Genomic DNA, 55,871 nt, shown 5'->3' with positions numbered 1-55,871 from the left:
GCGATGCGCGGGGCGAAGATCATCATTGCCGACATCGATGCGGCCAAGGTCGAGGCGACGCGCCAGCGCCTGAGCGATACGCCGGCCCGCGGCGTGGAATGCCATGTCACCGATTGCAACCCGCTGCCGATCGCCGACGGCACCGCCAGCCGTGTGGTGTCCACCGAAGTCATCGAGCATGTGGACGACCCGGCGCAGTTTCTCTGCGAACTGGTGCGGGTCGGCCAGCCGGGCGCGCTGTACCTGTTGAGCGTGCCGCACCCGAGCTCCGAGGACCTGCAAAAGGACATCGCCGCGCCGGAGTATTTCCAGAAGCCCAACCATATCCGCATCATCAGCGAAGAGCAGTTCAAGCGGATGGTCAGCGACGCCGGGCTGGAGGTGCTCAGCCATAGCCAGTACGGCTTCTACTGGTCGCTGTGGATGCTGCTGTTCTGGGAAGCCAAGGTCGAATTCAGCAATCCCGAGCACCCGCTGCTCGATCAGTGGGCGAACACCTGGCAGACCATCCTCAACTCGCCGCGTGGCGTGCAGATCAAGCACGCGCTGGACGCCGTGGTCGCCAAGAGCCAGGTCATCATTGCCCGCAAGCCGGCCTGACCCGGCGCGGGCTTTTTGCCTGCCTGAATGAGGCAGGACGCAAGCTTTTGTAGCCGCTGCCGCAGGCTCGGGCCGCGTTCGGACGATCGCGACCGAAGGGCGCGCAAGGCCACAAGATCGCTGAAGGCCTGCGGCCTTATCGCAGCCTTCGGCAGCGGCTACAGAGTTCAGGCCTGTTGCACGAAGGTCAGGCGCAGGGCGAAGCCGATCAGCAGGCTGCCGAACAGCCATTGCTGGACCCGCTGGGCGGCGCGGTTGTGCGCCAGCCAGCGGCCGATCCAGGCGCCGGCCAGGGCGTAGGCGCTGTCGAACAGCAACCCCACCAACACCAGGAGCAGACCGAGGCTGGCGAACTGTGCGGCCACGGGGCCGGCCTGTGGGTCGATGAACTGTGGCAGCAGCACCGAGCAGAACAGCAGCGCCTTGGGGTTGAGCAGGTTGGTCAACAGGCCGCGGCGGATCGCTTCGCGCCAGCGCAGGGCGCTCGCGGCCTCGCCGTTTTGCAGGCTGGGCAGCAGGTTGGCCCGCAGGCACTGCACGCCGAGCCACAACAGGTAGGCGGCCCCGCCCAGGCGCACCACTTCGAAGGTCCAGGGCGCGGCCTTGAACAGCGTGGCCAGGCCCAATGCCGCCAGCGCCACATGGCAGCCCCGGGCGATCGCCAGGCCCACCGCCGTGGCCAGCGCCAGGCCCTTGCCTTGGCGGGCGCCGGTTTGCAGCAGCAGGATCATGTCGGGACCGGGCAGCAGATAGACCACCGCCAGCGCCAGGAAAAACATCCAGAGTTGTGCCACCTTGCCACCCCTTTCGTTGTCGATTCGGTAGCCAGAGTCTAGGGCCGAAGGGCGGGGCAGGTGCTTGCGTAGTCAGCCAGCATGAGGTCGAAAATTGGCATAATCTTCCGTCTGGACATGGAGTGACTATCGGAAAATGCCAAAGATGAAACTGGACGCCTACGACCGCAAGATTCTCGCCGCCCTGCAGCGCGACGGCCGCCTGAGCAACGTGCAACTGGCGGAGGAGATCGGCCTGTCGCCCTCACCCTGCCTGCGCCGGGTACGGATGCTGGAAGAAGCCGGGGTGATTCGCGGCTACCAGGCCAACCTCGATCGCGATGAAGTGGGCCTGGGGCTGACGGTGTTTGTCGGGGTCAAGGTCGAGCGGCACACCGACGAGCATTCCGAAGCCTTCCACAAGGCGGTGACGGCGCTGCCGGAGGTGCTTTCGGCGTTCCTGGTGTCCGGCGAGTCGGACTTTCTGCTGCAGGTGGTGGTGCCGGACCTGCGCGCCTACGACCGCTTTCTCACCGGCAGCCTGCTGAAACTGCCGGGCGTCAGCGATATCCGCAGCAACTTCGCGATCCACACGGTGAAAACCCCGGGGGCGCTGCCGCTGGGGCATTTGCCGGCCTGACGCGATCATCTGTAGCCTCTGCCGCAGGCTGCGATAAGGCCGAAGGCCTTCGGCGATCTTGAGAGCTTGCGCGCCCTTCGGTCGCGATCGCAGCCTGCGGCAGCGGCTACAGGCTCTACATCTGCGTCGCCATCCCCTCGACATCCATCGCCGCCTGGCGCAACGCCTCGGAGCGGGTCGGGTGTGGGTGGCAGGTCAGGGCGATATCTTCGGCCGAGGCGCAGAACTCCATGGCCACGCAGTATTCGCCGATCATTTCGCTGACGCTCGGTCCTACTAAATGCACGCCGAGGATTTCATCGGTCTGCGCGTCCGCCAGGACCTTGGCGAAGCCTTCGGTCTCATGGTTGATCTTGGCCCGGCTGTTGGCCGTGAAAGGGAACTTGCCGACCTTGTAGGCCCGGCCCTCGGCCTTGAGCTGCTCTTCGGTCTTGCCGACGCTGGCCAGCTCCGGTCTGGTGTAGATCACACTGGGGATCAGGTTGTAATTCACTTCACCGGCCTTGCCGACGATCTGCTCGATACAGGCCATGGCCTCGTCCTCGGCCTTGTGGGCGAGCATCGGCCCGGACGTGACGTCGCCAATCACCCACACGCCAGGGGCCTCGGTGCGGTGCTGGCGGTTGGCGAGCATGCCGCGCGGGTCGGTGCTCAGGCCGACGTTCTCCAGGCCCAGGCCTTGGGTATAGGGCCGGCGCCCGATGGCCACCAGCACGTAGTCGGCTTCCAGCAGCTGCGCGGTGCCGCCCGCCGCCGGCTCGATACTCAACTGCACGCCGTTGGCCGAGGTGCTGGCACTGCTGACCCTGGTGCCGAGCTTGAAGACGATCCCCTGTTTGCCCAGGGCCCGTTGCAGGGCCTTGCCCGCTTCGCCATCGACGCCGGGACAGATGCGGTCCAGGTATTCGACCACCGTCACCTGGGCCCCCAGGCGCCGCCAGACCGAACCCAGCTCCAGGCCGATCACCCCGGCGCCGATCACCACCAGGTGCCGGGGTACTTCGCTGAGGGACAGTGCGCCGGTGGAGTCGAGGATGCGCCGGTTGTCGATCTCCACCCCGGGCAATGGCGTCGGCTCGGAGCCGGTGGCGATCACGATGTCCTTGGCCTGCAACCGGGTCTTGCCCCCGGCGCCGTCGGTCACCGTGACCTGGCCCGGGCCGTCGATATGGCCCCAACCCTTGATCCAGTCGACCTTGTTCTTGCGGAACAGGAACTCGATGCCCTTGGTCAGGCCCGCCACGCTGTCGTCTTTCTGCTTCATCATCTGGGCCAGGTTGAGGCTGGGCTTGACCTCGATGCCCAGTTCGGCGAATTCCTTGCCCATGGCCGCCTCGTACAGCTCCGAGGCGTGCAGCAAGGCCTTGGACGGCATGCAGCCGACGTTCAGGCAGGTGCCGCCGAGGGTGGCGCGACCTTCGACACAGGCAGCCTTGAGCCCCAGCTGGCCGGCGCGAATGGCAGCGTTGTAGCCACCGGGACCCCCACCGAGGATGACGACGTCATAGCTGTTCATGGCTGTTCTCCTGCAATCGCAAAGACGGGTTTAAAGGTAGTCGAGCAAAAAATTATGATCGTAATATGAGCGTGCGAAGAGCGGGCGGTCAAGCACGGGGGTCACATTCTCTGTAGCAACTGTGTTTCTCACGTGATTTGCGCAGAAGCCTGGAAGGCTTCGCGCATTCGCGCGTTCAGAATTGTGATGAGCTTGCGCATGGCAGCGACCAGCGCCAGCTTCTTTGGTTTGCCCCGACCAACCAGCCCCTCGTAAAACGTTTTGAGCACCGGGTCATAGCGAACCGCACTCAAAGCCGCCATGTAGATCATCGCTCGCGGATTGGCCCGACCACCCCAGGTAATCCGTCGCCCATGGGACCTGCCGCTATCTTTGGCAAGTGGCGCTACACCGTAGAGCTTGGCAATCGCCTTGCGATTCAAGTGGCCTAGCTCAGGCATGTCACAAACAAGAGTCGAGAGAACAACAGGGCCAACACCTTTGATCGCCGAGGCCACCTGGGCCTGTACCGACCCCTTGAGCTGCTCGCTAATGTGCATGTCCAGCTCGTCTCGGTCGGCTTCCAGGCGCTGGATATTGCGTTCAAGCATTAAACGCATGGCCGGTTGCTCAGTCAGGCGTCGCCGCTGCTTTTCTGCCGCCAGCATTTGCACCACTTGCTGGCGGCGGCGATGACAAGCGTGCAGAAACTGAGTTTCTTCGTTTGGGGGCTGATAGCGATTGAGCTTGAGGACGCTTGCCATATGGGCAAGGACGCAAGCATCCAGGCGGTCGGTTTTCGCCAACTGGCCTGTTGAACGAGCAAAGTCCCGAGCCTGTCGAGGATTGACTCTGACCATGGGCAAGCCAGCGGCATAGAGCGCCTTCAACGCTTGCAGCTCATAGCCACCGGTTGCTTCCAGGACCACTTGCTGAGGAGCGAATGGCGTTAGCCAAGCAATCACCTGCTGCCATCCTGCCGAATCATTGGAGGTGTGTAGTTGTGGTCCATGTTTGTCCACCTTCACATCCAAAGTGTCCTTGCTCACATCGATACCGGCGCCTATGCAACCCATGATGATCTCCTCTAGTCTTGAGACGTCGAGAGTTCTCCTCGGCAGCCCAGCCTTATCTTCGAGTGTCGGCTCGAGCAACTGTACGGGCGTAGTTGAGGAGAGATCGGCATGGAGACCTTGCTACAGCACGATCGTTTGAATCTAGGAGCTAGCGATCGTCCATGCCGACTCTCGACACCCAATCTGGCAGATCTAGAACAGATAAGGAGCGAAGCTTGCTCGCGATGGTATCGACGCGGTCTTGCCGTTGAACCGCGTTGGCCGTATCGCGAGCAATCGAGCGTCGACCGGCCGCTCCTACAGAAGAAGAGGGGCAGGGTGTTCAGGTCCACCAGTAGCGCACGAGGTGGAAGAAGATCGGCGCGGCGAAACACACCGAGTCCAGGCGGTCGAGCATGCCGCCGTGGCCTTCGATCATATGGCCCCAGTCCTTCACCCCACGGTCGCGCTTGATCGCCGACATGACGATGCCGCCGGCAAAGCCCAGCAGGTTGATCAGCAGGGCGATCAGGAACGACTGCCAGACAGTGAACGGGGTGATCCACCACAGCGCGCCGCCGATCAGCGAGGCCAGCAGGATGCCGCCGACAAAACCTTCCACGGTCTTGGACGGCGACAGCCGCGGGGCGATCTTGCGTTTGCCGAAGAGTTTTCCACAGACGTACTGCAACACGTCCGACATCTGCACCACGATCACCAGGTAGGCGATCAGCAGCAGGTTGCGCCCTTCGTAGCCGGCGATATCCAGGGTCAGCAGTGCCGGGACGAACGACACGCAGAACACCGCGATCATCAGCCCCCACTGGACCTTGGAGGCACGTTCCAGGAAGTGCGTGCTGTCGCCGCCCAGGGACGCGAGGATCGGCAGCAGCAGGAACACATAGACCGGGATGAAGATCGAGAACAGCCCGTACCAGTCGAAGTAGATCAGCAGGTACTGCACGGGCAGGGCCAGGTAGAACGCCGCCACCAGCGCCGGGTAGTCGCTGCGCCGGGTCGGCATCAGGGTCAGGAACTCGCGCAGGGCGTAGAACGAGACGGCGTAGAACAGCAGGATCACCGCGCTGGTGCCGAGCCAGAAGGCGATGCCGATCACCAGCACCATCACCCACCAGGCGTTGATGCGCGCGTTGAGGTTGTCGACCACCGAGCTCGGCGCGCCGCGGGTCCGCAGCTTGAGCAGAAAACCGATCAGCGAGGCCAGCACCAGTACCGCGCCGATCCCGCCGAACAACATCAGGGTTTGCCTATCCATCTCAAGAATGCTCCGGGGCCATGGCCAGCAGCGCTGCGCGGCTGCGTTCGAGGAATTGCTCTTTGCTTTCGCCGTCTTCGAGGGACAGCGGCGCGCCGAAGCTGGTGGTGCACAACAGCGGCAGCGGCAGGAAACGGCCCTTGGGCATCACGCGGTTGAGGTTGGCGATCCACACCGGAATCACCTGGGCCTGTGGGTAACTTTTCGCCAAGTGGTAGATACCGCTCTTGAACGGCAGCAGGCCTTCCTCCTCCAGGTTGCGCGTGCCTTCGGGGAAGATGATCAGTGAATCGCCGTTGGCCAGGGCATCGAGCATCGGCTGCAAGGGGTTATCCACAGGCTCCTTGCGTTCGCGGTCGATCAGCACGCCGTTGAACACCCGGTTGATGATGTAGCGGCGCAACGGGCGGGCCTGCCAGTAATCGGCGCCGGCCACTGGCCGCGTCACCTTGCGCAGCGCGGGCGGCAGCGAGGCCCAGAGCAGCACGAAGTCGCCGTGGCTGCTGTGGTTGGCGAAGTAGATGCGTTGCACCGCCTGCGGCCCGCAACCGAGCCAGAGGCTGCGGGCCCCGGTGATGGTGCGGGCGGCGGAGGTGATGAGGGTGGCGACCAGGGGTTCGAGCATGAGAATTCCTTATCCGGCGATGGCCAGCCAGGGGCTGGCCAGGATGAAGCCCAGTGTCAGCAGTACTTGCGTTGCCAGCAGCCAGGCCTGGCGCCGCAACAGGTCGAGGGCGCCGCGGCTGCGTTGTGGCCACGGGCGGCCGCCGGCGGTCGCCGGTTGCAGGCCGAGGGTGCTCAGCGCCTGGTCCAGCGCGGCGCTGCGTTCGGCCAGCGGCAATGGGCTGTCCGCCACCCGTTGGAACAGCTCGGCATCGAAGGCCACCCGCAGCGCCCAGTACTTTTGCAGCACTCCCAGGACCAGCAGGGCGACGCTCAGGGCGATGGCCCATGGGATGGATACACCGAGCAGCCATTGGCCGAGGCCGAGCAGGGCGCCGAGCAGTGTCAGGCCTGTGGATAACAGGTCCAGCGAATGCCCGCGGCGCAACAGGCTCGCCACCGCGTGCAGTTCCATATCAGTGGCCATACACGCTCCCCTGGGCTGTGGATAAAGGCTCCAGGGCCCGGCGGTGCGCGGGTTGCAGGACGATCTGCGGGCGCGCGCGGCGGATCTGCACGATGGCCGCATCGACGCTGGCGGCACGGCCTGTGTACAACAGCCAGGCGGCCACGGCGGTGGCACTGCGCGAATAGCCCAGGGCGCAGCAGACCAGCAGCGGCGCGTGCTCGCGCAGGCTTTCGATGGCTTGCGCGGCTTCGCGGCATTGCAAGGGGGTGGGCGCGGTCAGGTCGAGCACCGGCACGCAGCGATAGGCCAGGTGGCGGCCGTCCACGGACAGCTCGGCGCACAGGTCGACCACCGCGCTGAACGGGCTGTCCTGCAACTCGCCCGGGGTCGGGATACGCCCGAGCCAGACGTTATCCACAACCTCGTCGGGCTGTGGATGCTTGCGGGTCCACAACCGCGAGTTGACCCAGGCCGCCGCCAGATAAGGCGCCAGTAGCCAGCGCGTGGCGTTGCCCAGGCGACCGTCCGCGCCTTTTTGGAACCCCTTGGCGCCGAACAGCCCGTAGTTCAGCGCCACCAGCAGCAGGGCCACGGCGGGCCACAGCAGCCACAGCCAGGTTCCGGCGAAGACCAGCGCCGGTACGGCAAACAGCAGTGCCCCCAGGGCATAACGCAACGCCAGGCGCCAGCGCTGCCGATCGCGAGCCAGGCGCAGGTCCTGCAGCATGCCGGGACGGTCCAGCGGCCACAGCCAGACGCACAGCCAGCCGGCCAGGGCGCCTGTGGGCACGTCGATAAAGTGGTGTTGATAAGTGGTCAGCACCGACACGCCGATCAGCGCGAACCAGCCGTGCACCAGCCAGCGCCAGGCGCCCTGGACATGCCGCGCGTAGCAGACCCACAGCACCACCAGCAGCGCGATGTGCAGCGACGGCGCCTGGTTGAACGGCTTGTCGAAGCCGGCCAGCACGTCGAACAGCCAGCCGAACAGGCCATCCAGTTCCGGGCGCTGGAAGGTGAAGCGCAACGGCCAGAGCAGGAAGCAACTGACGGCGATGACTTGCGCGGTCAACAGGCGCAAGGCGTGGCGCTTGAGTTCTTCGCGGCTGGTGGGCAGCAACAGGGAAAAACCGTACAGCAGGTCGATCGACCAGTAGGGCACGATGCTCCAGGCCCAGAACGGCATCTGCCGCTCCCAGTCGAACACCAGGCTGCCGACCTCGGCCCGTTGCGAAGTGACCCAGGTGGCGAAGCCATAGGTGCCGAAAAACAGCGGCGCCAGCAGCAACAGCCAGAGCACCGCGGGTTTCAGCAGGCCGGGCTCGCGGGTGTACGTCGCGGCGACCGTCATCATTGCACCCGCTGCGCCAGCGACACGCTGAAAATGCCCCACTGATCGACGCGCAGGGTGATCCGGCGGAACCCTGCCGCTTCCACCAGTTGGTCCATCTCGGCCTGGGTTCGGCGGCGCATGACCCAGGCCTGCCCCGCACGGTGGCTGGTCAGGGCGCGGGCGATCAGTTCCAGCTGCGGGTGCCACGGCTGTCCGGTGTAGACCAGGTAACCACCGGGCTCCACGGCGGCGGCCAGGCCTGCCAGGGAGTCGCTGACCATCTGGTTGTCGGCGAACAGTTCGTACAGGCCGGACACCACCGCCAGCGTCGGCTTGGGCGCCAGGGCCGCGAGGTCGTCGCGGTCGAAGGCGTCGGCTTTGACGAAGCGGGCAATCTGCCCCAGGCCTTTCTCGGCGATCAGCGCGCTGCCGTCGCGCACGTTGATGTCGCTGTAGTCGCGCAGCAGGATCGACTCCGGCAGCGGGCTGATGCCCTGCAAGGCTTCGAGAATGTAGCGCCCGTGGCCGGCGGCGATGTCGACGATGCGCACTTCGCGCTGCTGGGTGCGCAATTTCTCCATGGCCAGGCGCAGCAGTTCTTCCACGTGCAGCTTGCGTTGGCGAATGCCGCGCCAGCCGATGGAGTCCAGGTAGTTGCGGTCGATCATCCGGCCCAGGGCCGAGGTGCCGGTTGCTTGGTTGCGGTACACGTAGTCCAGGGTGCTGCCGGAGTCGAAACCGGTGTCGAAGCCCAGCTTGACCCCGGCCGAGAGCCGGCTGCCCAGGCGCATGCTGGCGCGGGTCAGGCGCCAGTAGAGGTCGCGCGGGGAGTTATGCGGCAGGGGCGCCGCCAGTGCTTCGGACTCGGCGCAGGTCAGGCCCAGGCGGTCGGCGTCGAGCAGGGAAGGGCGGTTCAATGGCCGCGCGAAGTTCTGCAGGATGAATCGCCGGGCGCTGGCGACGGCCGGGGCCCGGGCCTTCTCGCCGAGGGTGTCGTGGAAAAATCCCGGCAGGATGTGTTTTTCCTTGTGCAGGCTGCCCAGGCGCTCGAAGAACTGCTCCTGGGGCCGGCGATGGACGACGAAGTCGGCGCCGGAGATCAGCAACTGGGTCGGCACCTGGATCGCCTGGGCGTCGGCCACCACCCGCTCGGCGGCTTCGTACAGGCCGAGCAGCACGTTCACCGAGATCGCCTTGGTGATCAGCGGGTCGCTGTCATAGGAGGCCACGCGCGCCGGGTCATGGCTGAGGAAGCGCGCCTTGACGTAGCTGTTGACGAAAAAGTTGCCGCGAAAGCGCCGCATCAACGCCAGGCCCGGGCGGGCGAACGGCACGTAGAGCTTGACCTTGAACGCCGGCGACGCCAGCACCAGGGCGCGGATGCGCGGTGCGTAGTCATGGACCCAGGTGGCGGCGATCACCGCGCCGACGCTCTGGGCCACCACGGCCATGTGTTCTTCGTCGATGCCGTGGCCGGTCCGCAGGTGATCGCAGAAGGTCTGTACGTCGCGCACGCTGGTGGCGAAGCTCGGGCTGTCGCCCCGGGCGCCGGGCGACTGGCCGTGGCCGCGGGCGTCCCAGGCGAAGAAATCGAAGGCCGGCAGGTCCAGTTCGTCCACCAGATGGGCGATGCGCGCGGAGTGTTCGTGGCCGCGGTGGAACAGCAGCACGGCCTGGCGCGGGCCGTCCGCGGGGGCGGCGGTGGCCGGCCAGTGGCGGTAGAACAGCTCGACGCCGTCGTGGGTGGTGAAGGTCTGGTGTTGAGCTTCGCGCATGGCAACTTCCTTATTCCGAGGGGGCGTTTTGCTGCACTGGTTGTTGGGCTTCTTGTTGCAGCACGTCTTGCTGTCGGGCTTCGAGCAGGCCCTGGCGAACCCGGTTGATCAAGGTGTAGACCAACAACGCGGCGACCACCGCCAGCACGCCATTGATCCAGGCGGCGCTCAGCCAGCCCAGGGCGATGCCGGTGGCCAGCACGCCGAGCACGAACGCCCGGTCGCTCTTGCCCATGGGGCCGTCATAGCGGCGCGAGGCGCCGATCATCGGCCCCAGCACGCCGGCGTATTCGCTGAACAGCGCCAGCAGCGTCACCAGCAGGACCAGCGGCAGGCTGACGCCGGCAATCAGCGCGAAAGGCAGGATCAACGCGCTGTCGGCAATCACGTCGCACAATTCATTGAGATAGGCGCCCAGGCGCGATTGCTGGCCGAATTCCCGGGCCAGCATGCCGTCGATGGCGTTCAGCGCCATGCGCAGGATCATCCACAGCGGGATCAGGATGAACAGCCAGAGGTGGTTGGCGAAACTGCCGATCAGCGCGCCCACCAGCACCGAAACCGCCGCCGCCAGCACAGTGATCTGGTTGGCCGTGGTGCCGTTGTCGTACAGGCGCTGGACCCAAGGCCGCAGCAGGTTCTGGAAGCGCGGTTTGAGCTGGTAGATGGAGAGCATGGCTGGACGTTTCCTTGTCACACAGTAGGCCACGGATTATGGCCACAGATCTCGCGGGCTGGCATCAGCGAAGCAGCGGTTTTCCCTGGCTTTGTGACGCGTCCAGGGCAAATAAAGGCATAGGTAAGCGACGAAAATTTCACTACTATCGTTATATCGTAACGATTTGTGACAAATACAGCGGCCTGTCGAAGAGTTATCCACAGGCCGGAACGGGTTAACGACCAGCGTTGGGGTGGTATGCAAGTCGATCTTGAGACTGAAGGGGCGGGGGTCGAAGCCTTGCCGAGGTTTCAGCGGGCGGCCTTTCACGAGCGCCGTCTGAAGCGTTGGGGCATCGGGCTGGCGGGGCTGGCCGGGGTGGGGATGGTGCTGGCGTTTTTCGTCGACCTGTTTGCCCCGCAATCCTTGTGGCCGGCGCTGCTGGTCAATCTGGCGGCGGCCTTGCTGGTGCTGGTCGGCGGCCTGCAGGCGGCGGGCTGGGTCAGTGCCTGGCGCGCGGGTGTGTTGCGCGCGCCAGATGTGGCGCCGAGCCCGGAGCCGGTTGTGGATGAAGCATTGCCTGATGACGGCTGGTACGAACGCTTGCTGGACGGCATCAGCCAGCGTTGGTCCGGGCTGCTGGCGCAGATCGGCGCGCCGACCTTGTGGCTGGGTGGCTGGGCCTTGCTGGTGCTGTTGGTCATCGAACAGGCGTGGAACCTGAGCCTGCCCGCCGCGGCCCTGGGCCTGGCGGGCAATGTCGGTGCGGTGCTGGCGCTGTTGCTGGCCTTCGGCTTGCTGGTGTTCGAGCGCCAGCTGAGCCAGGAACGACCCGGCGAATGGCCGGAAGCCGCGGCGCTGGCGCAGTTGGCGCGAGTGGCGATCATCAGCCTGGTGCTGGCCGCGCTGTGCCTGTTGTTCAGCAGCGACACGGCGCTCTGGCCGGTGCGCCTGGGCGTGCTGATCGGCGTATTGCCGGCGTTGGTGGCCCTGGAGTTCCTGCTGCGCGCGGTGCTGTCGTTGTTCAGCCCGCGTCGCGCGCAGCTGGAGCCGCGCATGCTGGCCCACAGCGTGATCGCCGACCTGTTGCGCTGGCCGCCGCAGCCTTTGCTGGCCTTGCAGCACGAATTGCACAACCGCTTCGGCATCGACCTGCGGCAGATCTGGGCCTTCACTTATATGCGCCGGGCGTTCCTGCCGGTGCTGCTGGTAGTGCTCGGGGTGGGCTGGTTGCTCACCGGCCTGCATGAAGTGCCGTTGCAGGGGCGGGGCATCTACGAGCGTTTCGGCAAGCCGGTGGCGGTCTTTGGCCCGGGTTTGCACGCGGGGCTGCCGTGGCCGCTGGGGCGGGTGCTGAGTGTCGAGAACGGCGTGGTCCACGAACTGGCCACCAGTGTCGGCGAGGCGCCCGCGGTGGTCGAACCGGCGCCGGCCGAAGGCCCGCCACCGCTGGTGGCCAACCGCCTGTGGGACGCCAGCCATGTGAACGACAAATCCCAGGTGATCGCCAGCGGCAGTGCCGACAAACAGAGCTTCCAGATCGTCAACATGGACGTGCGCTTCGTCTATCGCATCGGCCTGGGCGATCAGGCGGCGCTGGCGGCGACCTACAACAGCGCCGATATTCCGATGCTGATCCGCAGCACCGCCAGCCGCATCCTGGTCCACGACTTTGCCTCGCGCACCCTCGATGGCCTGTTGGGCGAAGACCGTACCAGCCTGGCCGAGGATATCGGCCGCGCGGTGCAGGCCGACCTGGAGAAGCTTGACAGCGGGGTGGAGATTCTCGCCACCGTGGTCGAGGCCATTCACCCGCCGGCGGGCGCCGCCAATGCCTATCACGACGTCCAGGCCGCGCAGATCGGCGCCCAGGCGCTGATTTCCCGCGAGCGCGGCGCGGCCAGCGAGCAGACCAACCAGGCGCAGTTGCAGGCCAGCATCGCCCGCGACCAGGCCCAGGCCACGGCCCATGAAGTGCAGGCCACGGCGCAAGCGGCCGACCTGCGTTTCTCCGCCGAGCAAAAGGCCTATGCCAGCGCCGGCCAGGCATTCGTGCTGGAGCAGTATTTGAGCCAGCTGAGCCAGGGCCTGCGCAACGCCAAGTTGCTGGTGCTCGATCATCGCCTGGGCGGTGCCAACGCACCGACCCTCGACCTGCGTACATTCACTTTGCCGACCGAGCCTTCGGTGCCGGGTAACACCGCTCAGCCAGGAGCCGCCCATTGAGCCAGTCCCATTCCCACGATCATCAGGACCACGCCGGCCACGATCACGGCCACGGTGGACATCACCATCACGGGCACCATCATCACCATCACGGCGCGCCGGAAGAGGCGGGGCCCTTTCCCTGGCGGCGCATGGCCTGGGCGCTGTTGCTGGTGCTGTTCGCCATTGCTGCGGCGAGCCTGGTGCAAGTGCGTTCCGGCGAAGCCACGGTGATCACCCGTTTCGGCAACCCGGCGCGGGTGCTGCTGGAGCCTGGCCTCGGCTGGCGCTGGCCGGCACCCTTCGAGGCGGCGATCCCGGTGGACCTGCGCCTGCGCACCACGTCCAGCGGTTTGCAGGATGTCGGCACCCGCGACGGTCTGCGCATCATCGTCCAGGCCTATGTGGTGTGGCAGGTGCAGGGCGATCCGGACAACGTGAAACGCTTCATGCGTGCGGTGCAGAACCAGCCGGACGAAGCGGCGCGACAGATCCGTACCTTTGTCGGCTCGGCCCTGGAAACCACCGCCAGCAGTTTCGACCTGGCCAATCTGGTGAACACCGATGCGAGCAAGGTGCGCATCGCCGACTTCGAAGCCCAGTTGCGTAAACAGATCGAGCAGCAGTTGCTGAGTACCTATGGCGTGCGCGTGCTGCAAGTCGGCGTGGAACGCCTGACCCTGCCCTCGGTGACCCTGACGGCCACCGTCGACCGCATGCGCGCCGAGCGTGAAACCATCGCCACCGAACGCACGGCCATCGGCAAGCGCGAAGCGGCGCAAATCCGTTCCGCCGCCGAGCGCGATGCGCGCATCGTCCAGGCCGACGCCACGGTGAAAGCCGCGGATATCGAAGCCCAATCCCGGGTGCAGGCGGCACAGATCTACGGCCGCGCTTACGCCGGTTCGCCGCAGCTGTACAACCTGCTGCGTTCGCTGGACACCTTGGGCACGGTGGTGACCCCAGGCACCAAGCTGATTCTGCGCACCGATGCGGCACCGTTCCGGGTGCTGGTGGACGGGCCACCGAGCCTCGGCAATAAAGCCGCCGGGTCGCAACCATGAGTTTGGTTCCACGTGGAACACATGAACTTGGCAGCCCGTGGATTCAGGCCGGTCGCCTGGCGTTTCTCGCCCTGTATGCGGTGACCGTGCTGGCCGCCTTGGCCTGGGCGTTTTCCAATGTGCGGCAGATCGATCCACAGAACCGCGCGGTGGTCCTGCATTTCGGTGCGCTGGACCGCATCCAGAACGCCGGCTTGTTGCTGGCCTGGCCACAGCCGTTCGAACAGGTGGTGCTGTTGCCCGCCGCGGACCGGGTGATCGAGCGGCGGGTGGAAAGCCTGCTGCGCTCCGATGCGGCCTTAAAGGGTGACAAGGTGGCGAGTTTCGCCGTGCCCCTGAGCGATGCCCTGGCCGGTTCCGGTTACCTGCTGACCGGCGACGCCGGGGTGGTGCAGCTGGATGTGCGGGTGTTCTACAAGGTCACCGAGCCTTATGCCTTCGTGTTGCAGGGCGAACATGTGTTGCCGGCACTGGATCGGTTGGTGACCCGCAGTGCCCTGGCCCTGACCGCTGCCCGTGACCTCGACACCATATTGGTGGCGCGTCCGGAACTGATCGGGGCCGACAATCAGGCCGCCGAGCGTCGTGAACGGCTGCGCGGCGATCTGGTGCAAGGCATCAATCTGCGGCTGGCGGATCTGGCGGCGACCGGGCAGGGGATCGGCATAGAAGTGACCCGGGTCGACGTCCAGTCCAGTCTGCCGGGACCGGCGGTCAGCGCTTTCAACGCGGTGCTGACTGCCAGCCAGCAGGCCGACAAGACGGTGGCCAACGCGCGCACCGACGCCGAAAAGCTCACGCAAACCGCCAATGAACAGGCCGACCGCACCTTGCAGGTGGCGCACGCCCAGGCCGGTGAACGCCTGGCCAAGGCCCAGGCCGATACCGCGACCATCCAGAGCCTGGCCCAGGCGCAACGCAACGGCACCGATCCGGAGATGCTCCTGCGCATCTACCGTGAACGGCTGCCGAAGATTCTCGGCCAGGCCGGCTCGGTGACCACGGTCAATCCCCAAGACGATTCCCGCCTGATCATTCAGGGAGCCCAACCATGACTGCCCACACCCATGCCGCCGGGCCGGCGAGCATGCTCACCTCCGCCGAACAACGCAGCGCTGCGCGCCAGCTGACCCTGGCCATGCTGGCCTTGGGGCTGCTTGGCCTGGGCCTGGTCTGGCGCTGGCTGGCCCCGGAGCAGACCGGCGTCAGCCAGTTGCTGCTGGGTTTCGCCTCGTTGCTGGTGGCGCTGCCGGTGATGCGTTCGGCCTGGTACAGCCTGCGTTACCCGAGCCTGCACGGCATCACCGACCAGTTGATCGCCCTGGCCATGCTCGGCGCCTGGGCCACCGGCGACCTGCTGACCGCGGCGCTGCTGCCGATCATCATGATCTTCGGTCACGTGCTGGAGGAGCGCAGCGTCATCGGTTCCCAGGAAGCCATTCATGCCCTGGGCCGCTTGACCCGCAGCCATGCGCGCCTGGTGCGGGCCGACGGCAGTATTGGCGAGGTGGACAACGCCACGCTCAAGGCCGGCGATGTCGTCGAAGTGCGCGCCGGCGACCGGGTGCCCGCCGACGGCCTGGTGCTGTCCGGGCAAGCCAGCCTCGATACCGCGCCGATCACCGGCGAGTCGGTGCCGTTGGAGGCCAATGTCGGCATGCAGGTGTTCGGCGGGGCGATCAACCTCGACGGCCTGTTGCGCCTGGAAGTGACCCGTACCGGCCACGAATCGACCCTGGGCAAGGTCATCGCGCTGATGCAAAGCGCCGAGCGTTCCAAGCCGCCGATCACTCGTTTGCTCGAGCGTTACGCCGGCAGCTACATGGTGCTGGTGTTGCTGCTGGCGGCGGTGACCTGGTTCATCACCAACGATGCCCAGGCGATGCTCGCGGTGCTGGTGGCGGCCTGTCCCTGCGCCCTGGTGCTGTCCGCGCCGGCCACGGCGATTGCCGGGATCGCCGTGGCGGCGCGCCACGGCATCCTGATTCGCAGCTCGGCGTTCCTCGAGGAGCTGGCGGACCTGACCTCGCTGGTGGTGGACAAGACCGGCACCCTGACGTTCGGCACCTTGCGCCTGCAATCCATCGACAGCCCGCGGCAAGATCGCCAGGCCTTGTTGAACCTGGCGGCCAGCCTCGGTTCGGCCAGCAGCCACCCGGTCAGCCGGGCGCTGGCCGGGCTGGTGGCCCAGGAGCATTTCCTGGTGTTGTCGGATATTCGCGAGCGCCAGGGCCTCGGCGTGGTGGCGCAGACCGAGCAGGGCGAGGCGGCCCTGGGGCGTCCCGAGTTGTTCGGCCAGCTCGGCATCGCCACCACGGCGGTACCCGAACATGACGGACCGATTGCCGGGCTGGCATTGAACGGCGAGTTTCTGGCCTGGCTGTTGCTGGCCGACAGCGTCAAGCCGGAAGCGCGTTTTGCCCTCGACGAACTGCGTGAACTGGGGTTGGGCCGCCAGCTGTTGCTGACCGGCGACCGCCAGAGTGTCGCCGACAGCCTGGCGCGGGATGTCGGCATCGGCGATGTCGAAGCCCAGGCATTGCCGGAAGACAAACTCAAGCGCGTGCTGGGGGAAATCGACAGCGGTTTCCGGCCGATGGTGGTGGGCGACGGGATCAACGATTCCCTGGCGCTCAAGGCTGGCGTGGTCGGTGTGGCCATGGGCGCGGGCGGGGCGGACATTGCCCTGGCCTCGGCGGATATCGTGCTGATCGGCAGCGACCTGCGGCGTCTTGGTACCTGTGTGCGCCTGAGCCGCCAGTGCCGCCAGACCCTGCAAGTGAATGTGGTCATCGGCCTGGGCTGGACCCTGGCCATAGTCGCCTTTGCCGCGTTCGGCTGGCTCGGCGCGGCGGGGGCGATGATCGCGGCGGTGCTGCACAACCTCAGCACCTTGCTGGTGCTGGGCAATGCCGGACGGTTGTTGCGGTTTCAGGAGCCATTGCTGAAGTTGTAGGGGCGGGTTGGCGAGACGTAGCGGGGCTGATGGAGCGCCGCTTTGCGGCTATCGCGAGCAAGGGCAAGCACTGGCGAGTTTTGCGTGAGGGCCTTGATGGTGAGAGCCAGGGTGCTCAATTCGGGGTTGAGCACCTGCAGCTAGAATCAAACCAGGTCGAACTGCGCGCCCGCCCGGTGGTCATCTGTGGAAAGGGCCCAGCACCCGGGACGGTCGGCTGGCTGTTCACCAGGGATTGTTGCAATGCCGACACTGATGAATTTCAGCTATCAGATCGATAGCCTGCTATTTTTTCAGTATGGTCTAACCTCACTCAGACGTCTGAAACAAGGGGGGATAATCCATGCTCGCGCAACTTCCACCGGCCTTACAGAATCTGCAACTACCGCTACGCCTGCGACTCTGGGACGGCCATGAATTCAACCTGGGGCCGGCGCCCAGCGTCACCATTGTGGTCAAGGACCCGCAACTGGTCACCCAGCTCACCCATCCCACTCTCGACTCGCTGGGGGCGGCGTTCGTCGAGGGCAAACTTGAGCTGGAAGGCTCGATCAGCGAAGTCATCCGGGTCTGCGACGAGCTGAGCCAGGCGTTGCTGGACGGCGAGGAACAAGTGCTGCCAGTACGCACCCTGCACGACAAGGCTACCGACGCGGCCGCCATCTCCTACCACTACGACCTTTCCAACGACTTCTACCAGCTGTGGCTCGACAGCGACATGGCCTATTCCTGTGCCTATTTCGAGACCGGCAGCGAAAGCCTGGAACAGGCCCAGCAAGCCAAATTCCGCCACCTGTGCCGCAAGTTGCGCTTGCAGCCCGGCGAATACCTGCTGGATGTCGGTTGTGGCTGGGGTGGGCTGGCGCGCTACGCGGCGCGGGAGTTCGGGGCCAAGGTATTCGGCATCACCCTGAGCAAGGAACAACTGGCGCTGGCCAAGGAGCGGGTGATCGCCGAAGGCTTGCAGGACCAGGTGGAACTGCAACTGCTGGACTACCGCGACCTGCCCCAGGACGGCCGCTTCGACAAAGTGGTGAGCGTCGGCATGTTCGAGCACGTGGGCCATGCCAACCTGGCGCAGTACTGCAAGACGCTGTTCGGCGCGGTGCGCGAAGGCGGCCTGGTGATGAACCATGGGATTACCGCCAAGTACACCGATGGACGTCCCGTGGGCCGTGGGGCCGGTGACTTCATCGAGAAGTACGTGTTCCCCAACGGCGAGCTGCCGCACCTGGCGATGATCTCGGCCGAGATCAGCGAAGCGGGGCTGGAGATCGTCGACGTGGAAAGCCTGCGCCTGCATTACGCCCGCACCCTGGACCACTGGAGCGAGCGCCTGGAGGACAACCTGGAAGCCGCCTCCCGGCTGGTGCCGGAACAGGTCTTGCGCATCTGGCGTCTGTACCTGGCCGGCTGTGCCTATGCCTTCGCCCGCGGCTGGATCAACCTGCACCAGATTCTTGCGGTCAAGGCCCACGCCGACGGCAGTCATGAACTGCCCTGGACTCGCGACGACCTGTATTACTCGTGAGCTAAAGAATCGGTGAAATAAGCCGGGCGACCCGCATGCCAAGCTGTTGCAGGCGGTGGGTTTCCCGGCTTTCTTTTTTGGCGATTTCACGGGAACGCTCGAAGTCGAAGTTGAGCATCTGTTCCACCTCCCTGGCGAAGGCTTCGTCCACGGTCAGCAACATCACCTCGAAATTCAGACGGAACGAGCGGTTGTCCAGGTTGGCGCTGCCGATCGCGCTGATTTCGCTGTCGATCAGCACCACTTTCTGGTGCAGGAAACCCGGCTGGTAACGGAACACCCGCACCCCGGCGCGTACCGCTTCGAAGGCGTACAGGCTGGACGCCGCGTAGACGATTCGATGGTCCGCGCGCGACGGCAGGAGGATTCGCACGTCCACCCCGCGCAGGGCGGCCAGGCGCAAGGCGGAGAACACCGCTTCGTCGGGGACGAAATAGGGGCTGGTGATCCATATCCGTTCGGTCGCCGCGTGGATGGCTTCGACGAAGAACAGCGAGCAGGTTTCATAAGGGTCCGCCGGGCCGCTGGCCAGCACCTGGCACAGCACACCGTCGTCGGGGTAAGTGTCCGGCAGGATCAGCGGCGGCAGTTGCCGCGAGGCCCAGAACCAGTCTTCGGCGAAGGATTCCTGCAGGCAGGCCACCACCGGGCCGCTGACTGAAACATGAGTGTCGCGCCAGGGCGACAAGGGCGGCTTTTTACCAAGGTACTCGTCGCCGACGTTATGCCCGCCGACAAACCCCAGCAGGCCATCGACCACCACTATCTTGCGGTGGTTGCGGAAGTTGATCTGGAAGCGATTGAGCCAGCCGCTGCGGGTGGCAAAGGCATGCACCTGGATGCCGGCATCGCGCAGTGGCTGCACATAGGAGTGGGGCAGGGAGTGGCTGCCGATGCGGTCGTAGAGCAGATGGATCGCCACACCTTCGCGAGCCTTTTTCAACAGCAGGTTTTGCAGGCGTCGGCCAAGGTCGTCATCGTGGATGATGAAGAACTGGATCAGCACCACTGTACGGGCGCGTTCGATGGCCTGGAAAATCGCGGCGAAGGTGGCATCGCCGTTGACCAGCAGCTGTACATGGTTGCTGGCCAGGCAAGGCATGCGCCCCAGCTTGGGCATGGCCCGCAGCGAGGTGTAGGCGGCCGAGGCGCGGGCACTCAGGGCCTCCTCGATCCAGGGGCGCCAGTTCAGCTCGTTGATCGCCTTGCGCATCTCCAGGTTGGCCTGGCGTCGGGCCTTGATATAGGCATCGAAGGTGCTGCGACCGAACACCAGATAGGGAATCAGGGTCAGGTACGGCATGAACAACAGCGACAGGGCCCAGGCAATGGCGCCTTGGGCGGTCCTGACGGTCAGCACCGCGTGGATGGCGGCAATCAGGCCGAGAAAGTGCAGGGTGGCAATCAGATAGCCAAAAATATGTGGGCCAAAATAATCCATGGGGCAGCCATGCTCCTTGACGATTCAATGCCTAACAGACCATGTTCCACGGCGATTGTCGCTAATTAATTCGTCATGCAACGCCGCTGCATTTTTGGCGTCTAACGGGCCACTACTGTCTAGGAGTCATTCGATGAAGCTTCGTCTACTGGGTTTGGCCATGGCTGCCGTTGTCTCGCTTCCGTTGGCCGCGCAGGCCCAGATGCTGCAACCTGGCCTGTGGGAACTGACCACCAGCAACATGAAAGTCGATGACCAGAGCCTGCCGGATCTGTCGTTGATTCTCGGTCAGTTGCAACAACAGCTGACCCCCGAACAGCGGGCGCAGCTGGAGAAGCAGGGCGTCACCATGGGCGGCAAGGGTATCCGTGTGTGCCTGACGCCGGACCAGGTGAAGTCCGACACCATTCCGCTGCAAGACCCGCAATCGGGCTGCCGCCAGGAGGTCACCGACCGCACCTCCAACCAGTGGAAGTTCCGTTTCAGTTGCCCGAAAGCCCAGGGCTCGGGCGTGGCGAAATTCCTCAGCGACCGTGAGTTCACCACCAACGTCAGCGGTACCTTCAATGCCACCGGCTTCCAGCAGAAGGGCAGCATGGACACCCGCGCGGTGTGGCTGGGGCAGGATTGCGGGACCGTTAAACCAAGGGCCTGAAGCATCGCGAGCAAGCTCGCTCCTACCGGTTCGGTGTCGTTCGTGCGTCGGTGAACCACCATTAATGTGTAGGAGCGAGCTTGCTCGCGATGGCGTCCTGGCGGACACCGCCGCTACAACTCCAGCCTCAACCGCTCCACCACCTCGCTCACTGGCCACCGCCCCAGATCCTCGCCATTGCGGCTGCGCAAGCTGACAAATCCCCCGTCCTTTTCCTTGTCGCCCACCACCAGCAGGTACGGCACCTTTTGCAGGCTGTGCTCGCGGATCTTGTAGCTGATCTTCTCGTTGCGCAGGTCGGCGCCGATCCGCAGGCCCTGGCGCTGCAGGGTGTCGGCCACCGACCGGGCGTAGTCCGCCTGGCCCTCGCTGATAGTGATCACCACTGCCTGGCGCGGTGCCAGCCAGCACGGCAGGGCGCCGCTGTAATGCTCGATGAGGATGCCGATGAAACGTTCCAGGGAACCGAACAGCGCGCGATGCAGCATCACCGGGCGCTGGCGTTCGCCGTGCTCGTCGATGTAGCTGATATCGAAACGTTCCGGCAGGTTGAGGTCGACCTGCAGGGTGCCGCATTGCCAATCGCGGCCAATGGCGTCGCGCAGCACGAACTCCAGTTTCGGGCCGTAGAACGCGCCTTCGCCGGGGTTGACCCGGTAGTCGATCGCCATGGTTTCCAGGGCGCCGGACAAGGCGCCTTCCAACTGGTCCCATAGCGCATCGCTGCCGATGCGATGGGCCGGACGGGTGGAGAGCTTGACCGCGACGTCGTGAAAGCCGAAATCGCGATAGATGTCGAACACCAGGGCGATGGTGCTGGCGCATTCCGCCTGCATCTGCGCCGGGGTGCAGAAGATGTGCGCGTCGTCCTGGGTGAAGTGGCGCACCCGCAGCAACCCATGCAACGCACCGGAGGGTTCGTAGCGATGCACCTTGCCGAACTCGGCGATGCGCAGCGGCAGGTCGCGGTAGCTTTTCAGGCCACGACTGAAGATCGACACCGCGCCGGGGCAGTTCATCGGCTTGAGGGCGAACACCCGCTGGTCCTCAGTGGTGGTGCTGAACATGTGATCGCGGTAGTTCTGCCAGTGCCCGGAGGTTTCCCAGAGGCTGCGGTCCATCACGTCCGGGGTGTTCACCTCCTGATAGCCAGCCTGGTCCTGGCGCCGGCGCATGTAGCCGATCAGTTGCTGGAACAGGGTCCAGCCCTTGGCATGCCAGAACACCGAGCCCGGCGCGCAGTCGTCGAAGTGGAACAGGTCCAGTTGCTGCCCGAGCTTGCGGTGGTCGCGCTTGCCGGCTTCTTCCAGGCGGGCCAGGTAATCCTTGAGGTCTTTCGGCGTGGCCCAGCAGGTGCCGTAGATCCGTTGCAGCGGCGCGTTCTTGGCATCGCCGCGCCAATAGGCGCCAGCGACCTTGGTCAGTTTGAACGCCTGGAGGGTTCCAGTGAACGGCACATGGGGGCCACGGCACAGGTCTTCGAAATCGCCCTGGCGGTACAGCGACAGCACCTGGTCTTGCGGGATGTCGCGGATCAGTTCGACCTTGTAGTGCTCGCCGAGGTTACCGAAATATTCCAGGGCGTCGTCGCGGGACAGCTCGCGGCGGCGTACCGCATGGTTGGTCGCGGCCAGGCGGATCATGCGCGCTTCGATGCACTGCAGGTCGTCGGGGGTGAAGGGCCGTTCGTAGGCAAAGTCGTAAAAGAAGCCGTCCTCGATCACCGGGCCGATGGTGACCTGGGCCGAGGGGTACAACTGCTTCACCGCCATGGCCAGCAGGTGCGCGCAGGAGTGGCGCAGGATCTCCAGGCCCTCGGGCTCACGGGCGGTGACGATACTGACCCGGGCATCGCTCTCAACCATAAAGGAACAATCCACCAGTCGATCGTTCACCCGGCCGGCGACGGCCGCCCTGGCCAGGCCGAGGCCGATGCTCGCGGCCACCTCGTACACGGAAAGCGGCTGATCGTACTCACGTTGCGAGCCGTCGGGCAGGGTGATGTGGATCATTGGGTGTTCCTTGGTGTTTCAGGGGGATTCAGGGAAAGGGCTCAGCGGGTAAAACGCAGCGGCAAACCCTGGCAGTTGTCGTACAGGCGCCCTGCGTGCCAGGCCAGTTGCCCCGATACCAGGGTGGTAGCAACGCTGTGCCGGAAACGCCGTTCGGCGAAGGGTGTCCAGCCGCACTGGGCGAGGATCGGCTGGCGGTCCACGGCGAAGCCCTCGGGCTCCGGCTTGATCAGTACCAGGTCGGCCCAGTAACCCTCGCGCAGGTAGCCGCGGTCGGGAATGGCGAACAGGTCGGCGACCCGGTGGCTGGTTTTCTCCACCAGGGTGGTGATGGGCAGCACGCCGTCGGCCACCAGTTCCAACAGGGCGGGCAGGGCGTGTTGCACCAGCGGCAACCCGGCAGGCGCCTGGCGGTAGGGCAGTTGTTTCTGCGCCCAGGTATGCGGCGCGTGGTCGCTGCCGATCACATCCAGGCGGTTGCCGAGCAGCGCCTGGCGCAGGGCGTCGCGATCGGCGCGGGTCTTGATCGCCGGGTTGCATTTGATCAGGTGCCCGAGGCGCGCGTAGTCACGGTCGTCGAACAGCAGATGGTGCAGGCAGACTTCGGCGGTGATGCGTTTTTGCGCCAGCGGCTTGTCTTCGAACAGCTCAAGTTCCCGGGCGCTGGTCAGGTGCAAGACATGCAGGCGAGTGCCGTGACGCTTGGCCAGATCCACGGCCAGCGACGAAGAGCGGTAACAGGCTTCGGCATCGCGGATCAGGGAGTGGGCCACGGCGGGAATCGCTTCGCCGAAACGCTCCTGCATGCGCCGTTCGTTGGCCAGGATGCTCGGCGTGTGTTCGCAGTGCGCCAGGAGCATGGTTGGCACTTCGGCGAACAAGCGCTCCAGGACCTGCGGATCGTCCACCAGCATGTTGCCGGTGGAGGCACCCATGAACACTTTGACCCCGGCCACCAGGCACGGGTCGAGGGCGGCGACCGTGTCGAGGTTGTCGCGGCTGACGCCGAAGTGAAAGCCAAAGTTCGCCACTGAATTGATGGCCGCGCGGCGTTTCTTGTCCTCCAGCGCGGCCAGGGTCAGGGTCGCGGGCTGGGTGTTGGGCATGTCCATGAAACTGGTGATGCCACCCGCCACGGCCGCTCGCGACTCGCTGTAGAAGCTGCCTTTCTCCGGTGCGCCGGGATCGCGGAAATGCACCTGGTCGTCGATCATGCCCGGCACCAGCCACTGGCCCTGGGCGTCGATCTCGGTGCGGGCGTTCTCGCCTTCTATGCTGCTGGCGATCTTCACGATGCGCCCTTGGTCCACCAACAGGTCGGCGTCGAACTCGCGTCCTTCATTGACCAGCCGGGCGTTGCGAATCAGCACGCTGTCCATGTTCAGAACTCGTTCTGCAGGGCTTTGTAACCGCGTACCAGATCGACGTTGGTGCGCGCCACGTCTTCGGAAAACTCCGAGGCGCTGACGCTGACCGGTGGGAACTGGGAGAGGTCGGTATTGGGCCCGATGCGGGTGGTGGAGGGCACGTAGAAGCCTTGCGGCAGGTCGCGGCCATCGACCACCGAGTTGTGCCGCACCACGCTGCCGTTGCCGACCGCGCAGTTGAACAGCACGCTGTTGAAGCCGATGAATACCCGGTCGCCGACTGTGCAGGGGCCATGGACGATGGAGCGGTGGGCGATGGAGGTGAACTCGCCGATGGTCACCGCCGCGCCGGATTTGGAGTGGATCACCACACCGTCCTGGATGTTCGAATTGGCGCCGATGATGATCGGATCCATGGCACCGTGCTCGTTGACTTCGTCGGCGCGGATCACCGCGTAGGGGCCGACGAAGACGTTCTCGCCGATCACCACTTTGCCGCAGATGATGGCGGTCTTGTCGACGTAGGCCGACTCGGCGATGACCGGCAGATCGCCGGAAGGGTTCTTGCGAATCATGTTGGGGCTTCCTGTAGCGGCGCGCTGATGACCTGCACCGCGCCGTCGCGAATGGCGTTGTAGAAACAGTTGGGGCGCCCGGTGTGGCAGGCCGGGCCTTGTTGATCCACCAGCAGCAGGACGGCGTCGCCGTCGCAGTCCAGGCGTGCTTCGAGCAGACGCTGGCGATGCCCCGAGCTTTCGCCCTTGCGCCACAGTTGCCGGCGCGAGCGCGACCAGTAGCAGACCTGCCCGCTGGCGAGGGTCTCGGCCAGGGCCCTGCGGTTCATCCAGGCCAGCATCAGCACCTCGCCGCTGTCGTGCTGCTGGGCGATGGCGGCGATCAGGCCGTCGGTGTTCCACGGCAGGGCATCGAGCACACCGGTGAGAGGCCAACGGCTGCCTGGGGGGGCGCTTTCCAGGTCGAGCATCGACAGTGGCGGGCGCTTGTTCATGGTTGGCTTCATGGCTGGTTCAGGGCGTCGTACAGGGTGTCCAGGTTGCATTCGAACAACCCGGTGAACGTGCTGGCTGGCCCCTTGGCGGCGAGGGCATCGGAGTACAGGGTGCCGCCGATGCGGGCGCCGCTTTCGTCGGCGATCTGCTTGAGCAGGCGCGCGTCCTTGATGTTCTCCATGAACACCGCCTTGACCTTGGCATTGCGGATCTGGGTAATCAGCGCCGCGACTTCGGCGGCCGAGGGTTCGCGCTCGGTGGACAGCCCCTGTGGGGCCATGAAGTCGATGCCGTAGGCCTGCCCCAGGTAACCGAAGGCATCGTGGGAGGTAACGATCTTGCGGTTGCCCGGCGGCAGTGCGCCGAACTTGGCCTTGGCCTCGGCCAGCAGCGCGTAGATCCGTTTCAGGTAGGCCTGGCTGTTGCGTTCGTAGTCGGCCTTGTTCGCCGGGTCGGCGGTCACCAGCGCCTTGGTGATGTTGCTCACATAGAGTTCGGCGTTCGCCAGGTTGTGCCAGGCGTGAGGGTCGGGAATGGTCTCGCCGTCCTCATCCAGCGAGCGTGGGATCACCCCGCGGCTGGCAGTGATCACCGGGGCCTGGGTGCCGGTACTGGCTACCAGGCGATCCAGCCACGGCTCGAAACCCAGGCCGTTCTTGATGATCAACCGGGCCTTGAGCAGGGCCTTGGCATCGTCCGGCGTCGGTTCGTAGGTGTGGGCGTCGGCGTCCGGGCCGACCATGTCGGTGATCTGGATGTGCTCGCCGCCGACCTCTCGGGTGATGTCGGCGAGGATGCTGAAGCTGGTGACCACTGCGAGTTTGTCCGCGGCCTGGGCGTGTGACAGCGACAACGGCAGCAACAGACTGAAGAGCACGAGTAGGGCGCGCATCGGGGAACACCTCATGGGGATGTGAGCAAAGGCGGGCGGCGCAGCAGACCGTGCACCGGACCGAACACCACGGACAGCAAATACAGGCCGCCAGCTACCAGGACGATGGCCGGGCCGCTGGGCAGCGAGTAATGGAACGACAGCAACAGGCCGAGCCATACCGAGAGGCAGCCGAGCAGCGCGGCGATGCCGATCAGCACCGGCAGGCGGCGACTCCAGAAGCGTGAGGCGGCGGCCGGCAGCATCATCAGGCCGACCACCATCAAGGCGCCGATGGCCTGGAAACCGATCACCAGGTTCAGCACCACCAGGGTCAGGAACAGGCCATGGGCGAGGGGGCCAAGGCGGCTGACACTGTTGAGGAACAGCGGGTCTAGGGTGTCCAGCAGCAACGCCTTGTAGATCAGTGCCATGGCTACCAGGCTGAACCCGGAGACCCAGAGCATGCCATCGAGGGTTGGCCCATCCACCGCCAGGGCCGAGCCGAACAGCAGGTGCAGCAGGTCCAGGCGTTTGCCGGCAAGGCCAAGAATCAGCACGCCGCTGGCCAGGCAAATCGGGTAGATCGCGGCCAGGCTGGCGTCTTCGCGCAAGCCGGTGCGCCGGGTAATCCAGGCGGCCAGGCCGGCCATGCCCAGGCCGGCACCGAGGCCGCCGAAGGTCAGCGCCGGCAGGCTCAGCCCGGCGAACCAGAAGCCCAGCGCCGCGCCAGGGAGGATGCCGTGGGCCACGGCATCGCCGATCAGGCTCATGCGCCGCAGGATCAGAAACACCCCCAGCGGTGCGGTGCTGCACGCCAACACCAGGCCGCCGAGCAACGCCCGGCGCATGAACACGAATTCGTGGAAGGGTTGCCAGAGCTGGGCGGCGGCGAGCATCAGGCCACCTGCATCCGCAGGGGCTGGACGATCAGCTCTTCGCTGCTGCCGAACAGGCACCCGCTGGCCTTGATCACCAGCGTCTGGGGGATGTGCTGGCGCACGGCGGCGAGGTCATGGCAGACCACGATTTGCGTGCGACCCTGCTGCTGCCAGCGGTGGATGTGTTCCCACAACAGGACCTGGCCCAGTTCGTCCAGGGCGGCGTGGGGTTCGTCCAACAGCAACAGCGGGGCATCGGCAAGGCTCAGGCGCGCGAGCAGGGCACGCTGCAATTCGCCGCCGGACAAGGCCATCAGCGGGCGTTGTTCCAGGCCGCTCAGGCACCAGTCTTCGAGCACCTGCTGCAGGCGTTCGGCGCGCTGTTGCGAGCTTTGTCGACCCCCCCAGAAGCCGGCGGCTACCAGCTCTTGCAGAGTGATGGGGAACTGCCGGTCCAGGTATTGCTGCTGGGGCAGAAAGGACAGGCCGCCACGGCGGGGAACCTGCAACCTGACTTTCCCGGCCAAGGGTTTTTGCAGGCCGGCGATGACCTTCAGCAGGCTGCTTTTGCCCGAGCCGTTGGCGCCGATGATGGCGGTCAGGCTGCCTGGCTTCAGCTCGAGGTCGAGCGCTGGCGTCAGCGGCTGGCCGGGCGCACCCCAACGCAGCGATTGCAGGTCGATCATGCAGCCTCCCAGTTCCAGCGGCTTTCCGCTACGGCGTCGTGGGCGTGCAGGCTTTCGGCGTGAACCACGCGCACCTGGAAGGCGCGAATGCCTGGCGAGCGTTGCAAGGCGAGGTTCAGGCGGCGCGCGGCGTCTTCGCAGAACATCAGGTTTTGCCCGTTGGCCAGGGCAAAGGCTTGTTCGTCGGCGCGTTTCACCGCGGTTTGTACCGCGGTACCGAGGGCGGCTTCGGCGTCGTTGATGGCTGCCATCAGCGGCAACTCATCGAGAAAATCGTCCAGGCGCAGCTGCAATTGCGCGGAGCTGCGCTGGCTGTGAGGGGTGGCGACTATGCCTTTCGAAGAGCCGAGCCAGTCCAGGATGTCTTCGTGTTGCAGCTGCCGATTGGCGAAGTCATCGATGAATTGCTGCTGAATCAGTTGCCTGGAAAGCGCAGCGGAACAAGGGCATGTGGAGGAATAAGGCACCTCGATTTTTAGTTCCACGTGGAACATCGCGTTTTTCAGGCGTGCTTCGATGCTCACCGGATAGGTTTTCCAGCCGGCCAAAGGGCTGATCAAGGCCGGGCGCTTCAGCAGCAGATCGGTATGAATTCGCAGGTAGGCACTGCTGGACAGGCCGTCATGGCTGTCGAGAAAACGTTGCAGTACCTGGCGCATCAGGGCTGGGGTGAGGTTTTCCTGTTCGAGCATTTCCAGCGCCAGATACAGGCGCGACATATGAATGCCACGTGCTTCGCCATCGTCGAGGCTGACGCCGGCGTCTGCTTTTGCGCCAATTCGCTGGCCATCAAACAACACAGGTAAGGCAATGCCACACATGCCCACCCACTCAAGGGGCAGGGCCTGGCGTGCGGCCTGCGCGGCGATATCCGGCAGAGTCAGCGCATTCATGAGCAGGTCCATCGTTGGAAACAATTCACTATGTTATATTATAACAGTGCGATCGATGAAACCTTTTCCTGAACGTTTTTTCACCAAGCCTTATCGAGCACGGAGGCTCCACAATCTGCGGTGTAAGTCATGCACAGACGTCAGTTGCTCAACCTGCTGTTGGCCAGCGCGGCCCTGGTTCTGCCTTTGGGGGTATCCGCCACCCAGATTCGCAACCTGCGGTTATGGAATTCGGCCGACAAACTGCGCCTGGTGCTCGATCTGAGTGGGCCGGTGCAATACAAAACCTTCACTCTCAGCGCACCGGAACGGTTGATCATCGACCTTCGCAGCGCGCAGCTCAGTGGCGATTTCAGCCAGCTGGCCCTGGCCAACACGCCGATTCGCGCGATCCGTTCCGGGCACTTTGGCCAGGGCGATACGCGGATCGTCCTCGACCTGGCCGAACCGCAGCGGCTCGACAGCTTTCTGCTGCCGCCGCAGGACGGCCAGGGCCACCGGCTGGTGCTCGACCTGAGCAACGCCACTCGCATCCCACAGCAGATTGCGGCGGTCGCCGCCCCGGCTTTGCCGCGTGAAACGCCGGCGGACCGGGCGCATCCCAAGCGCGACATTATCGTCGTGGTCGACCCGGGCCACGGCGGCAAGGACCCGGGGGCGGTCGGCGCCCGGGGCGAGCGGGAGAAAGATGTGGTGCTGGCGATCGCCCAATTGCTGGCCAAGCGGCTGAAGCGTGAGAAGGGCTTCGATGTGAAGCTGGTGCGCAACGACGATTTCTTCGTGCCGCTGCGCAAGCGGGTGGAGATCGCCCGCAAGCACAAGGCCGACATGTTTATCTCGGTGCATGCCGATGCGGCGCCGCGCCTGACGGCGTCCGGGGCCTCTGTGTATGCCCTGTCGGAAGGCGGCGCGACGTCGGCCACCGCGCGCTTCATGGCGCAACGCGAGAACGGCGCCGACCTGCTGGGCGCCACCAGCCTGCTCAATCTGAAAGACAAGGATCCGATGCTCGCCGGGGTGATTCTCGACATGTCGATGAACGCGACCATCGCCGCCAGCCTGCAGTTGGGCAGCACCGTGTTGGGCAGCCTGGCGGGCATCACCAGCCTGCATCAGAAACGCGTGGAACAGGCCGGCTTCGCGGTGCTCAAGTCTCCCGACGTGCCCTCGATCCTGGTGGAGACCGGCTTCATCTCTAACAGCCGCGACAGCCAGCGCCTGGTGACCGCGCGGCACCAGCAGGCGATTGCCGACGGGTTGTTCGCGGGCTTGCAGAGCTACTTCCAGAAGAACCCGCCGGTGAACAGCTACATGGCCTGGTTGCAGGAGCAGAAAAGAGCCCACGCCTGACGCTGCCCAGGCTTCTGTAGGAGCACAGCTTGCATGCGCTGAAGACGCTGCGCTGTATCAGCTATACCGCGTAGGCGTTCATCGCGGGCAAGTCGGATCGCCGCCCGCCCGCTCGCTCCTCCAAAATACTCCGCTCAGCAGCCAGTGATCCGGCTGCACATGAACTTGCCGCTGCTGCCACCAGAACTGGAAAAACGGTTGCGGGTAGTCCAGCCGATGCGCTGGCTGTAGCCGACCCAGGCTTCGCCGTCGGAGGCCAGGCCAGTAAAGAAAGTCAGTTGACCGTAGCGGCTGTTGGTCTGCGCCCAATAACGTTTGCCGGCGACTTCGAAGCCTCGCAGATAAGTGGTGCTACCCGCGGTCGCGACGCTGTAGGCGTTGCCTTCGGCATCCACGCAGGCCAGCAGATTGGCGCTGCGGGTGCAGGTGGCCAGGGCGCCGGGTACTTGCGCGTTGGCAGTGCCCATGACCAGCAGGGACAGGCTCAGCAGCATGTATTTCAGGGCATTGCGCATCGGCGTTCTCGGCAAGGGACGCTCAAGCATCCCGCCCTTCGTCGCGGGCGGCAAGAGAGGGTTGGCTTATTTGTATTGTTATACTATAACATTAAATAAAGCCTGATCCGTGACCCACCATGACTGAACGCCCGATGACCGAAGCGCAACTTCTCGCCCAACCCGAGGCGGACTACATGAACGACGCCCAGCAGGCCTATTTCCGTGAGCTGCTGCTGACCCAGCGCGTCGAGCTGCAAGAGCGCATCGACGGTGAATTCGAGGTGCTGCGCGAGCAGGAGCCCCACAGTGACCCCGCCGATATTGGCAGCGCCGAGGAACAACGCCAGTGGCAACTGCGCCTGCTGGAGCGGGAAAAGAAGCTGCTGGACAAGATCGACGAAGCCCTCGAACGCCTGGCCCGCGGCGAGTACGGCTGGTGCCGCGAAACCGGCGAGCCCATTGGCCTCAAGCGCCTGCTGCTGCGGCCCACCGCGACCCTGAGTATCGAAGCCAAAGAACGCCAAGAGCTGCGCGAGCGCCATCAACGGGCGATCTGACCCAGCCACCCAGCCCCCGATGAGGACCCCCTGATGACCGACCGTCTCCCCGTTACCGTGCTGTCCGGCTTTCTCGGCGCCGGCAAAAGCACGCTGCTCAACTACGTTCTGCGCAACCGCGACAACCTGCGGGTGGCGGTGATCGTCAACGACATGAGCGAAATCAACATCGACGGCAGCGAAGTGCAGCGCGATGTCAGCCTCAACCGTGCCGAAGAAAAACTGGTGGAAATGAGCAACGGCTGCATCTGCTGCACCCTGCGCGAAGACTTGCTGGAAGAGGTCGGCAAGCTGGCCAGGGACGGGCGTTTCGATTACCTGCTGATCGAGTCCACCGGCATCTCCGAACCACTGCCGGTGGCCGAGACCTTCACCTTTCGCGACGAATCGGGGCAGAGCCTGGCCGACATCGCGCGGCTGGACACCATGGTCACGGTGGTCGATGGCATGAACTTCCTGCTCGATTACCAGGCCGCGGAAAGCCTGGCGTCCCGTGGCGAAACCCTGGGTGAGGAGGACGAGCGCTCGATCACCGACCTTTTGATCGAGCAGATCGAGTTCGCCGACGTGATCCTGATCAGCAAGATCGACCTGATCGGCAGTGACGAGCGCCAGGAATTGATCGCCATCCTCGAACGCCTCAATTCCCAGGCGGAAATCATCCCGATGGTGATGGGGGAGGTGCCGCTGGCGAAGATCCTCAATACCGGCCGTTTCGACTTCGAGCGGGCCGCCCAGGCGCCGGGCTGGTTGCAGGAACTGCGCGGCGAGCACGTGCCGGAAACCGAGGAGTACGGCATCGCTTCCAGCGCCTATCGGGCGCGGCGGCCGTTCCATCCGCAGCGTTTTTTCGACTTCATCAACCGCCCCTGGATCAACGGCAAGCTGTTGCGTTCCAAGGGCTTTTTCTGGCTCGCCAGCAAGCATCAGGAGGCCGGCAGTTGGTCCCAGGCTGGCGGTCTGATGCGTCATGGTTTCGCCGGGCGCTGGTGGCGTTTCGTGCCGAAGCAACACTGGCCGCAAGACGCGGAAAGCACCGCGGCGATCATGCAGAACTGGACCGCCGCCACCGGCGACTGCCGCCAGGAACTGGTATTCATCGGCCAGAACATCGACTTCGCCCGGCTCACCGCCGAACTCGACGACTGCCTGCTGACTGACGACGAAATGGCCCAGGGCGTGGAGGGCTGGCGCCTGATGCGCGACCCGTTCGGCCCCTGGCATGAAGAGGCGGCTGCTTGATGCATTACCGACCGCTGCCCACTGCAGGAGCGAGCGTGCTCGCGAAAAATACCTTACGGCCAACGCCACAAAAACTGACACGGCGCCAAGCTTTCGGCCCAGCCCCCATCGTCCTCGCCGAGGTACTGGACGATGAGGTCAACCTGGCCCTGTGGCAGCGCCAGTTGCCGGCGCATATCGCCGATTTCGGTGCCTTGCTGCTGTCGCTGAACGAGCCGTTGGCCGAGTCGCTGTCGCTGGAACTCGACACCGAGGACGCGGAGCCGAACTTGCGCGGCCTGGCCTCCGGCTTCAGCGATCTGCAGGGATACGACGGCTTTATCGCCGATGTCGCCTGGCTGGTCAGCGCCTTTGCCTGTCTGCTGGGCGCCAAGCGTGTCGGCCTGCGCCTGCGGATGCTGGATAAGGCCATGTGCCCGCGTTTTCATGTCGACCATGTGCCGGTACGGCTGATCACCACCTATGCCGGTGTTGGCAGCCAATGGCTGCGCGAGGGCGCGATGGACCGTCGGCAACTGGGCCAGGCCGAGGCCGAACCCACGGATGGCGCGCTGATCCAGCAGATCGCCAGTGGCGAGGTGGCCCTGTTCAAGGGCGAGAAATGGCTGGGCAACGAGGGCTTCGGCCTGATCCACCGTTCGCCGCAACCGGCTCCCGGCGAACGCCGACTGATCCTCACCCTGGACTGGCTCGGCTGATCCCGTTGCGATCGGCAGCGAAGCTGACGCGCTTTAAAGGACATCAAAAGGCGCTGCGCGCTGTATCGCAGCCTGCGGCAGTGGCTACGGGAATTTCGTCGCCGCCGGTTAGCGCGTAGGATCTATCACCTTCTTTCCGAGCGCTCCACCCATGCTGCACAACATCCCCACCCACGTCATCGCCGGCCCCCTCGGCGCGGGCAAGACCAGCCTGATCCAGCACCTGTTGGCACAGCGCCCGGCCAACGAGCGCTGGGCAGTGCTGATCAACGAGTTCGGCCAGATCGGCCTGGACGCGGCATTGCTGACCCGGGACGAGGACGGTATCGCCCTGGGCGAGGTGGCCGGTGGCTGCCTGTGCTGCGTCAACGGCGCGCCGTTCCAGGTGGGCCTGGGGCGCCTGTTGCGCAAGGCCCGGCCCGATCGCCTGTTTATCGAACCTTCCGGCCTGGGGCACCCGGCGCAGTTGCTCCAGCAATTGCGCGAGGCGCCCTGGCAAAAGGTTCTGGCCGTGCAACCTTGCGTGCTGGTACTCGATGCCCTGGCGCTGGCGGCCGGCAAGCCGTTGCCGCGGGCCCAGCAGGAGGCGCTGCCCAGTGCCGGCCTGTTGCTGCTGAACAAGGACGAAGGGCTCGACGCGGCGCAGCGTCAGGGCATTCTCGAGCAGTTGCCGGCCTGTCCGGTGTTCTGGACCACCCGCGGGACCTTGCCGCTGGATCGTTTGCCTGGGGTGGACGTTCAGGCGGGGGCGGCTGTAGAGGCCTTCGAAGTGCCCAAGGGATTGGCTCAGTTGCCGGCGATCTGGACCGATCCGGCCCAACCCATCTGCCTGAGCCAGGCCCAGGAGGGCGGCTGGAGCATCGGTTGGCGCTGGCACCCGAGCCGGGTGTTCGATGTTCGGCATATGGAGCGATGGCTGGCTGGCCTCGACTGGCGCCGGGCCAAGCTGGTGATCCATGGTGCCGATGGCTGGGTCTCGGGCAACGCCCTGGATAACGCCGCGCCGCTCTGGCAAGCCAGCGAATGGCGCCGCGATTCACGCATCGAGCTGATCTTCAACGAGGCGCAAGACGTGGCCGTCCTGCAACAATCCCTGGCCGAGTGCTGCCAATAACCCAACGCGGTCCGATGCTTCTTGTAGGAGCGAAGCTGGCTCGCGATAGCCGCGAAGCGGCGGTCTATCTGCCACACCGCGTCATCGTCGACATTCTTCGCGGGCCAGCCTCGCTCCTACAGGATTGCATAGGCGGTTGGCGCTACTTGCTGCGCTCTTCGCGCCACTGGCTCAGCTCGATCACCTCGGCGCTGCGGGTCGGCACGGGTGGGGGGGCTGGCGTTTCAATCGGGTAGGGCGCCAGTTCGATCTGCGCGCTGTGGGCGCCGAACTGGGTGATGGTCCCCGCATGGCGGGTTTCGCCGGTGACGGTGAACTCGAAGTTGTAGATCCGGGCCAGGCGCCGGCGACCCCTGGCGTCCCTGACGAAACCGATGCGCTTCAACGCCACGTTGCCGTCCAGCAGCTCGATATCGAGCCGCGCGCAATGCTGCTTGACCCTCTCCAGCGCCCGCTCGCGCAGGCCGTGGTTGTGCCATAGCCAGGCGGCGCCGGTCGCCAGCAGCATCAGCACGAAAATGTTTCCAAGGGTCAGCATGAGGTGCGCTCCAACGAAGTCGCACCAGCTTAACTGCGTCTTCGGTCTGTCGTACAGGTTGGGTTTAGTCGCATACTGCGCGGCTCGAATTTCAATCGTTTTACGGAATGACTCGAATGAAACGCACGCCTCATCTGCTCGCGATCCAGTCCCATGTGGTCTTCGGCCATGCCGGCAACAGCGCCGCGGTGTTTCCCATGCAGCGGGTCGGGGTGAATGTCTGGCCGCTCAATACCGTGCAGTTCTCCAATCACACGCAATACGGCCAGTGGGCCGGCGAAGTACTGTCGCCGCACCAGATTCCGGAGCTGGTGGAAGGCATTGCCGCCATCGGCGAGCTGGGCAATTGCGATGCGGTGCTGTCCGGCTACCTGGGCAGCGCGGCGCAGGGGCGGGCGATCCTCGGTGGCGTGGCGCGGATCAAGGCGACCAACCCCAAGGCCCTGTACCTGTGCGACCCGGTGATGGGCCACCCGGAAAAGGGCTGCAGCGTGCCACAGGAGGTCAGCGATTTTCTCTTGGAAGAAGCCGCGGCCGTGGCGGACTTCCTCTGCCCCAACCAGTTGGAGCTGGACAGCTTCGCCGGCCGCAAGCCGCAGTCGCTGTTCGACTGCCTGGCCATGGCCCGGGCGCTGCTGGCTCGTGGGCCGAAGGCGGTGCTGGTCAAGCATCTGGACTACCCGGGCAAACTGCCGGACGGCTTCGAGATGCTGCTGGTGACTACCGAAGGCAGCTGGCACCTGCGTCGTCCGCTGCTGGCATTCCCGCGCCAGCCGGTGGGCGTGGGCGACCTGACTTCGGGTCTGTTCCTGGCCCGGGTGCTGCTGGGCGACAGCCTGGTGGCGGCGTTCGAGTTCACCGCCGCGGCGGTGCATGAAGTGCTGCTGGAAACCCAGGCCTGCGCCAGTTACGAACTGCAGCTGGTACGGGCCCAGGACCGGATCACCCATCCGCGGGTGCGGTTCGAGGCGGTGCCGATCGAGTTGTGATGGGGGCGGCCTTATCGCGAGCAAGCTCGCTCCTGCAAGAGCGCCCTGGCTCGCGATGAAGCGAACGATCAGGCGTCGGCCTTGATTTCCTGATAACGCTTTTCCAGCTCCTGGCGGATCTGCCGGCGCTGCTGGGCCTGCATGAAGCGGCGCTTGTCTTCGCTGGTCTGGGGTTGCAGGGGCGGTACGGCGGCGGGTTTGCGCTGGTCGTCCACGGCCACCATGGTGAAGAAGCAACTGTTGGTATGGCGCACCGAGCGCTCGCGGATGTTCTCGGTGACCACCTTGATACCGACTTCCATCGACGTGTTGCCGGTGTAGTTGACCGAGGCCAGGAAGGTCACCAGTTCGCCGACATGGATCGGCTCGCGGAAGATCACCTGGTCCACCGACAGGGTCACCACATAACGGCCGGCATAACGGCTGGCGCAGGCGTAGGCGACTTCATCGAGGTACTTGAGCAGGGTGCCGCCGTGGACATTGCCTGAGAAGTTGGCCATGTCAGGGGTCATCAATACCGTCATCGACAGCTGGGCGTTTCCGGGTTCCATAGCACACTCACGGGTTAAGGCAGGGATTGCGGGGCGCACCTCTGCGGGTGCTTGGGTCAGCGTTTCAAACCATCGATAACGGGACGCTGTGCCCGCGGTCGCCGTCACGCGGCGACCTATCTGTTTCCATATATTGCACCGCCTTTCTGGCACAAGTCGCGATGTTAACCTTCAAAAGCCCGTCCCAAGGGCTTTTCCCGCTGGTCGGCAGGTCACGTAACAAGCCGCGCCGCAGGCAAGAACACGACCCCAAGGAGCCCCACGCCATGCATGCCATCAGCTTTATTCAGGACCTGGCAGTGATCATGCTGGTCGCTGGCGTGGTGACCATTCTCTTCCACCGGCTCAAGCAGCCGGTGGTCCTCGGTTATATCGTCGCCGGCTTCATCATCGGCCCGCACACCCCGCCGTTCGGCCTGATCCACGACGAAGACACGATCAAGACCCTGGCCGAGCTGGGGGTGATTTTCCTGATGTTTTGCCTGGGCCTGGAGTTCAGCCTGCGCAAGCTGTTCAAGGTCGGCGCCACGGCCTTTATCGCGGCGTTCATGGAAATCGTGCTGATGATCTGGATCGGCTACGAGATCGGCCGCTGGTTCGGCTGGAGCACCATGGACTCGCTGTTCCTCGGCGCGATCCTGGCGATTTCCTCGACCACCATCATCGTCAAGGCGCTCAACGACCTGAAGATGAAGAACCAGCGCTTCGCCCAGCTGATCTTCGGGGTGCTGATCGTCGAGGACATCCTCGGCATCGGCATCATAGCCCTGCTCTCGAGCATCGCGGTCAGCGGCACCGTCAGCTCCGGGGAAGTGTTCTCCACCGTCGGCAAGCTCTCGCTGTTCATGATCGTCGCCCTGGTCATCGGCATTCTGCTGGTGCCGCGGCTGCTGGCCTACGTCGCCAAGTTCGAAAGCAACGAGATGCTGCTGATCACCGTGCTGGGGCTGTGCTTCGGCTTCTGCCTGCTGGTGGTCAAGCTGGAGTACAGCATGGTGCTTGGCGCCTTCCTGATCGGCGCGATCATGGCCGAGTCGCGGCAATTGCTGAAGATCGAGCGCCTGATCGAGCCGGTTCGCGACCTGTTCAGTGCGATCTTCTTCGTCGCCATCGGCCTGATGATCGACCCGCAGATCCTCCTGCAATACGCCTGGCCGATCGCGGTGATCACCGTCGCGGTGGTGCTGGGCAAGATGCTGTCCTGCGGCCTGGGCGCCTTTATCGCTGGCAACGACGGTCGTACCTCGCTGCGGGTCGGCATGGGCCTGTCCCAGATCGGCGAGTTCTCCTTCATCATCGCGACGCTGGGCATGACGCTGCAGGTCACCAGTGACTTTCTCTACCCGGTGGTGGTCGCGGTATCGGCTGTCACCACCTTGCTCACGCCTTACCTGATCCGCGCCGCCGACCCGCTGTCGCTGAAGCTCGCCGCCGTGATGCCGACCCGCCTGAGCCGGGTGCTGGGCATGTACGGCGAATGGCTGCGCAGCATCCAGCCCCACGGCGAAGGGGCGCTGCTGGCGTCGATGATCCGGCGGATCCTGTTGCAGGTGGGGGTCAACCTGGCGCTGGTGGTGGCGATCTTCTTCTCCGGCGGTTATTTCGCCGCGCGCATCGGCGATTACCTGCAGGACTGGATCGGCGATCCGAGCTGGCAGAAGGCGCTGATCTGGGGTGGGGCGCTGCTGTTGTCGCTGCCGTTCCTGATCGCCGCCTATCGCAAGCTCAAGGCCCTGTCGATGCTGCTGGCAGAGATGGGCGTGAAGCCGGAAATGGCCGGGCGTCACACCCAGCGCGTGCGCCGGGTGATCGCCGAGGTGATTCCGGTGTTGTCGTTGCTGGTGATCTTCCTGCTATTGGCGGCGCTGTCTTCGAGCATCCTGCCGACCACCGAGCTGCTGGTGCTGATCGCGGTGGTGACGGCGGCGGTGGCCGCACTGCTGTGGCGCTGGTTCATCCGCGTGCACACCCGGATGCAGGTGGCCCTGCTGGATACCCTGGATAACCACAAGGAAGACAACGGGCACTAATTGCCGGGCGATGCGCAACTCAAGGGCTGGTCGCGCCAGTGTCGCCAGGCTTCGACCCAGCCCTGGTCGTGGGTGACGCCGGGCAGGTTGACGGATTGCACGCACAAGGCCTTTGCCCCCAGCGCCTGCCGATAGGCGGGGTAGAGGTTGGCAGGCATGCTGCGTGCTCAGTGCTTACTACTGAGCCATGGGGGCCTGACAACCCGCCAGCAGGCTGCCGGCGAGTAGCGTCGATGCGCTGATCAACCCGCTGGGGCGGCCGCTTGCGAATGTCAGGCAACGGGCGGCAGTCGATCCATGCGTCTGCGCCCGCGGAGCGAAACCGCGCAAGGCCGATCAGCTTTCCAGCCAGACGTCCCGCGCCCAGTGCCACACCGACTCCCAGGACTCTTCGGTGATCAGCTCTTCTTCACCGGACCAGAGCACCACGGTGCCGTCTTCCTCGACGCAGTAGTAGTCGTCACCGTCCTGGCAGATCGGGATCAGTTCGCGCGGTACGCCCATGTCCCAGGCGGTGGCGGCGACTTCCGGCAGGTAGGTGTGGGATTGCGGGTCGGTCACGGTGACCGGTTCCAGGCTGCCGTAGACGACATCGCTCACGGTCAACAGGAACTCTTTGAAGACGAAGGGGATATTGATGAACAGCTGTTCTTCGATTTCCACCAGCAGGTCTTCATCCGGCAGTTCCAGGGGAACGGGTACCGGTTCGTTTGCTTCACGGAGTTGCTCGATGACTTCTTCCACGGCCTGGGTCCTCTTAGCTCTATGGCGCGGTTTAAATAGACGGCGGTTTATACAGTAGCTCGCTATAAGTGCAATCGTGAAATGCAAAACCCCGACCTGAGCCGGGGTTTTGCGATTAGCGAGATGACACTGGAGAGGATCAGCCGTTCTGGCGGATACCTGCAACCAGCCAAGGCTGGTTTTCGCCCTGGGCGCGCTCCATGTTCCAGCTTTCGCTGAACACTTCGCCCTGGTCGAAACGCGAGCTCTTCGACACGCCGGTGAAGGTCAGAGTCGCGATGGTCTTGTCGGCACGGTCGTCGACGCCTTCAAGCTGCACATTGAGGTTGTCGATGTAGGTCGACTGGAGGCCGTCGCCCAGATCGGCACGTTCCTGCTTCAGGAACTGCAGCATCTGCGGGGTCACGAACTCGGCGATCTTGTCCATTTCGTTGGCGTCCCAGTGTTGCTGCAGGGACTGGAAGTGGTTGCGCGCGGCTTCGACGAAGCGCTCTTCGTTGAACCAGGCCGGGGCGTTGATCACCGGACGGGCCGCGGCGGCAGGTGCAGCCGAACCGCCGAAGATCGAACCGGAGGCCGGTTTTGGCTCGAAGGCTTCACGCTGCATCGGCGCGTGGCCGGCCGGAGCGTACTGCTCCTGCTGCTTGCGACGACGGGCGGCGATGAAGCGGAAGACCAGGAAGGCGATGACCGCCATGATCAGGATGTCGAAGATCTGCATGCCCTGGAAGCCGTCGCCCATGAACATGGAGGCCAGCAGGCCGCCCGCGGCGATACCGGCCAATGGGCCGAGCCAGCGCGATGCACCGCCGGCTTTGGCGGCAGCGCCCGCGGCACCGGCAGCCCCTGCGGTCGCAGCGGCAGGACCCATGCCGGAAGAGGACGGAGCCATTTGGCTGGTCTGGTGGGTCGGCGCAGCGCCGGCGCTTTTGCCGCCACCAAAGCGCTTGGCGTTGGCGTCGAGGCTCATCGTCAGGCCGATGCACAACGCCATGGCGATGCTAAGAAAACGTTTCATAAAGGGAATTCCCATTTGTGGATGGCACGCGCGCCATGTTGCACAGGTGAAGTGTCACTGGCTAGCGGCAGAGTGTTTCGGGCTTTTGCCTGACAGCCGCGGTTCAGCTTCGGTCGAGGCGAGTGGGCCCTGTATGGGGTTGTCCGTTGGGCGGATGCAACGGTTCAGTGGCCAGGCATCCCGGCGCCAGCAGTCTCACTGCCGGCGCCGATCGGGCCGATTGCGCCCCATGTCGCGGGTCGCTTCTCGTTCAGAAGCATCGCCCTTGCATGGCCAAGCCTGGGCTTCAGATGGCTTCGAGCTTGGCGTAGCCGAGCATCAGCCACTTGCTGCCTTCGCTGAAGTTCACCTGGACCCGGGCCTGGGCGCCGGCGCCTTCGAAGTTGAGGATCACGCCGTCGCCGAATACCGAGTGGCGCACGGCCTGGCCGAGGCTGAGGCCGGTGTCCGGGATCTCGCTGCCGCCGAACAGGCTGCTGGTGCTCTGCGACTGGCCACCGCCGAACGGACGGCTGACGCTGTTGGACAGACGCACTTCCTGGATCAGCCCCTTCGGCACTTCCCGTACGAAACGCGACACCTTGTTGTAGGTTTCGCTGCCGTACAGGCGTCGGGTTTCGGCGTAGGTCATCACCAGGTTCTGCATCGCCCGGGTGATGCCGACGTAGGCCAGGCGACGTTCTTCTTCAAGGCGGCCGGGTTCTTCCAGGCTCATCTTGTGCGGGAACAGGCCTTCTTCCATGCCCACCAGGAACACGTAGGGGAATTCCAGGCCCTTGGCGCTGTGCAGGGTCATGAGCTGGATGCTGTCTTCGTGCTCGTCGGCCTGGGTGTCGCCGGCTTCCAGCGAAGCGTGGCCGAGGAAGGCCGCCAGCGGCGTCAGTTCCTGGTCTTCTTCGGTATGTTCGAAGTTGCGCGCGGCGCTGACCAGTTCCTCGAGGTTTTCCACCCGGGCCTGGCCTTTCTCGCCTTTTTCCGCTTCGTGGTAGGCGATCAGGCCGGACTGCTCGATGACGGTCTGGGTCATCAGGTGCAGCGGCATCTCGGCGGTCACGGTCGCCAGGTGCTCGATCAGCTCCATGAAGGCGCCCAGGGCACCGGCGGCCCGCCCGGTCACGCCTTTATTGGCCACCAGCTGGCGCATCGCTTCCCACATCGATACATGGCTGTGGCGCGCGTGTTCGCGAATCGCTTCGACCGTCTTTTCGCCAATGCCGCGGGTTGGCACGTTGATCACCCGCTCCAGGGCCGCGTCGTTGCCGCGACCTTCGAGCAGGCGCAGGTAGGCCATGGCGTTCTTGATTTCGGCGCGTTCGAAGAAGCGTTGGCCGCCGTAGATGCGGTACGGAATGCGCTCGCGCAGCAGCGCTTCTTCCAGCACCCGCGACTGGGCGTTGGAGCGATAGAGGATGGCGATATCGCTGCGGGCCAGGCCGGTCTTCAGGGCGCTTTCGATGGTTTCCACCACGTAGCGCGCTTCATCGTGTTCGTTGAAGGCGGCGTACAGGTTGATCGCTTCGCCTTCGCCGCCGTCGGTCCACAGCTCCTTGCCCAGGCGCCCGGTGTTATTGGCGATCAGGGCGTTGGCGGCCTTGAGGATGCCGGCGGTGGAGCGGTAGTTCTGCTCCAGGCGGATCACTTCGGTGTCCGGGAAGTCTTCGGAGTACTGGTGGATGTTCTCGATCTTCGCGCCGCGCCAGCCGTAGATCGACTGGTCGTCGTCGCCCACCACCATCAGGCTGTCGCCGCCCTTGGCCAGCAGGCGCAACCAGGCGTACTGCACGGCGTTGGTGTCCTGGAACTCGTCCACCAGCACGTGGCGGAAACGCTTCTGGTAGTGCGCCAGCAGGCCCGGGTGGTCGCGCCACAGGTCCAGGGCGCGCAGCAGCAGCTCGGAGAAGTCGATGACCCCGGCGCGCTGGCAGGCGGCCTCGTAGGCTTCGTAGATGCCGCGCATGGTGGCCAGGAACAGGTCGCCGCTGGCTTGGATGTGTTGCGGACGCAGGCCTTCGTCCTTCTGCCCGTTGATGAACCACTGGGCCTGCCGGGCCGGCCAGCGCTGCTCGTCCAGGCCGAGGTCGCGGATCACCCGCTTGACCAGGCGTTGCTGGTCGTCGCTGTCGAGGATCTGGAAGGTCTGGCTCAGGCCGGCCTCTTGCCAGTGCGCCCGCAGCAGGCGGTGCGCCAGGCCGTGGAAGGTGCCGACCCACATGCCGGCCGGGTTGATACCCATCAACTGCTCGATGCGCTGGCGCATCTCGGCAGCGGCCTTGTTGGTGAAGGTCACCGACAGGATCGAGTGGGGCGAGGCGTTCTCGACCTGGATCAACCAGGCGATACGGTGCACCAGCACTCGGGTTTTACCGGAGCCAGCACCGGCCAGGACCAACTGACGACCCAAGGAGGCCGCTACGGCCTGGCGTTGGGCATCGTTGAGGGAGTTCAGCAGAAGGGAGAGATCATCGCGCATCGGGGCATTCTAGGGGGCTGGCGCACACCGGGCAAACCCAGCTTTGGTTTAGCCGATAAAAGAACGCTGGGGACGACCGGTCGGTCACGGGCTGCAGCCGTTGGCCGGGCTTGGCTGGAGGATTTTCAGCGGGATCGGCGCTCGAGCCGATTTGCCGGTTTTATGATTCCAGGCAGTTTGGTCCGGGCGGTTGCTTGTGTATGCTCCGGCGACGTTTCGGGCTCAATCATTATAAGAACACTGCCTATGACACTCAGCACTGGCCCGTCCGGACCCTTCGTGGAGCCTCGGGTTGTTCGCAAGCAATACGCCATGGAGATGGCGGTAGAGCGCACGCGCCTGCTTTATCAGGGCTCCCTGTTGCCCACCCTGTTCATGCTGCTCAACGGCCTGGTCTGCGCCTGGCTGCTGTGGAGCCCCGAGCGTTATTGGCTGGTCAGCGTGTGGATGGTCTGGCTGCTGGCCCTGGTCGCCCTGCGGGTGATCCAGGTGGCGGCGTTCGACTCGGCGATTCCCAGCCGCCAGGCGCAACCGGTCTGGCGCCGCATGTTCCTGCTCGGCTCCGCCGTCAGCGGCCTGACCCTGGCCTGCGCCGGTATCGCCCTGATGCCCACCGACAATTTCCTGCAACAGGCCTGGGTCTTCGGCCTGATCGGCGCGGCGATCCTCTCGGCCAGCGTGGCCTATGCGGTCAGCCTGCCGGCCTTCCTGTCCTTTACCTTGCCTTGTTTGCTACCGGCGATCGGCTACCTGTTCTGGGGCGGCGACGAGCAGCAGCGTGGCTGGGGCTGGCTGGGCTTGATCCTGCTGGTGTCGCTGAGCGTGGTGGCCTGGCAGGTCAACCGCCTGATCCAGATGGGCTTGCTGCGGCGTTTCCAGAACCAGGCCCTGATCGAGCATCTGCAACAGGCGCGGAGCCGCAGCGAACAGCTCAACAGCGAGCTGCTGCGGGAAGTCGAGCAGCGCCGCCGCGCCGAAGAGGAGTTGCGCGAAGCCCAGGTCGGCCTGGAAAGCCGGGTGGCCCAGCGCAGCCTCGAGCTGGACGCGGCCAACCAGGCCCTGAGCAAGAGCGAGGCGCGCCTGGCCCTGGCCCTGAAGGCCAGCCAGTTGGGGCTGTGGGACTGGAACCTGCAGACCGACGAGGTCCATCACAGCCATATCAAGGAGCTGTTCGGCCTGGAACCGGAGTTCGTGCGGGCGATGCTCAGCCACCTCAAGCCGCTGCTGCACCCCGAAGACCTGCCGCTGCTCAAGCGCGCGCTGGTCGAGCACCTGAAGGGGCGTACCGAGGATTACCTGGTGGAGTACCGCGTGCGCCACGGCGATGGCCACTGGGTCTGGATCGAGGACCGTGGCCGCGCTGTGGAGCGTGGCCCCGGCGGACGGGTGCTGCGCATGGTCGGCACCCGGCGCGATATCAGCGCCAGCAAGCAACAGGAAGAGCAGCGACGCCTGTCGGCGATGGTGTTCGAGGCGGCCAGCGAAGGCATCGTGATCCTCGACCCCGATTACGTACTGCTGGCGGTCAACCAGGCGTTCAGCCGGGTCACCGGTTACCAGATCGAGGACATGCTCGGGCGCAATGTGGTCGACCTGCCATGCAGTCGCGACGCGCGCCGGCACTACCCGGTGATTCATCAAGCCCTCGAACAGCATGGCAGCTGGCAGGGCGAGCTGGTGGAGGCGCGCAAGAACGGCGAGCTGTACCCACAGTGGCTGCAATTGAATGTGGTACGCGATGCTCGGGGAAATATCAGCCATATTGTGGGCTTCTTCGCCGATCTGTCGGCGCGGCGCGAATCCGAAGAGCGCATGCGCTACCTGACCCATTACGACGAACTCACCGGCCTGGCCAACCGTTCGCTGTTCCGCGAACGCTTGCGCGAAGCCCATCAACGGATGCGCCAGGGCGGCCGCAGCCTGGCCCTGGTGCATATCAACCTGGACCGTTTCAAGTTGCTCAACGACAGCCTGGGCCACGACATTGCTGATCAGCTATTGCAGAAAATGGCGCGGCGGCTGGTCAATGCGTTGCCAGAAGCCGACACCATTGCCCGGTTGTCCGGCGATGAGTTCGCGGTGCTGTTCGACGCCTACGGCAGCCTGTCGAGCCTGACCCGGGTGGCCACCCGCCTGTCGGCGAAGCTGCGCTTGCCGATCAACGTGGAAGGTCATGAGCTGGTGCTCAGCGCTTCCATGGGCATCAGCATGCTGCCCGACAGCGCGCGGGAAATTCCGGCGCTGATCAGTCAGTCGAACATCGCCATGCAACATGCCAAGCACCTGGGCGGCAACAACTTCCAGTTCTACACCGCCAGCCTGCAAGCCAGCACCCTGGAGCGCCTGCAGCTGGAGAACCAACTGCGCAAGGCGGTCGAGGAACATCAGATGAAGGTGTTCTACCAGCCGAAACTGTGCCTCGCCACCGGCCGCCTGAATGCCGCCGAGGCCCTGGTGCGCTGGGACCATCCCGACCTGGGGCGGGTCCCGCCGGGGAACTTCATCGGCCTCGCGGAAGAGATCGGGCTGATCGGCCCGATCGGCGAATTCGTATTGCGCCAGGCCTGCTGGCAAGCCTGCGAGTGGCAGCGCCAGGGGCTGCCGGCGATTCGGGTATCGGTGAACCTGTCGGTGCATCAGTTGCGCCAGGGCAAGCTGGTCAGCCAGGTGCGCGGCGTGCTGGAAGAGACTGGGCTGGCACCGCATTTCCTTGAGCTGGAACTGACCGAAAGCCATCTGCTCGACAGCGTCGAACACATCGTTTCGACCTTCCAGCAACTGCGTGACCTGGGGGTGAAGCTGGCCATCGACGACTTCGGCACCGGTTATTCCTCGCTGAGTTACCTCAAGCGGATTCCGGTGGACTACGTGAAGATCGACCAGGCATTCATCCGCGGCTTGAGCGAAGGCGGCGCCGACGCGGCGATCACCCGGGCGATCATCGCCATGGCCCACGGGCTGTCGCTGAAGGTGGTGGCCGAAGGGGTGGAACATCCGGGACAGCTGGCGTTTCTCAAGGAGCAGAAATGCGATGAGGTACAGGGTTACCTGATCAGTCGGCCGGTGGAAGCCGAGGGCCTCGCAGCGTTATTGAGGGCCGGGACCTTGTAGCCATCGCAAGGGGCAAGAGGTTTTCAGGAATGTCCGAGATTCGGCTTTCACCGAAGCTGTGGCGGCGATGCAGCCCGCTGCGAGCGCAGGCTGCACCCGTAGCTACAAAGAGCACGCGAGGCTGAAACAGTGGGGTGCAAAGGTGATTCAGTTACGCATTGAGCAGGCAAAAAGCGAATTCATGTAGTATAACTACAAAATTGCTACATCCTTGGGCGTCTGCCCCATAACAATGAGTCCAGCCCTTTGAATCTGTTGCAGCACATTGCCCAATCACGCCATCTCTTGCGCAAGTCGGAGCTCAAGGTCGCCGATCATGTGCTGCTCGACCCTGCGGCTGTGATGCACAGTTCCATGGCTGATCTGGCCCACAGCGTGGGTATCAGCGAGCCGACCATCGTGCGTTTCTGCCGGGCCATCGGTTGCTCGGGGTTCCAGGACCTGAAGCTCAAGCTGGCCCAGAGCCTGGCCGCCGGGGCGAGCTTCGGCCAGTTCGCGATTCATGAAGACGACTCGGTCGCCGACTACAGCCTGAAGATTTTCGACACTACCCTGCACACCCTGATGGAGGTTCGCGAGAAGCTCGATCCGGTGGAGTTGCAACGGGCGGTGACCCTCATGTCCCAGGCCCAGCGCGTGGAGTTCTACGGCTTCGGCGCTTCCGGAGCGGTGGCGGCGGATGCCCAGCACAAGTTCTTCCGCCTGCTGCTGACCGCGGCGGCCTATTCCGACCCGCATATGCAGGCAATGTCGGCGGTGACCCTCAAGCCCACCGACGTAGCGATCTGCATTTCCCAGTCCGGGCGTTCCAAGGACCTGCTGATCACCGCCAACCTGGTGCGTGAAAGCGGCGCTTCGCTGATCACCCTGTGTCCGAGCCAGACGCCGTTGGCCGAGTTGTCGACCGTCAACCTGGCGATCGATGTGCATGAAGACACCGAGATCTACACCCCGCTGACCTCGCGTATTGCTCACCTGGTGGTGATCGACGTCCTGGCGATGGGCGTGGCCATGGCCCGCGGCCCGAGCCTGGTCAACCACCTCAAGAGCGTCAAGCGCAGCCTTCGCAGCCTGCGCCTGTCGCCCAAGTCGGTCAAAGCCCTGGACGACTGAACGCTGCACCTCATCGCCGAGCGTCCCCCCTGCAGGAGCGAGATTGCTCGCGAACCATCGTCGACGGTGATGCGGTGTTGCGGGATGAACCGCCGCTTCGCGGCTATCGCGAGCAAGCTCGCTTACAAAGGGAGGCGGGCGCCATATGGCAGCTTTCATCGTCCTGTCATGGACCTGCCGCCAAACCGTAACGCCCGACGTCCATCGTGAAACTCCCGTACTCGCATTGGGAGACTCGAAATGGCCCGGCCTTACGAAGAGAGCAGCAGCGCAGTCAAAACCCGTCGTCAACAGGAAGACCAGCGCCGCATGGAATTTCGCCGCGCGATCGAACATCGCTGTGAGCTGCGCCGCCTGCAGCAGGAAATCAACGACTACCCCGAGCTGGACGCCGTCAATTACTGGCAGGCAGCCTCGGCGGCTTCCCGTCAAAACGTTCAACAAGTCCGCTGATCTGCACCCGTTCGCTGCGGATAAACCCCAGGAACGCATGCGCTACCGGTGACAGGCGTTTAGCCTTGGCCTGCACCAGGCACCAGCTGCGATACAACGGCAGCTCTTCGACCGGCAACTCGACGAGTCCCCCGGTCGCCAACTCAAGGTTCAGGGCGTGGCGCGTCAACAGCGCCACGCCCAGACCCGCCAGCACACACTCGCGCTGCGCCTCGGCCGACGACACTTCCAGGGTCTGGGAGAAGTGCACGCGCTTTTCCTTGAAATACTCCTCGCAGGCCAGGCGCGTGCCCGAACCCTGCTCGCGCACCAGCAGGTTGTAGGGTTCCAGGTCCTGCAGGCGCAGCGGCCCGAGGTGGCACAGCGGATGGTCGGGCGGGGCCACGGCGACGATCGGGTTGTTGAGGAACGGCAGGAATTCCAGGCCCATGTCCTGCGGGACCATCGACATGATCACCAGGTCGTCGCGGTTGTCGGAAAGGCGGCGGATCACCTGGCCCCGGTTGACCACCGTCAGTTGCAGGTTGACCTCCGGGTGCTGGCGCTTGAAGGCGGCGAACAGGTGCGGCACGAAGTACTTGGCGCTGGACTCCACCGCCAGCTTCAGCTGGCCCTGCAAGGAACCCTGCATGTCCGACAACTGCATGTCGAGGTTCTCCAGGCGCCCGAAGATGTCGCGGCTGGCCCGCTGCAGTGCCTCGGCGGCCTCGGTCATGTAGAGCTTCTTGCCCACGTAGTCGAACAGCGGCTGGCCGATCAGCTCTTCCAGCTGGCGAATCTGCAGGCTGACGGCGGGCTGGGTGAGGGACATTTCGTCGGCCGCCCGGCTGTAGGAGCGCAGATCGCAGACCTCATTGAAAATCTGCAATTGACGTAATGTCATACGCATCAAGGACTTACGCATTATCTAAGGTCTCGCGCCGAGGGCTGTCGGATCAACTATAAGTCTTTGCTTATGAGTGACCCAATAATTATTGATTTTTGTTAATTCATCGACAGGAATAGTGTGGGCCTGCGACTGGCTTGAAACATTTGGTCACGCGCCGACCCGGTCGAGGGTCTGTACGAAAAGTAGGCGAGCGAAGGTCAGGCAAGGCAAAAACAGGCGAGGAACGGCCGGGGTCTCGTTCGACTTCAGGAGCCTGAATGAGCATTCCGATCGGACTCGCGCACGAGCCTGTTTCTGCGTAACGCCGAAGGCGCCCAGCGCGCAGCCACTTTTCGTACAGACCCAGCGGGTTGTCTGTTCCAACGGCTCAAGGGTACCTCCAAGTGATAAAAAAGATCCTGATCGCCAACCGTGGTGAGATTGCCGTACGAATCGTGCGTGCCTGCGCCGAGATGGGCATTCGCTCGGTCGCGATCTTCTCCGACGCCGATCGCCATGCCCTGCATGTGAAGCGCGCGGATGAAGCCCACAGCATCGGTGCCGAACCCCTGGCCGGCTACCTGAACCCGCGCAAGCTGGTGAACCTGGCAGTGGAAACCGGCTGCGACGCACTGCACCCCGGCTACGGCTTCCTTTCGGAAAACGCCGAGCTCGCGGACATCTGCGCCGAACGTGGGATCAAGTTCATCGGTCCGTCGGCTGAAGTGATTCGCCGCATGGGCGACAAGACCGAAGCCCGCCGCAGCATGATCAAGGCTGGCGTGCCGGTCACCCCGGGCACCGAAGGCAACGTCGCCGATATCCATGAGGCCCTGCGCGAAGGCGACCGCATCGGTTACCCGGTGATGCTCAAGGCCACGTCCGGCGGTGGCGGCCGCGGCATTCGTCGCTGCAACAGCCGGGACGAACTGGAACAGGCCTTCCCACGGGTGATTTCCGAGGCGACCAAGGCATTCGGCTCCGCCGAAGTGTTCCTGGAAAAATGCATCGTCAATCCCAAGCACATCGAGGCGCAGATCCTCGGCGACAGCTCCGGCAACGTGGTGCATCTGTTCGAACGCGACTGCTCGATCCAGCGCCGCAACCAGAAGTTGATCGAGATCGCCCCGAGCCCGCAACTGACCCCGGAACAGCGCGCCTACATCGGCGACCTGTCGGTGCGTGCGGCCAAGGCCGTGGGCTACGAGAACGCCGGTACCGTGGAGTTCCTGCTCGCCGATGGCGAGGTGTACTTCATGGAGATGAACACCCGGGTGCAGGTGGAACACACCATCACCGAGGAAATCACCGGCATCGACATCGTTCGCGAGCAGATCCGCATCGCCTCCGGCCTGCCGCTTTCGGTGAAGCAGGAAGACATCCATCACCGTGGTTTTGCCCTGCAGTTCCGGATCAACGCCGAAGACCCGAAAAACAACTTCCTGCCGAGCTTCGGCAAGATCACCCGTTACTACGCGCCCGGCGGCCCTGGCGTGCGTACCGACACGGCGATCTACACCGGCTACACCATCCCGCCGTTCTACGACTCCATGTGCCTGAAGCTGGTGGTCTGGGCCCTGACCTGGGAAGAAGCGATGGACCGTGGCTTGCGCGCCCTGGACGACATGCGCCTGCAAGGGGTCAAGACCACCGCCGCGTATTACCAGGAAATCCTGCGTAACCCGGGATTCCGTAGCGGCCAGTTCAACACCAGCTTCGTCGAAAGCCACCCTGAACTGACCAACTACTCGATCAAGCGCAAACCCGAAGAGCTGGCCCTGGCCATCGCCGCCGCCATCGCCGCCCACGCAGGCCTGTGAGGAAAAGAACAATGAGCAAGAAGATTTTTGTTACCGACACCATCCTGCGCGACGCCCACCAATCGCTGCTGGCGACCCGCATGCGCACCGAAGACATGCTGCCGATCTGCGACAAGCTCGACAAAGTCGGCTACTGGTCGCTGGAAGTCTGGGGCGGGGCGACCTTCGACGCCTGCGTGCGTTTCCTCAAGGAAGACCCCTGGGAGCGCCTGCGCAAACTGCGCGCCGCGCTGCCCAACACCCGCCTGCAAATGCTCCTGCGCGGGCAGAACCTGCTGGGCTACCGCCACTACAGCGACGACGTGGTCAAGGCCTTCGTCGCCAAGGCGGCGGTCAACGGCATCGACGTGTTCCGCATCTTCGACGCCATGAACGACGTGCGTAACCTGCGGGTGGCCATCGAAGCGGTGAAAGCCGCCGGCAAGCACGCCCAGGGCACCATCGCCTACACCACCAGCCCGGTGCACACCATCGAGGCGTTCGTGGCCCAGGCCAAGCAGATGGAGTCCATGGGTTGCGACTCGGTGGCGATCAAGGACATGGCCGGCCTGCTGACCCCTTACGCTACCGGCGAGCTGGTCAAGGCGCTGAAGGCCGAGCAATCGCTGCCAGTGTTCGTCCACTCCCATGACACGGCCGGCCTGGCTGCGATGTGCCAGCTCAAGGCCATCGAAAACGGCGCCGACCACATCGACACCGCGATCTCCAGCTTCGCCTGGGGCACCAGCCACCCGGGCACCGAATCGATGGTTGCCGCCCTTAAAGGCAGCGAATTCGACACTGGCCTGGACCTGGAGCTGCTGCAGGAAATCGGCCTGTACTTCTACGCCGTGCGCAAGAAGTACCACCAGTTCGAAAGCGAGTTCACCGCGGTCGATACCCGGGTGCAGGTCAACCAGGTGCCGGGCGGGATGATTTCCAACCTGGCCAACCAGCTCAAGGAGCAGGGCGCCCTGAACCGCATGAACGAAGTGCTGGCGGAGATCCCGCGGGTGCGTCACGACCTCGGTTATCCGCCGCTGGTGACCCCGACTTCGCAGATCGTCGGCACCCAGGCGTTCTTCAACGTGTTGGCCGGCGAGCGCTACAAGACCATCACCAACGAGGTGAAGCTGTACCTGCAAGGCGGCTACGGCAAGGCGCCGGGTGCGGTGGACGAGAAGCTGCGGCGCCAGGCCATCGGCAGCGAAGAAGTGATCGACGTGCGCCCGGCCGACCTGTTGAAGCCGGAAATGACCAAGCTGCGCAATGACATCGGCGCCCTGGCCAAGTCCGAAGAAGACGTGCTGACCTACGCCATGTTCCCGGACATCGGGCGCAAGTTCCTCGAGGAGCGCGAAGCCGGCACCCTGACGCCGGAAGTGCTGCTGCCGATTCCGGAAGCGGGTGGCGTGAGTTCGGCCGGCGGCGAAGGCGTACCGACCGAGTTCGTCATCGACGTGCATGGCGAGACCTACCGCGTCGACATCACCGGCGTCGGGGTGAAGGCCGAAGGCAAGCGCCACTTCTACCTGTCCATCGACGGCATGCCGGAAGAAGTGGTGTTCGAGCCGCTCAACGAGTTCGTCGGCGGCGGCAGCAGCAAGCGCAAGCAGGCCAGCGCGCCGGGCCACGTCAGCACCACCATGCCGGGCAACATCGTCGACGTGCTGGTCAAGGAGGGCGACACCGTCAAGGCCGGCCAGGCCGTGCTGATCACCGAAGCCATGAAGATGGAAACCGAAGTCCAGGCGGCCATCGCCGGCAAGGTCACCGCCATCCACGTGGCCAAGGGCGACCGGGTCAACCCGGGCGAAATCCTGATCGAGATCGAAGGCTGAGTTCAGGCCTTCATCTGCAACGTTTTACCTCGGGGGGGCTACGGCCTCCCTTTTTTTGCCTGTTGCCGGGCGCTGGCGGAACAGTCCAATGTGCCGCCTGAAGGGGAGTTTTCAGCCTTGGGAGGCTGCCATTTAAGTGCAATTTAATACACTTATTTCATCCTTAAATTGATTTACCTGCATTAGAATGCACTTAATTACCATATGACTCATTAAAAGTGCATCAAAATGCAGGTGATACAGTGCTCCGGCTGACGTTGCAGCTCTACCGCGCAGGGGCATGGAGCGACGCCATGACCCTGACCTTCGACAGGCCTGAACAGGGCTTCGCCAGCCCCTGCAGTTTTGGTTATGTGCAGCAGTACCTGGTGGATAACCTGGAGGCTGTTGGCAGTCCGCTGGCCAGCTCGGTCAGTGCGCAGATTCCCTTGGGTTGGGAGCCTTGGCGCGAGGATCGGGCCCCGGCCTTTCTCTATGATCTTGCCCCGACAGCGGCGACCGGGCGCTTCCTGCTGCGCCAGATCGGCCATGAGCGGCCGGACGGCATGGGCGTCGAATTGTTCCTGTTGGCCCGGTCCACGGCGGCGCCCATCGGCAACCTGCGGATCAAGGAGTCGCTGGCGGGGCTGCGTCGGCGTCCGGCGCTGGGATTTTCCCGGGACCAGGTGATCGCCCTCGATAACCGCTTGCTCGAGTACGCCCACGAACAGGGTCCGGCTTTCGGCGGAACTGCGAGCATCGGTGACCAGGTGCCCAGGCTGTTGCTGACCCAAAACCGCGAAGGCCTGCTATACCCCGACGCGCTGCTCGACGATGCCTCGGCGGCGCGCCACTGGTGGGTGAAGTTTCCCCGCAACCCGGCTACGCAGAATGACTGCGACATCCTCAGGAGCGAGTTCCACTATTACCGGGCGCTGCAACAACTGGGCATCGATACGCTGCCGGCCGAGGGCCTTGCCCTGGAAGAGGGGCCCCGGCCCAGCCTCTGGATGCAGCGCTTTGACCGCCGGGTGACGCAGGCTGGGGTCGAGCGCCTGGCGGTGGAGTCGATCTATTCCCTGGCGGGGCTGGTGGGCCATGGCCAGGGAATGCGGCATACCGAGGTGTTGGGGATTCTCGCCGAACTGTGGCGATCCACGGGCCAGGAGTCGGCGATCCCCGAGCTGGTGGCGGATTACCTGCGCCGGGACCTGCTCAACAAGATCCTCGGCAACTCGGGCAATCATGGACGCACTCTTTCGGTCGTGCGCACTGAAGAAACGGTGCGCCTGGCCCCGATCCATGACCTGGCGCCCAGGGTCATGGACGACGAGGGGGTTGCCCGGACGACCAAATGGCCCGGGCGCATGGAAGTGGCGGGTGACGTCGACTGGCGCCTGGTGTGCGCGAGCCTGAAGCCGCTGCTCGACCCTGAAGCCGCCCTGACGCGCCTGCGCGAGGACGCCGAGCGGCTGCGGGCCCTGCCGGACCTGTTGAGCGCCAGTGGCTTGCCCGACGCCACCCTGAATCACCCGCGCATTCACTTGCGCCACTTGGACCGACGCCTGCAGGAGTGGGGACTGCGATGACTACAACCCTGGAAGAGCGCGGCGCGCTGATCGACAACATCCAGCAGGAGCTGGCTGCCGGCCGTTTGCCGCTTGGCGATGCGGTCAGGCGCCTGCGCACCGAAGTCACGGGGCTGCATCAGAGCCAGTTCGCCAGGATGTGCCGGATTTCCCTGCGCACCCTGATTCACATCGAGCACGGTGACGGTAATCCGACCCTCAAGTCGCTGAATGCGGTGTTCAAGCCCTTCGGTTTGCAGATGGGGGTGGTGAGCGTGCAGAAAGCCAGTCGCGCCCGCTCACTGCTCAGTGATCTCGAGCGCCTGGAAAAGAGCCCGGCTACGCCCGGGCCTTCGGTACCTTACTGAACCTCAGCCGCGCTTGGTGTAAGCCTTGCCGTAATGCCTTTCCATCCGAGCCTGAATCAGTTCCAGGCTGATCGACAGCAGCCAGTAGATGATCGCCGCGGTGCTGAGCATTTCGATGTAGCGGTAGCTGGAGCGGCCGTAGGACTGGGCCAGGAACATCACTTCCCAGACCCCCATCACCGAGATCAGCGACGAATCCTTGAGCATCGAGATGAACTGGTTGGTGGCCGGCGGGATGATGGTGCGCATGGCTTGCGGCAGGGTCACGCGCCAGAAGATCACGCTGTCGCGCATGCCCAGCGCCAGGGAGGCTTCGCGCTGGCCGTGGGGCACGCCGAGGATGCCGGCGCGGAAGATCTCGCTGAGGTAGGCGCCGTAGTTCAGCGACAGGGCGATGATCCCCGCGGCGATGGCGCCTGGCACCACGCCCAGCTGCGGCAGGCCGAGGTAGATCAGCAGGATCTGGATCAGCAGCGGCGTGCCGCGAAAGAACGAGGCGTAGAAGCTGGCGATGCCAAAGGCCACGGCGCTTTTCGACAGCCGGGCGAGGGCGGTGACGAAGCCCAGCAGCGACGACAGCGCGATCGAGCAGAGGCAGAGGAACAGGGTCAGCGCCGCGCCTTGCAGAAAGCCGTTGGGGGCCAGGGTCAGGCCGAGCAGGTTGGGCAGCTTGTCGAGGATGATCGAGAACTTCAGGTCGAAGCTCAGGAAGAAACTGGCGAACAAGGCCAGCAGCGCCGCCCAGGTCAGGTACAGGCGGGTGCGGAAACCGAAGAGGCGTTTGAGCGGCGGCTCGACCAGCACTTGCGGTGGCCGAGGCGGTTGCGAAAGAGAAGTCATTGGCTGATGTCGGCGCCGATCCATTTCTGCGAAAGCTGGCTCAGGGTGCCGTCCTGCTTCAGTTGGGCGAACACTTCGCGGACCTTGGCGTTCCACTGGGCGTCGCCTTTTTCGATGGCCACCGAGTTGGGCTCGGCGTACAGCGGCTCGCCGGCGAGCTTGAAACGCGGGTCCTGGGCCAGGCGCGGCTGGGCGGTCACCAGGTTGGTGAGGATCGCGTCCAGGCGCACGCCAGCACCCAGGCCGAGGTCCTGGAAAGCCACGTTGTCGGTGTCGTAGGGGGCGATCTGTACGTTGTCGAACGGGTACTGCAACCGGGTGTCCTCGGCGCCTTCGATCACCAGGTTCTTGTTCAGGTAGCTTTCGTAGCTGGAAGCGCTGGTCAGGCCGACCTTCTTGTCGCTCAGGTCCTTGGCGCCGTGGATACGATCGTCCTTGGCGTTGACCACGATCACCGCCGGCGAGGCGTAGTACTGCACCGGGAAGTCAAAGACTTCGGCGCGGGCCTTGCTCGGGGTCATGGAGCAGATGCAGATGTCGTAGCGACCGCTCCAGCGGCCGGCGGCAATCACGTCCCAGGACGGTGTTTCCAGGCGCAGCTTCACCCCCAGTTTGTCAGCCACGGCCTTGGCCACGTCGACGTCGAAACCATCGAGCTGGTTCTGATCGTTGAGGAAGGAGAAGGGCGGGTAACTTTCCATCAGCACGCCCACCAGCTCTTTTTTCTGTTCGATACGGTCCAGGGTAGCGCCGGCAAAAGCCTGGCTGGAGGCAGCGAGAATCGTCAGGCCGAGGGCCAGCAGCGGTTTGAAATTCATGGAAGTCTCGAGCAGAAAAAAGGTTGTTATTAACCGAATGGTGCGTATTAAATAGTTATAAGGGTGACTCAGGTAGTGAGTTATTTTTATAAGCATATGAGTAAAGAGCATATGGGCGCAGGCAGCAGGGTAATTCTGGATGGTGGCATGGGTCGTGAACTGCAACGTCGCGGGGCGCCGTTCAGGCAGCCCGAGTGGTCGGCGCTGGCCCTGAGCGAAGCGCCGCAGGCGGTGGAAGCGGTGCATGCGGCTTATATCGAAAGCGGTGCCGACGTCATCACCAGCAACAGCTACGCGCTGGTGCCGTTCCACATTGGCGAAGCGCGTTTTGCCGCAGAGGGGCAGGCGCTGGCGGCCCTGGCCGGCGAGCTGGCGCGGCGCGCGGTGCAGGCCTCGGGCAAGCCGGTGCGGGTCGCCGGTTCGCTGCCGCCGCTGTTCGGCTCCTATCGCCCGGACCTGTTCGAGGCCGGTCGTGCCGCCGAGTTGCTGGCCCCACTGGTCAATGGCCTGGCCCCTTATGTCGACCTGTGGCTGGCGGAAACCCAGAGTTCCACGGTCGAGGCGCGGGCGATCCATGCCGGCCTGCCCAAGGACGGCAAGGCCTTCTGGCTATCGTTCACCTTGCACGATGAGAACCCTGACGAGGTGCCACGCCTGCGTTCCGGCGAGCCGGTGGCGGACGCGGCGGCGGTGGCCGCCGAATTGGGTGTGGAAACCCTGCTGTTCAACTGCAGCCAGCCGGAAGTGATAGGCGCGGCGATCGACGCGGCGCGGGCAACCTTCGAGCGCTTGGGGGTGAAGATCCATATCGGCGCCTACGCCAACGCTTTCCCGCCGCAACCGAAAGAAGCCACGGCCAACGATGGCCTCGATCCGTTGCGTGAAGACCTCGACCCGCCGGGCTACCTGCAGTGGGCGGCCGACTGGCGGCAACGCGGCGCCAGCCACCTGGGCGGTTGCTGCGGTATCGGGCCGGAGCACATCGCAGTGCTGGCGCAAAAGCTGGCCTGAAAAGCATCGCGAGCACGCTTACTCCTACAAGGCCGGGTCTGACCCCGTAGGAGCG

The 55,871-nt window shown here is 64.5% G+C and carries 50 protein-coding genes and 1 pseudogene (1 of these 51 only partly in view); 23 read left to right on the top strand and 28 right to left on the bottom strand.

Annotated elements, in window-relative coordinates; all coding sequences use genetic code 11:
* On the top strand, window positions 1-600 hold the 3' portion of the coding sequence (locus IF690_RS00780) for a class I SAM-dependent methyltransferase (protein WP_202698463.1). The gene continues 225 nt to the left of window position 1, outside the view; the window shows 600 of its 825 coding nt (coding positions 226-825); its start codon lies beyond the left edge, outside the window; it ends in the stop codon at window positions 598-600.
* A gap of 167 nt (window positions 601-767) precedes the next feature.
* Here IF690_RS00780 and IF690_RS00775 read toward each other — a convergent pair whose 3' ends face one another.
* Window positions 768-1,394 carry a LysE family translocator gene (locus IF690_RS00775; protein WP_202698462.1) on the bottom strand — a complete coding sequence of 209 codons (627 nt, stop codon included), beginning with the start codon at window positions 1,392-1,394 and terminating at the stop codon, window positions 768-770.
* 145 nt (window positions 1,395-1,539) lie between these two features.
* Between IF690_RS00775 and IF690_RS00770 the strand changes: the two genes are divergently transcribed.
* Window positions 1,540-2,013, top strand: a complete 474-nt coding sequence (locus IF690_RS00770) for an Lrp/AsnC family transcriptional regulator (RefSeq protein WP_009051665.1) — start codon at window positions 1,540-1,542, stop codon at window positions 2,011-2,013.
* 115 nt (window positions 2,014-2,128) lie between these two features.
* Here IF690_RS00770 and lpdA read toward each other — a convergent pair whose 3' ends face one another.
* The 8 genes from lpdA to IF690_RS00730 all read right to left on the bottom strand — a co-directional run bounded on the left by lpdA (window position 2,129) and on the right by IF690_RS00730 (window position 10,695).
* Window positions 2,129-3,529 (bottom strand): dihydrolipoyl dehydrogenase, encoded by a 1,401-nt coding sequence (gene lpdA, locus IF690_RS00765; protein WP_202698461.1) that lies wholly within the window; start codon window positions 3,527-3,529, stop codon window positions 2,129-2,131.
* Between the two features lie 128 nt (window positions 3,530-3,657).
* Window positions 3,658-4,584: an IS110 family RNA-guided transposase gene (locus IF690_RS00760; RefSeq protein WP_202698460.1), complete on the bottom strand. Its 927-nt coding sequence runs from the start codon at window positions 4,582-4,584 to the stop codon at window positions 3,658-3,660.
* A gap of 322 nt (window positions 4,585-4,906) precedes the next feature.
* Window positions 4,907-5,839, bottom strand: a complete 933-nt coding sequence (locus IF690_RS00755; RefSeq protein ID WP_202698459.1) for a phosphatidate cytidylyltransferase — start codon at window positions 5,837-5,839, stop codon at window positions 4,907-4,909.
* Between the two features lies 1 nt (window position 5,840).
* Window positions 5,841-6,464, bottom strand: a complete 624-nt coding sequence (locus IF690_RS00750; protein WP_202698458.1) for a lysophospholipid acyltransferase family protein — start codon at window positions 6,462-6,464, stop codon at window positions 5,841-5,843.
* 9 nt (window positions 6,465-6,473) lie between these two features.
* Entirely contained in the window at window positions 6,474-6,929 is a 456-nt protein-coding gene (locus IF690_RS00745; RefSeq protein WP_202698457.1) for a hypothetical protein, read from the bottom strand.
* Entirely contained in the window at window positions 6,919-8,262 is a 1,344-nt protein-coding gene (locus IF690_RS00740) for a phosphatase PAP2/dual specificity phosphatase family protein (protein ID WP_202698456.1), read from the bottom strand. Before IF690_RS00740 ends, IF690_RS00745 begins: the two co-directional genes overlap by 11 nt.
* Window positions 8,262-10,019: a bifunctional alpha/beta hydrolase/class I SAM-dependent methyltransferase gene (locus tag IF690_RS00735; RefSeq protein WP_202698455.1), complete on the bottom strand. Its 1,758-nt coding sequence runs from the start codon at window positions 10,017-10,019 to the stop codon at window positions 8,262-8,264. The genes IF690_RS00740 and IF690_RS00735 overlap by 1 nt, the downstream gene beginning before the upstream one ends.
* Before the next feature lie 10 nt (window positions 10,020-10,029).
* Window positions 10,030-10,695 (bottom strand): CDP-alcohol phosphatidyltransferase family protein, encoded by a 666-nt coding sequence (locus IF690_RS00730; RefSeq protein ID WP_202698454.1) that lies wholly within the window; start codon window positions 10,693-10,695, stop codon window positions 10,030-10,032.
* A gap of 240 nt (window positions 10,696-10,935) precedes the next feature.
* On the opposite strand from IF690_RS00730, the gene hflK (IF690_RS00725) reads away from it, so the two are divergent.
* The 5 genes from hflK (IF690_RS00725) (at window position 10,936) to cfaB (ending at window position 18,433) form a co-directional block, all read left to right on the top strand.
* Complete coding sequence (gene hflK / locus IF690_RS00725; protein WP_202698453.1) at window positions 10,936-12,903, top strand: protease modulator HflK; 1,968 nt, start codon at window positions 10,936-10,938, stop codon at window positions 12,901-12,903.
* The gene (hflC, locus tag IF690_RS00720) at window positions 12,900-13,946 is read left to right on the top strand and encodes a protease modulator HflC (RefSeq protein WP_202698452.1); all 1,047 of its coding nucleotides are present in this window, start codon (window positions 12,900-12,902) and stop codon (window positions 13,944-13,946) included. The genes hflK (IF690_RS00725) and hflC overlap by 4 nt, the downstream gene beginning before the upstream one ends.
* Complete coding sequence (gene hflK / locus IF690_RS00715) at window positions 13,943-15,001, top strand: protease modulator HflK (protein WP_202698451.1); 1,059 nt, start codon at window positions 13,943-13,945, stop codon at window positions 14,999-15,001. The genes hflC and hflK (IF690_RS00715) overlap by 4 nt, the downstream gene beginning before the upstream one ends.
* A complete protein-coding gene (locus IF690_RS00710) occupies window positions 14,998-16,902 on the top strand; it encodes a cation-translocating P-type ATPase (protein WP_202698450.1) in 1,905 nt (634 codons plus the stop codon). Before hflK (IF690_RS00715) ends, IF690_RS00710 begins: the two co-directional genes overlap by 4 nt.
* Window positions 16,903-17,245: 343 nt before the next feature.
* Window positions 17,246-18,433 (top strand): C17 cyclopropane fatty acid synthase CfaB, encoded by a 1,188-nt coding sequence (cfaB, locus tag IF690_RS00705; RefSeq protein ID WP_202698449.1) that lies wholly within the window; start codon window positions 17,246-17,248, stop codon window positions 18,431-18,433.
* A gap of 1 nt (window position 18,434) precedes the next feature.
* Here cfaB and cls read toward each other — a convergent pair whose 3' ends face one another.
* Window positions 18,435-19,874 carry a cardiolipin synthase gene (gene cls, locus IF690_RS00700; protein WP_202698448.1) on the bottom strand — a complete coding sequence of 480 codons (1,440 nt, stop codon included), beginning with the start codon at window positions 19,872-19,874 and terminating at the stop codon, window positions 18,435-18,437.
* 133 nt (window positions 19,875-20,007) lie between these two features.
* Here cls and IF690_RS00695 point away from each other — a divergent pair, with 133 nt between their 5' ends.
* Entirely contained in the window at window positions 20,008-20,529 is a 522-nt protein-coding gene (locus IF690_RS00695; RefSeq protein WP_023967738.1) for a DUF3617 domain-containing protein, read from the top strand.
* Between the two features lie 113 nt (window positions 20,530-20,642).
* Here IF690_RS00695 and thrS read toward each other — a convergent pair whose 3' ends face one another.
* Genes thrS through folE2 form a run of 8 tightly spaced genes read right to left on the bottom strand, consistent with a single transcriptional unit; the run spans window position 20,643 to window position 28,249 of the window.
* Window positions 20,643-22,541: a threonine--tRNA ligase gene (gene thrS, locus IF690_RS00690; RefSeq protein WP_202698447.1), complete on the bottom strand. Its 1,899-nt coding sequence runs from the start codon at window positions 22,539-22,541 to the stop codon at window positions 20,643-20,645.
* 41 nt (window positions 22,542-22,582) lie between these two features.
* Window positions 22,583-23,920 carry a dihydroorotase gene (locus IF690_RS00685; protein WP_202698446.1) on the bottom strand — a complete coding sequence of 446 codons (1,338 nt, stop codon included), beginning with the start codon at window positions 23,918-23,920 and terminating at the stop codon, window positions 22,583-22,585.
* Window positions 23,921-23,922: 2 nt separating this feature from the next.
* Window positions 23,923-24,483, bottom strand: coding sequence for a gamma carbonic anhydrase family protein (locus IF690_RS00680; protein WP_009051649.1), 561 nt, complete (start codon window positions 24,481-24,483; stop codon window positions 23,923-23,925).
* Window positions 24,480-24,917 (bottom strand): phosphoribosyl-AMP cyclohydrolase, encoded by a 438-nt coding sequence (hisI, locus tag IF690_RS00675; RefSeq protein WP_202698445.1) that lies wholly within the window; start codon window positions 24,915-24,917, stop codon window positions 24,480-24,482. The genes IF690_RS00680 and hisI overlap by 4 nt, the downstream gene beginning before the upstream one ends.
* Before the next feature lie 8 nt (window positions 24,918-24,925).
* Window positions 24,926-25,810 carry a metal ABC transporter substrate-binding protein gene (locus IF690_RS00670; RefSeq protein WP_202698444.1) on the bottom strand — a complete coding sequence of 295 codons (885 nt, stop codon included), beginning with the start codon at window positions 25,808-25,810 and terminating at the stop codon, window positions 24,926-24,928.
* Between the two features lie 11 nt (window positions 25,811-25,821).
* Window positions 25,822-26,688: a metal ABC transporter permease gene (locus IF690_RS00665; RefSeq protein WP_202698443.1), complete on the bottom strand. Its 867-nt coding sequence runs from the start codon at window positions 26,686-26,688 to the stop codon at window positions 25,822-25,824.
* Window positions 26,688-27,356: a metal ABC transporter ATP-binding protein gene (locus IF690_RS00660; protein ID WP_202698442.1), complete on the bottom strand. Its 669-nt coding sequence runs from the start codon at window positions 27,354-27,356 to the stop codon at window positions 26,688-26,690. The genes IF690_RS00665 and IF690_RS00660 overlap by 1 nt, the downstream gene beginning before the upstream one ends.
* On the bottom strand, window positions 27,353-28,249 hold the full coding sequence (folE2, locus tag IF690_RS00655; RefSeq protein ID WP_202698441.1) for a GTP cyclohydrolase FolE2: 897 nt from the start codon (window positions 28,247-28,249) through the stop codon (window positions 27,353-27,355). Before folE2 ends, IF690_RS00660 begins: the two co-directional genes overlap by 4 nt.
* A gap of 129 nt (window positions 28,250-28,378) precedes the next feature.
* On the opposite strand from folE2, the gene IF690_RS00650 reads away from it, so the two are divergent.
* Entirely contained in the window at window positions 28,379-29,599 is a 1,221-nt protein-coding gene (locus tag IF690_RS00650; protein ID WP_202698440.1) for an N-acetylmuramoyl-L-alanine amidase, read from the top strand.
* A 134-nt stretch (window positions 29,600-29,733) separates the two neighbouring features.
* Here the strand turns inward: IF690_RS00650 and IF690_RS00645 are convergent, their stop codons facing one another.
* On the bottom strand, window positions 29,734-30,114 hold the full coding sequence (locus tag IF690_RS00645; protein ID WP_202701251.1) for a glutamine synthetase: 381 nt from the start codon (window positions 30,112-30,114) through the stop codon (window positions 29,734-29,736).
* A 134-nt stretch (window positions 30,115-30,248) separates the two neighbouring features.
* Between IF690_RS00645 and dksA the strand changes: the two genes are divergently transcribed.
* The 4 genes from dksA (at window position 30,249) to IF690_RS00625 (ending at window position 33,707) form a co-directional block, all read left to right on the top strand.
* Complete coding sequence (gene dksA / locus IF690_RS00640) at window positions 30,249-30,653, top strand: RNA polymerase-binding protein DksA (RefSeq protein WP_202701249.1); 405 nt, start codon at window positions 30,249-30,251, stop codon at window positions 30,651-30,653.
* Between the two features lie 33 nt (window positions 30,654-30,686).
* Window positions 30,687-31,895 carry a zinc metallochaperone GTPase ZigA gene (gene zigA / locus IF690_RS00635; RefSeq protein WP_202698439.1) on the top strand — a complete coding sequence of 403 codons (1,209 nt, stop codon included), beginning with the start codon at window positions 30,687-30,689 and terminating at the stop codon, window positions 31,893-31,895.
* Window positions 31,895-32,593 carry a DUF1826 domain-containing protein gene (locus tag IF690_RS00630; protein WP_202698438.1) on the top strand — a complete coding sequence of 233 codons (699 nt, stop codon included), beginning with the start codon at window positions 31,895-31,897 and terminating at the stop codon, window positions 32,591-32,593. The genes zigA and IF690_RS00630 overlap by 1 nt, the downstream gene beginning before the upstream one ends.
* Before the next feature lie 151 nt (window positions 32,594-32,744).
* Window positions 32,745-33,707 (top strand): CobW family GTP-binding protein, encoded by a 963-nt coding sequence (locus tag IF690_RS00625; protein ID WP_202698437.1) that lies wholly within the window; start codon window positions 32,745-32,747, stop codon window positions 33,705-33,707.
* 142 nt (window positions 33,708-33,849) lie between these two features.
* Here the strand turns inward: IF690_RS00625 and IF690_RS00620 are convergent, their stop codons facing one another.
* Window positions 33,850-34,245: a DUF3301 domain-containing protein gene (locus IF690_RS00620; protein WP_202698436.1), complete on the bottom strand. Its 396-nt coding sequence runs from the start codon at window positions 34,243-34,245 to the stop codon at window positions 33,850-33,852.
* A 116-nt stretch (window positions 34,246-34,361) separates the two neighbouring features.
* Here IF690_RS00620 and pdxY point away from each other — a divergent pair, with 116 nt between their 5' ends.
* A complete protein-coding gene (gene pdxY, locus IF690_RS00615; protein ID WP_202698435.1) occupies window positions 34,362-35,234 on the top strand; it encodes a pyridoxal kinase PdxY in 873 nt (290 codons plus the stop codon).
* A 68-nt stretch (window positions 35,235-35,302) separates the two neighbouring features.
* Here the strand turns inward: pdxY and IF690_RS00610 are convergent, their stop codons facing one another.
* A complete protein-coding gene (locus IF690_RS00610; protein ID WP_007927601.1) occupies window positions 35,303-35,785 on the bottom strand; it encodes an acyl-CoA thioesterase in 483 nt (160 codons plus the stop codon).
* A 266-nt stretch (window positions 35,786-36,051) separates the two neighbouring features.
* Between IF690_RS00610 and IF690_RS00605 the strand changes: the two genes are divergently transcribed.
* On the top strand, window positions 36,052-37,815 hold the full coding sequence (locus IF690_RS00605) for a cation:proton antiporter (RefSeq protein WP_202698434.1): 1,764 nt from the start codon (window positions 36,052-36,054) through the stop codon (window positions 37,813-37,815).
* On the opposite strand, the gene IF690_RS00600 is transcribed toward IF690_RS00605, so the two are convergent.
* The 4 genes from IF690_RS00600 to uvrD form a co-directional block, all read right to left on the bottom strand.
* A complete protein-coding gene (locus IF690_RS00600; RefSeq protein ID WP_252189525.1) occupies window positions 37,812-37,973 on the bottom strand; it encodes a hypothetical protein in 162 nt (53 codons plus the stop codon). The two genes, IF690_RS00605 and IF690_RS00600, sit on opposite strands and share 4 nt — an antisense overlap.
* 178 nt (window positions 37,974-38,151) lie before the next feature.
* A complete protein-coding gene (locus IF690_RS00595) occupies window positions 38,152-38,559 on the bottom strand; it encodes an SMI1/KNR4 family protein (RefSeq protein ID WP_007927598.1) in 408 nt (135 codons plus the stop codon).
* Between the two features lie 139 nt (window positions 38,560-38,698).
* Window positions 38,699-39,577, bottom strand: coding sequence for a Tim44 domain-containing protein (locus tag IF690_RS00590; protein ID WP_202698433.1), 879 nt, complete (start codon window positions 39,575-39,577; stop codon window positions 38,699-38,701).
* Window positions 39,578-39,863: 286 nt separating this feature from the next.
* Entirely contained in the window at window positions 39,864-42,047 is a 2,184-nt protein-coding gene (gene uvrD / locus IF690_RS00585; RefSeq protein WP_124325791.1) for a DNA helicase II, read from the bottom strand.
* Window positions 42,048-42,293: 246 nt separating this feature from the next.
* Here uvrD and IF690_RS00580 point away from each other — a divergent pair, with 246 nt between their 5' ends.
* The 3 genes from IF690_RS00580 (at window position 42,294) to IF690_RS00570 (ending at window position 46,724) form a co-directional block, all read left to right on the top strand.
* Window positions 42,294-45,158: a putative bifunctional diguanylate cyclase/phosphodiesterase gene (locus IF690_RS00580; protein ID WP_202698432.1), complete on the top strand. Its 2,865-nt coding sequence runs from the start codon at window positions 42,294-42,296 to the stop codon at window positions 45,156-45,158.
* 246 nt (window positions 45,159-45,404) lie between these two features.
* Complete coding sequence (gene hexR / locus IF690_RS00575; RefSeq protein WP_007927594.1) at window positions 45,405-46,271, top strand: transcriptional regulator HexR; 867 nt, start codon at window positions 45,405-45,407, stop codon at window positions 46,269-46,271.
* Window positions 46,272-46,511: 240 nt separating this feature from the next.
* Entirely contained in the window at window positions 46,512-46,724 is a 213-nt protein-coding gene (locus IF690_RS00570) for a PA3496 family putative envelope integrity protein (RefSeq protein ID WP_124322906.1), read from the top strand.
* Here IF690_RS00570 and IF690_RS00565 read toward each other — a convergent pair.
* On the bottom strand, window positions 46,666-47,628 hold the full coding sequence (locus tag IF690_RS00565; protein ID WP_202698431.1) for a LysR family transcriptional regulator: 963 nt from the start codon (window positions 47,626-47,628) through the stop codon (window positions 46,666-46,668). The genes IF690_RS00570 and IF690_RS00565 overlap by 59 nt on opposite strands.
* A 368-nt stretch (window positions 47,629-47,996) precedes the next feature.
* On the opposite strand from IF690_RS00565, the gene IF690_RS00560 reads away from it, so the two are divergent.
* From IF690_RS00560 to IF690_RS00545, 4 genes and pseudogenes are all read left to right on the top strand, one after another.
* Complete coding sequence (locus IF690_RS00560) at window positions 47,997-49,412, top strand: acetyl-CoA carboxylase biotin carboxylase subunit (RefSeq protein WP_202698430.1); 1,416 nt, start codon at window positions 47,997-47,999, stop codon at window positions 49,410-49,412.
* An 11-nt stretch (window positions 49,413-49,423) separates the two neighbouring features.
* Complete coding sequence (gene oadA / locus IF690_RS00555; protein ID WP_202698429.1) at window positions 49,424-51,232, top strand: sodium-extruding oxaloacetate decarboxylase subunit alpha; 1,809 nt, start codon at window positions 49,424-49,426, stop codon at window positions 51,230-51,232.
* Window positions 51,233-51,525: 293 nt separating this feature from the next.
* Window positions 51,526-52,800, top strand: a complete 1,275-nt coding sequence (locus IF690_RS00550; RefSeq protein WP_202698428.1) for a HipA domain-containing protein — start codon at window positions 51,526-51,528, stop codon at window positions 52,798-52,800.
* Window positions 52,797-53,060: pseudogene (locus IF690_RS00545) on the top strand (helix-turn-helix domain-containing protein); the annotation flags it as partial. The gene IF690_RS00550 and the pseudogene IF690_RS00545, both read left to right, overlap by 4 nt.
* A 90-nt stretch (window positions 53,061-53,150) precedes the next feature.
* On the opposite strand, the gene IF690_RS00540 reads toward IF690_RS00545, so the two are convergent.
* Entirely contained in the window at window positions 53,151-53,987 is an 837-nt protein-coding gene (locus IF690_RS00540; protein WP_202698426.1) for an amino acid ABC transporter permease, read from the bottom strand.
* Window positions 53,984-54,805: an ABC transporter substrate-binding protein gene (locus IF690_RS00535; protein ID WP_202698425.1), complete on the bottom strand. Its 822-nt coding sequence runs from the start codon at window positions 54,803-54,805 to the stop codon at window positions 53,984-53,986. Before IF690_RS00535 ends, IF690_RS00540 begins: the two co-directional genes overlap by 4 nt.
* Window positions 54,806-54,916: 111 nt before the next feature.
* Here IF690_RS00535 and IF690_RS00530 point away from each other — a divergent pair, with 111 nt between their 5' ends.
* On the top strand, window positions 54,917-55,816 hold the full coding sequence (locus IF690_RS00530) for a homocysteine S-methyltransferase family protein (RefSeq protein WP_202698424.1): 900 nt from the start codon (window positions 54,917-54,919) through the stop codon (window positions 55,814-55,816).
* Window positions 55,817-55,871 lie beyond the last annotated feature (55 nt).

Source organism: Pseudomonas sp. SK3(2021) (assembly GCF_016772375.1).
Classification (GTDB): Bacteria; Pseudomonadota; Gammaproteobacteria; order Pseudomonadales; family Pseudomonadaceae; genus Aquipseudomonas; species Aquipseudomonas chlororaphis_I.
Note: the sequence above shows the minus strand (reverse complement) of the source record. Positions and strands in the feature narration are given on the sequence as shown.

What these genes read in the sequence shown, in the direction of transcription:
- IF690_RS00770 (WP_009051665.1), top strand. Translation starts at nt 1,540, where the DNA reads ATGAAACTGGACGCCTACGACCGCAAGATTCTCGCCGCCCTGCAGCGC.
- lpdA (WP_202698461.1), bottom strand. Translation starts at nt 3,529, where the DNA reads ATGAACAGCTATGACGTCGTCATCCTCGGTGGGGGTCCCGGTGGCTAC.
- IF690_RS00760 (WP_202698460.1), bottom strand. Translation starts at nt 4,584, where the DNA reads ATGGGTTGCATAGGCGCCGGTATCGATGTGAGCAAGGACACTTTGGAT.
- IF690_RS00755 (WP_202698459.1), bottom strand. Translation starts at nt 5,839, where the DNA reads ATGGATAGGCAAACCCTGATGTTGTTCGGCGGGATCGGCGCGGTACTG.
- IF690_RS00750 (WP_202698458.1), bottom strand. Translation starts at nt 6,464, where the DNA reads ATGCTCGAACCCCTGGTCGCCACCCTCATCACCTCCGCCGCCCGCACC.
- IF690_RS00745 (WP_202698457.1), bottom strand. Translation starts at nt 6,929, where the DNA reads ATGGCCACTGATATGGAACTGCACGCGGTGGCGAGCCTGTTGCGCCGC.
- IF690_RS00740 (WP_202698456.1), bottom strand. Translation starts at nt 8,262, where the DNA reads ATGACGGTCGCCGCGACGTACACCCGCGAGCCCGGCCTGCTGAAACCC.
- IF690_RS00735 (WP_202698455.1), bottom strand. Translation starts at nt 10,019, where the DNA reads ATGCGCGAAGCTCAACACCAGACCTTCACCACCCACGACGGCGTCGAG.
- IF690_RS00730 (WP_202698454.1), bottom strand. Translation starts at nt 10,695, where the DNA reads ATGCTCTCCATCTACCAGCTCAAACCGCGCTTCCAGAACCTGCTGCGG.
- hflK (WP_202698453.1), top strand. Translation starts at nt 10,936, where the DNA reads ATGCAAGTCGATCTTGAGACTGAAGGGGCGGGGGTCGAAGCCTTGCCG.
- hflK (WP_202698451.1), top strand. Translation starts at nt 13,943, where the DNA reads ATGAGTTTGGTTCCACGTGGAACACATGAACTTGGCAGCCCGTGGATT.
- IF690_RS00710 (WP_202698450.1), top strand. Translation starts at nt 14,998, where the DNA reads ATGACTGCCCACACCCATGCCGCCGGGCCGGCGAGCATGCTCACCTCC.
- cfaB (WP_202698449.1), top strand. Translation starts at nt 17,246, where the DNA reads ATGCTCGCGCAACTTCCACCGGCCTTACAGAATCTGCAACTACCGCTA.
- cls (WP_202698448.1), bottom strand. Translation starts at nt 19,874, where the DNA reads ATGGATTATTTTGGCCCACATATTTTTGGCTATCTGATTGCCACCCTG.
- IF690_RS00695 (WP_023967738.1), top strand. Translation starts at nt 20,008, where the DNA reads ATGAAGCTTCGTCTACTGGGTTTGGCCATGGCTGCCGTTGTCTCGCTT.
- thrS (WP_202698447.1), bottom strand. Translation starts at nt 22,541, where the DNA reads ATGATCCACATCACCCTGCCCGACGGCTCGCAACGTGAGTACGATCAG.
- IF690_RS00685 (WP_202698446.1), bottom strand. Translation starts at nt 23,920, where the DNA reads ATGGACAGCGTGCTGATTCGCAACGCCCGGCTGGTCAATGAAGGACGC.
- IF690_RS00680 (WP_009051649.1), bottom strand. Translation starts at nt 24,483, where the DNA reads ATGATTCGCAAGAACCCTTCCGGCGATCTGCCGGTCATCGCCGAGTCG.
- hisI (WP_202698445.1), bottom strand. Translation starts at nt 24,917, where the DNA reads ATGAACAAGCGCCCGCCACTGTCGATGCTCGACCTGGAAAGCGCCCCC.
- IF690_RS00670 (WP_202698444.1), bottom strand. Translation starts at nt 25,810, where the DNA reads ATGCGCGCCCTACTCGTGCTCTTCAGTCTGTTGCTGCCGTTGTCGCTG.
- IF690_RS00665 (WP_202698443.1), bottom strand. Translation starts at nt 26,688, where the DNA reads ATGCTCGCCGCCGCCCAGCTCTGGCAACCCTTCCACGAATTCGTGTTC.
- IF690_RS00660 (WP_202698442.1), bottom strand. Translation starts at nt 27,356, where the DNA reads ATGATCGACCTGCAATCGCTGCGTTGGGGTGCGCCCGGCCAGCCGCTG.
- folE2 (WP_202698441.1), bottom strand. Translation starts at nt 28,249, where the DNA reads ATGAATGCGCTGACTCTGCCGGATATCGCCGCGCAGGCCGCACGCCAG.
- IF690_RS00650 (WP_202698440.1), top strand. Translation starts at nt 28,379, where the DNA reads ATGCACAGACGTCAGTTGCTCAACCTGCTGTTGGCCAGCGCGGCCCTG.
- IF690_RS00645 (WP_202701251.1), bottom strand. Translation starts at nt 30,114, where the DNA reads ATGCGCAATGCCCTGAAATACATGCTGCTGAGCCTGTCCCTGCTGGTC.
- dksA (WP_202701249.1), top strand. Translation starts at nt 30,249, where the DNA reads ATGACCGAAGCGCAACTTCTCGCCCAACCCGAGGCGGACTACATGAAC.
- zigA (WP_202698439.1), top strand. Translation starts at nt 30,687, where the DNA reads ATGACCGACCGTCTCCCCGTTACCGTGCTGTCCGGCTTTCTCGGCGCC.
- IF690_RS00630 (WP_202698438.1), top strand. Translation starts at nt 31,895, where the DNA reads ATGCATTACCGACCGCTGCCCACTGCAGGAGCGAGCGTGCTCGCGAAA.
- IF690_RS00625 (WP_202698437.1), top strand. Translation starts at nt 32,745, where the DNA reads ATGCTGCACAACATCCCCACCCACGTCATCGCCGGCCCCCTCGGCGCG.
- IF690_RS00620 (WP_202698436.1), bottom strand. Translation starts at nt 34,245, where the DNA reads ATGCTGACCCTTGGAAACATTTTCGTGCTGATGCTGCTGGCGACCGGC.
- pdxY (WP_202698435.1), top strand. Translation starts at nt 34,362, where the DNA reads ATGAAACGCACGCCTCATCTGCTCGCGATCCAGTCCCATGTGGTCTTC.
- IF690_RS00610 (WP_007927601.1), bottom strand. Translation starts at nt 35,785, where the DNA reads ATGGAACCCGGAAACGCCCAGCTGTCGATGACGGTATTGATGACCCCT.
- IF690_RS00605 (WP_202698434.1), top strand. Translation starts at nt 36,052, where the DNA reads ATGCATGCCATCAGCTTTATTCAGGACCTGGCAGTGATCATGCTGGTC.
- IF690_RS00600 (WP_252189525.1), bottom strand. Translation starts at nt 37,973, where the DNA reads ATGCCTGCCAACCTCTACCCCGCCTATCGGCAGGCGCTGGGGGCAAAG.
- IF690_RS00590 (WP_202698433.1), bottom strand. Translation starts at nt 39,577, where the DNA reads ATGAAACGTTTTCTTAGCATCGCCATGGCGTTGTGCATCGGCCTGACG.
- uvrD (WP_124325791.1), bottom strand. Translation starts at nt 42,047, where the DNA reads ATGCGCGATGATCTCTCCCTTCTGCTGAACTCCCTCAACGATGCCCAA.
- IF690_RS00580 (WP_202698432.1), top strand. Translation starts at nt 42,294, where the DNA reads ATGACACTCAGCACTGGCCCGTCCGGACCCTTCGTGGAGCCTCGGGTT.
- IF690_RS00570 (WP_124322906.1), top strand. Translation starts at nt 46,512, where the DNA reads ATGGCCCGGCCTTACGAAGAGAGCAGCAGCGCAGTCAAAACCCGTCGT.
- IF690_RS00565 (WP_202698431.1), bottom strand. Translation starts at nt 47,628, where the DNA reads ATGCGTAAGTCCTTGATGCGTATGACATTACGTCAATTGCAGATTTTC.
- oadA (WP_202698429.1), top strand. Translation starts at nt 49,424, where the DNA reads ATGAGCAAGAAGATTTTTGTTACCGACACCATCCTGCGCGACGCCCAC.
- IF690_RS00550 (WP_202698428.1), top strand. Translation starts at nt 51,526, where the DNA reads ATGACCCTGACCTTCGACAGGCCTGAACAGGGCTTCGCCAGCCCCTGC.
- IF690_RS00540 (WP_202698426.1), bottom strand. Translation starts at nt 53,987, where the DNA reads ATGACTTCTCTTTCGCAACCGCCTCGGCCACCGCAAGTGCTGGTCGAG.
- IF690_RS00535 (WP_202698425.1), bottom strand. Translation starts at nt 54,805, where the DNA reads ATGAATTTCAAACCGCTGCTGGCCCTCGGCCTGACGATTCTCGCTGCC.
- IF690_RS00530 (WP_202698424.1), top strand. Translation starts at nt 54,917, where the DNA reads ATGGGCGCAGGCAGCAGGGTAATTCTGGATGGTGGCATGGGTCGTGAA.